The sequence below is a fragment of the Pseudonocardia sp. D17 genome, from assembly GCF_036984265.1.
In the GTDB taxonomy this organism is placed as follows: Bacteria; Actinomycetota; Actinomycetes; order Mycobacteriales; family Pseudonocardiaceae; genus Pseudonocardia; species Pseudonocardia benzenivorans.
The window spans coordinates 55,922-110,410 of the sequence record NZ_BPRG01000141.1 but is presented as its reverse complement, the minus strand read 5'-3'; the positions used below and the strand labels follow the sequence as shown (position 1 = coordinate 110,410).

Sequence of the window (54,489 nt, the reverse complement as noted above, 5' to 3'; positions counted from 1 at the left end):
GGGGCCCCCCCCCCGCCGTCAGGAGTGGATCACTTGGCGCGGAGCCGCCGGACGATCACGAAGATCGCGAGCAGCACGGCGAACGCCCCCGCGATCGGCGCCACCCGCTTGATCACGGGCGCACCGGCCGTGTCGAGCAGGTCGATCGCGTCGATCTCGCTGCGCATCGGACCGGACGCCGCCTTGGGCGCCGACGGGGCAGCGCTGCCCGCGGTGGCCGCGGTCGGCGCGCTCGTCGGAGCAGCCGCCGCGGGCGCGGCGTCCGACGGAGCCGCGTCCGCCTTCGCCGCCTCGCCGCCGGCCGCACCCTCGTCGGCCTTCGACCCGCCGAGCTTGTCGGTCAGGCACGACGCGAACTGCCCGATGATCTTCTCGCTGACGTCGGAGATGACGCCGCGGCCGAACTGGGCGGGCCGGCCCGTGATCGAGAGGTCGGTGACCATCGTGACCTCGGTCTTGTCCGGACCCTGGGCGACCATGGACCCCGTCACCTTGGCCGCGGCGGTGCCGTTGCCCCGCGAGTCGCGGCCGGTCGCGTCGATGACGACCTTGTGGGCCGCGTCGTCGCGTTCGATGTAGGTGCCCTTGCCCTTGTAGGTCAAGGAGATCGGGCCGAGCTTGACCTTGACGGTGCCGGTGAACGAGTCGTCCTCGTACTCGGTCAGGGTGGCGCCCGGGAAGCACGGCGCGACCGTCTCCGGGTTGTTCAGGGCCGCCCAGGCCTCCTCGATCGGCGCCGCGATCGTGAACTTGTTCTCCAGCTGCATCGGTACTGCCTCCTCTTCGGGGCCACCCTCCCGCCGGGGGGCGGAAGTGGCCGAAACCCCCGCACACACTGTGGACGCCCGCCCGGGCAGGGCGGGCGTCCACAGTGACGCTGTCTGCTCAGCCCGCTGCCGCGAGCACCGCCCGGCCCGTCAGCACCCTGGCCAGGTGCTCACGGTAGTCGGATGCGGCGTCGGCGTCACTCGGTGCGGCAGTGCCCTCGGTCGCGTGCTCCGCTGCGGCGCGTGCCGCGTCCTCGCTCGCCTGCTGACCGACGAGCGCCGCCTCGACCCCGCGTGCCCGGATCGGGGTGGTGCCCATGTTGGTCAGGCCGACGCGCGCCTCCGCGATGCTGCCGCCGTCGAGCCGCAGCGCGACCGCGACCGCGCACATCGACCACGCCTGCGCCGTGCGGTTGAACTTCTCGTAGTGCGTGCTCCAGCCCGTGTACTTCGGGAACCGGACCTGCGTGAGGATCTCGCCCTCGCCGATCGCGGTCGTGAAGTAGTCGACGAAGAACTCGCTCGCCGGCACCGTGCGGGTGCCCGACCCGCCGGCGATGACGAACTCGGCGTCGAGCGCCAGCGCGACGGCGCCGAGGTCGCCCGCCGGGTCGGCGTGGGCCAGCGCGCCGCCCAGCGTGCCGCGGTGGCGGACCTGCGGGTCGGCGACGGTCTCGGTGGCCTGTGAGAGCAGCGACACGTGCTGCTTCACGAGGTCGTCACGCATGACGTCGTGGTGGGCGGCCATCGCACCGATGGCGATGCGGTCGCCGTCCTCGGCGATGTGCCGCAGCTCGGCGATGCCGCCGAGGTCGACGATCGTCGAGGGCGCCGCGAGCCGCAGCCGCAGCACCGGCAGCAGGCTCTGCCCGCCGGCGAGGATCTTCGCGTCCTCACCCGCGTCGCGCAGCGCCGTCACGGCCTCCTCGACCGAGGAGGGCCGCACGTAGTCGAACTTGGCGGGGATCACTGGACCTCTCCCTGGGGGTTGTTCGGGTCGATCGAGCCGAGCCCGGCGCCCGGCGAGTGGGTGTCGACGGGGGTCTCCTGTGTCGAGCGGCCCTGCGCCTCCTGGATGGCACGCCAGACGCGCTGCGAGGTCGTCGGCATCTCGACGTCGGCCACACCGAGGTGGCGGATGGCGTCGAGGACGCCGTTGACGATCGCCGGCGTCGAGGCGATCGTGCCCGCCTCACCGACACCCTTGACGCCCAGCGGGTTCGACGTGGCCGGGGTGCTCACCACAGCGGTGTCGAAGCTGGGCAGGTCGGCCGCCGACGGCAGGGTGTAGTCGACGAAGGTGCCGTTGACCAGGGTGCCCTGGTCGTCGTAGTTGGCCTCCTCGTAGAGCGCCTGGGCGATGCCCTGGGCGAGGCCGCCGTGTACCTGACCCTCGACGATCAGCGGGTTGACGACGGTACCGATGTCGTCGACGCAGACGTAGTTGCGCAGGTTGACCTTGCCGGTCTCGGTGTCGACCTCGATCGCGGCGAGGTGGGTGCCGTGCGGGAACGAGAAGTTCTCCGGGTCGTACACGGCGTCCGCGTCGAGGCTCGGCTCCATGTCCTCCGGGTAGTCGTGCGCCATGAACGCGGCGAACGCCAGCTCCTGGATGGCCTTGCCCTTGTCGGTGCCCCGGACCGTGAACTGGCCGGCGTTGAACTCGATGTCGTCCTCGGACGCCTCGAGCAGGTGCGCGGCGAGCTTCTTCGCCTTCGCGACGACCTTCTCGGCCGCCTTGACGATGGCGATGCCGCCGACGGCGAGCGACCGCGAGCCGTAGGTGTCGAGGCCCTTCGGCGAGCTCTGCGTGTCACCGTGCAGGATCTCGACGTCCTCGAACGGGACGCCGAGCTGGTCGGCGACGATCTGGCTGAACGCCGTCTCGTGGCCCTGGCCGTGCGGGGATGCGCCCGTGATGACCTCGACCTTGCCGGTGGCGAGCATGCGGATGCTCGCGGCCTCCCAGCCGCCCGCGCCGTAGGCGAGCGAGCCGAGGACGCGCGACGGAGCCAGGCCGCACATCTCGGTGAACGTCGAGATGCCGATGCCGAGCTGGACCTTGTCGCCGCGCGCGCGCCGCTCCGCCTGCTCGCGACGCAGTGCGTCGTAGTCGAACTTCTGCTTGGCCTGCTGCGTGGCCTGCTCGTAGTTGCCCGAGTCGTAGGTGAGCCCCACCACCGTGGTGAACGGGAACTCCTCGTGCGTGATCCAGTTCTGCTCGCGCAGCTCCAGCGGGTCACGGCCGAGCTCGGCGGCGAGCTCGTCCATGATCCGCTCGATGGCGAACGTTGCTTCAGGACGCCCGGCGCCGCGGTAGGCGTCGGTGAGCGTCTTGGTCGTGAAGACGTTGGTGCAGGTGAACTTGAGCGCGGGGATCTTGTAGATCGCGTTGAACATGAACGCGCCCAGGATCGGCACGCCGGGACCGACCAGGCCCAGGTAGGCGCCCATGTCCGCGAGGAGGTGGACGTCGAGACCGGTGACGGTGCCGTCACGCTTCGCCGTGATCGTGATGTCCTGGATCTGGTCGCGCCCGTGGTGGGCCGCGAGCAGGGACTCCGAGCGGGTCTCGGTCCACTTGACCGGCTTGTGGAGCCGCTGCGCCAGTGCGACGCAGAGCATCTCCTCGGGCAGCACGCCGATCTTGCCGCCGAAGCCGCCACCCACGTCGGGGGCGATGACGCGCAGCTTCGCCTCGGGAACCCCGAGGGTGACCGTGGTCATGGTGCGCAGGATGTGTGGGATCTGGGTCGCGGACCACACGGTGATCTGCTCACCCGTCGGGTCGACGACGCAGGAGCGCGGCTCCATGAACGCCGGGATGAGCCGCTGCTGCCGGAAGCGGCGACGCACGACCACCGAGTCGGGGTCGGCCTCGGCGGCGCTGATGGCCTCGTCGACGCTGCCGCCGGTGCCGGCCGCCCCCGAGTCGAAGATCCAGGTCGCGTTCTCGTTGGTGCCCAGGTCGGGGTGGACGAGGGTGGCGCCGTCGGCGAGGGCGGCCTCCATGTCGAGGACCGGCTCGAGCGGGTCGTAGTCGATCTCGACCAGGTCGCCGGCGTCGCGCGCCTCGGCGGCGGTGCGGGCGACGACGACGGCGACGCCCTCACCGGCGAAGTGCACGGTGGAGGTCGCGAGCAGCGGGCGCTGCGGCGACTTCATGTCGGGCGTGATCGGCCACGCGCAGGGCAGGCCGACCGCGTCGACGCCCAGGTCGGCGGCGGTGTAGACGCCGACGACGCCGGGGGCGGCCTCGGCGGCCGACTTGTCGACGCCGTTGATCCTCGCGTGCGCGAGCGGCGAGCGGACCACGTGCATGTGCAGCGTGCCGTGCGGCGTGATCGAGTCGGTGTAGCGGGTGCGCCCGGTGATGAGGCGCGCGTCCTCCTTGCGGGTGCGCGCCTTGCCGAGCTCGGTGGTGGGTTCGGCGGTCGTCGTCATGTCAGTTTCCTCCCGCGACGGGAGCGGCGGACTCGGCGGGGACGGCCGAGCCCGGCTTCATCATCTGGGCCGCGCGCTGCACGGAGCGGACGATGTTCTGGTAGCCCGTGCACCGGCAGAGGTTGCCCTCGATGCCCTCGCGGACCTCGTTCTCGTCGGGGTCGGGGTTGTCCCCGAGCAGGTCGACGGCGGCCATGATCATGCCCGGCGTGCAGTAGCCGCACTGCAGACCGTGACACTCGTTGAACGCCTTCTGGACGGGGTGCAGTTCACCGTCGCGGGCGAGGCCCTCGATCGTCAGCACCTCGCCGCCGTCGGCCTGGACCGCGAGCACCGAGCAGGACTTCACGCTGCGCCCGTTCAGGTGCACGGTGCAGGCACCGCAGTTGCTGGTGTCGCAGCCGATCAGGGTCCCGGTCTTGCCCAGCTTCTCCCTCAGGTACTGCACCAACAACATTCGGGGCTCGACGTCGTCGGCGTAGTTCACGCCGTCGACGGTGACCCGGACCTGTGCCATGAGTCTTCACTCCTCAACCGCGACGTCCGTGTCGTGTCGCGAGGACTACCGGGGATGTCGCGCCGCATGGCCGGAGCCACGCCTGCGCGCCGCGCACACGTGTGGCGGTCGACACATCACACTCCCGATGATCGACCGGTGCAAGATGGCCTCCGACCTGCGGTGCAGGTCCTTGTGCGTCCCTGCGCACCCAGGGGTGAACACTTCCGCAGTCGCGGCGTTCCGTAGCTACTGAATGCGCAGAAGCGGCATCTGCCTGACGATCACTTCATCCGTTCGGACTAGCCCTGACGGAGTGGCCGGCCTGGTGGGCGGGTCCGGCGGGCCGCAGCGGCGCCGTCGTCCGGTGCCGCCACGCGCCCCACCACAGCCCCGCGCCGTAGCCGAGATCGTCGATCCGGTGGGCGAGGACGTGGCCGAGCGGGCCGGGACCGTGCGGGTCGTGGCCGCGGTGGGTCCACCAGTCGACGACGCCCTCGGCGACGGCGGCGAGCGCCACCGCGCGACGCGCCCGCGCCGACACCAGACAGGCTGCCACCGCGAGCGGCCAGAAGTGCCGGGTGAGCGCCGCCGCCGTCTGGGCGAGCGCGCCGGCGAGACCCAGCCCGATGAGGCGCACCGCCGTGGCCCGGGGCCGGCGCACCCTGCCGAGCTTGCGGGACAGGCGTTCCGTGGCGACTGCGGTGATCCCCGCCGCGAGCACGACGGCCCCGCGCCGCTGCACGAGCAGCAGCGCGCACACCGCGGCCGACCAGGGCGAGAGCACCATCGGCGGCACCGACCCCGGATGTCGCAAAGCGAGCGGCGCGGCACCCGTCCCGTAGAAGGCCTTGCGCGCCGCCCAGCGCCCGACGTCGACGCGGTGGTCGTGTGCGACGTGCGAGGCCGGCTCGTAGCGCAGCCGCCACCCCTCGGTGTACAGCCGCAGCACGAGGTCGACGTCCTCGGCGACCTGCAGCCGCTCGTCGAAACCGGCACCGACGGCGTCGCGGCGCACCAGCAGCGCGGCGCTGGGCACGTAGGCCACCCGGGAGCGCGGGACGACGGGCGCCGGGTCGAGTCCCAGGTCCAGCGACGACCGCACCGCCTCGTACCTGCTCACCCACGACCCGCCCGCCGCGAGGGCGACGATCCGCGGCGCCGCCAGCCCGACGGCCGGGTCGGCGAACCGGTCGAGCAACGGGTCGAGCCAGCCCGCCCGCGGCACGACGTCGGAGTCCAGGAACGCGACCAGCCGGGTCGTCGCGACGGCGAGCCCGGCATTGCGCGCGGCCGCCGGACCGCGGGCGATGTCGTTGCGCAGCACCGTCACCGGCACGGGGTGGGCCGCCGCGGCCGTGGGCACCGCGGCCGGGTCGGCCGAGCCGTCGTCGACGACGACGATCCCGCCGAGGCCGGCGGGCAGCGCGGCGAGCAGCCGCACCAGGCCCGCGGTGCGGTCCTTCACCGGGACGACGACGGTGACGTCGGCGGGCACGGGTCGCTCCAGCGGCGCCGCGGGCGGGACGGGCTGGGCGAGCCCGGCGTCGAGCAGCCGCCGGGCCAGCGCCCGCGAGGCCGGGTCGGCGACGGTGATCGTGGCGTCGGTGCCGAGCAGCGCGCGGGCCTTCGCGGTGAGGTGCACCAGCCGCGGCGGCGCGCCGCCGAGCAGAGCGGCGCCGTCGTCGAGTACCCGCGTCCGGCGGTCGAGGACGACCCGGAACCCGTCGGGGAGCCGGGTGTCCGCGGGGCCGGTCGCCCCCGGTGGCCCGGCCGACCCGGGTCGTGCGGTCTGAGCGGTCATCCACCGTCCTGAGCGTCGCGGGGCCGGTCGTCATTCTGCCTCCCCCGCGCCGCCCCGCGGCCTGGCAGGCTGCACACCGTGACCACCCCGCTGCTGCCCCGCTACGGAACGGGCTCGCTGGCCGAGGTGCTCCCGTCGGTGCTGGCGGCGCTCGGCGAGCCCGGACCCGCTCCCATCGCGCTGCCGTCGGTCCGCGCGGCCTGCGTCCTGCTGGTCGACGGGTTGGGCGCCGAGCTGCTGCGCACCCACGCCGTCGACGCGCCGTTCCTCGCCGCGATGGCCGACGCCGGGCCCCTCACCGTCGGGTTCCCGTCGACGACCCCGATCAGTCTCGCGACCCTCGGCACCGGTCTGCCCCCGGGCGGGCACGGCATCGTCGGACTGTCGTTCGACCCCGGCGACCACGCGCTGCTCGACGCGCTGCGCTGGACCCGCGACCGCGACGGCCGCCACCACGACCAGCGCGAGACCCACGTCCCCGAGGTGGTCCAGCCGCACGACACCGCGCTGCAACGCGCCGCCGCCGCGGGGATCGCCGTGACGATGGTCGCGCCCCGCTTCCAGCGCGAATCCGGCCTCACCCGCGCCGCACTGCGCGGGGGCGACTTCCACGGCGTGTTCGCGCTCGGCGACCTCGCGGCCGAGACGGTCGCAGGACTCTCCGGTCCCGGGCGCCGGCTCTGCTACGCCTACCACTCCGACCTCGACACGCTGGGCCACGTGCACGGCCCCGGCACGCTCCCGTGGCGCCTGCAGCTGCGCCAGATCGACCTGCTCGTGTCGACGATCGCCGCGGCGCTCCCGCCCGACGCGCTGCTCGTCGTCACCGGGGACCACGGCATGGTCACCGTCGACCGGGCGCCCGACTTCGACGCCGACGAGCGGCTCCAGGCCGGCGTCGCGCTGCTCGGCGGCGACGCGCGGGCCAGGCACGTCTACACCGTCGACGGCGCCGCCGACGACGTGCTCGCCACCTGGCGGACCGTCCTCGGCGACGACGCCTGGGTCGTCCCCCGCGACGAGGCCGTCGCGGCGAACTGGTTCGGGCCGCTGGGGCCGCACGTCGCCGGGCGGATCGGGGACGTCGTCGCCGCGATGCGGGGTGGCACCGCCCTCGTCCGGACCCGGGCCGAGCCGAAGCTCGCGGCGCTGATCGGCCAGCACGGGTCCCTGACCAGCGCCGAGCAGCTCGTGCCGCTGCTGGTGGCGGGCCCGGCCGGCTGAGCCCGCACCCGCCGCCCCACAGCCACACCCTCCGCGGCCGCCGCACTCGACCGCGCGGCGGCGTGGCATCCACGGTCCGTCGTCCCCGAGCGCCCCGAGCGCGGCCTCAGGCCGTGGCGGCGCGGGACCCGCGGGGCGGCCGCAGCCGTCCGCCGGGGCCCGGGTCCCAGGCCCGCAGGGCCGCGAGCGCGGTGTCGACGACGGTCTCGAGCAGGGCCCGTCCCTCGTCGCCGGAGGCCCCGGTCGGATCGCCCAGCACGCCGTTCGCGCTGACCGCGGCGGTGCCGCCCGCGCGCAGGGCCGGCAGCAGCTCGGCCAGCGGCGCGGTCGCGCCGGGCGCGGCCCGGTCCCCGCGCACGGCGTCCGGGGCGAGCGCCGCGAGCAGCGAGGTCTCGGTGCGGCCCGCGTGCGCGTCGGCACCCGGTGCGGCACAAGGGATCCAGCCGACGTCGCGGCTCTCGTACCGGAGCAGGTCGACGGCCTCGACCAGCGTCGCGACGTTGCCGCCGTGCCCGTTCACGAACAGCAGCCGGGCGGCCCACCGGCACGCCGACCGGCCGTACTCGACGAGCAGCGACCGCAGCGCCTCGTGCCCGATCGACACGGTGCCGGGGAAGCCCTCGTGCTCACCCGCGGCACCGTAGGCGACGGCGGGGGCCACGACGAGCGCGGGCTCCGCGGCCAGCAGCCCCGCGGCGACGGCGTCGGCGATCCGCACGTCGGTGTCCAGCGGCAGGTGCGGCCCGTGCTGCTCCACCGACCCCACGGGCACGACGAGCGTCGGCCGGGCGTCGCGCAGGTCCGGCCAGGTCAGCTCGCGCAGCAGCGGCACGCGCGGACCCTAACCCCCGCCGAGGCCGACATCGGTGCTGCGTCTGGGCGCAGGGGCGGCACTCCCGCCGGTCTCGGCGATCTCGGCGACGAGCCGCTCGGCGTCGGCGATCGCGGCGCCCACGCGGCGCGGGGCGAGGGCGTCGCCGATACGGTTGGACCCTTCGCCTGGACGTGGCGGGGTGGCGACGACGACCGCGTCGACCTCCCGCACCGACTCGCGGCCCGTGGGGTGGTGCAGCAGGGTCACGGTGATCCGGCCGGCCCCGGGGCGCGTCGCGGTGAGGAGCACCGTGTCCGGGGTGCACCTGATCCCGAGTGCGGCCGCGCGCCGTCGGAACAAGGGGCGGTGCAGTGTGAGGCCCAGGTCCTGACCGACGACCATCGCCGCCGCCACCACCTCCACCCCGCAACCGCGCTCGGCCAGCAGCTCGGCGACCGACGTGGCCTCGTGGAAGCCCGTCGCGTCCACGACGAGCACGTCGCCGCGAGGGTCGGCGCTCCCGTCGAGCACGTCGACGACGTCGTACACGCCGTCGACGGCCCAGGCCGGCCGGTCCGGGATGCCACCCGTCGCGCGAACGACGGTCCCGCCGTGCGCCGCGGGGTCGGCGTCGACGCCGGTGCACAGGTCCACCCCGGCGGCACGGCACTCGGCGACGAGGTCGTCGACCAGGGTGGCGAGCTCGCCCCGGCCGGGGGCACGGGCGGCGAGCGCGAGCGTCCCGCCGAGGTGGTCCGAACGTTCGACGAGCCGCACCCGCATCCCGCGCTCCGCCGCCGACGCCGCCGCGCGCAGCCCCGCAGGCCCACCCCCGACGACGAGCAGGTCCATCCGCACCCTCGGGCCTGCGAGCAGCAGCCGCTCCGGGCGGACCGTGCACGACAGCGCCCGGTTCATCCCGACGTTCGCCGTGCAGTCCTGGTTGCACCCGATGCAGGTGCGCGTCGGCCCCCCGGTTCGCGCCGCCGCCCACGCCGGATCGGCGATCTGGCCGCGGACGACCCCGACGAGGTCGCAGTGCCCGGCCGCCAGGGCGGCGCGCGCGTCGTCGGGGCGGGTGTAGCGACCGGCGCCGAGGACCGGCACCGACACCGCCGCCCGGACGGCCGCCGGCAGTGCCGCCGCGTATCCCGCCGGGACCGGTGAGGGCGCCTCGACCAGCTCCAGGGTCCGGGTCGCCAGCCCGACGGAGGTGCTCAGGTAGTCGACGCCGGGCTCCACGAGACGGGCGACGGCCACCGCGTCGTCGATCGTCAGCCCGCCCGGGACGTCCTCACCGCCGCCGAGCCGCACGCCGAGTGCGCGGTCGGGCCCGATCGCGGCCCGCACCGCCGCGACGACCTCGACGAGCAGCCGTGCCCGCGACGCCAGGTCGCCGCCGTAGCCGTCCGTCCGCAGGTTCGTGCCGGGCGCGAGGAACGCCCGCAGGATCGACGCCTGCGAGCACTGGAGCTCGACGCCGTCGAACCCGCCCTCGACGCACCGCGCGGCGACGTCGGCGTAGGCGTCGACGAGCTCGTCGATCTGTGCGGCCGTCATGGCGACGGGGACCTCGCGGAACATCGGGTCCGGCACCGCTGAGGGCGCCCACACCGGCGCACCCGAGTACAGGCCCGACGACTGCGGTCCGTTGTGGTTGAGCTGGGCGAGCACCGGGACGCCGTGCGCGTGGACGGCCCCGGTGAGCCGGTGGTACGCGTCGACCACCCGTGGGTCGTGGCCGCGGATCATCCGCTCGTAGGGCCGGTCGCCGGGGTGGACCGTGTGCTCCTCGGTGATCACTAGCCCGGCCCCGCCGGCGGCCCGGGCCGCGTAGTGGTCGACGTGGCGCATGCTCGGCAGCCCGTCCTCGGCGAAGCCGGTGAGGTGCGCGGCGAACACGACCCGGTTGCGCAGCCGCAGCGGCCCCACCTGCAGCGGCGAGAAGAGCGGGTCCGGCCCCAGCGCGGTCCGCACCACCGGGCGCGCGGCAGGAACCCCCCGTGAGCGGCAATGGTCGCTGTCGCGACTGTTGCCGCGCACGGGGGTGCGGGCTTCGCGGACCGCCTCCTGGATCCCCCGGGGCGCGACGCAGTCGCCGGCCCGGGGCAGGTCCGGCCGGGCGCGCCAGAGGGCGTCGTCGGGGAGGCGTCGGACGCAGTCGACGACGACCGTGCACGGGACGCGCCGGACCTCGGCGGTGTGGACGTCGACCAGCTCGGCGACCCCGTCGGCAGCGGACCGGACCTCGGAGAACGCCGCGATCGTGACGCCCGCGCGCAGGAGCCGGGCGTGGGCGCCGGAGACGTCGGCGCCGGGCCCGAGCCGCATCCCCGCGGCGGGGTCGGGGGTGACGAGCGTGCAGCGGTGCCCGGCCGCGGCGAGCAGCTCGGCCATGCCGATCGCAACGGCGTCCCCCACGGGGTCGGACACGACGACATCCCGTTGCTCCTGTTGCACGAACGGCCCTTTCGCGCAACTGAGCTGCGGGAAAGGGCCGTTCGTGCCGTTGAGGAGCTCGGCCGCCGGGATGCATTCCACGTCGGAGCCCACGGGGAACGCCGGGGGCCGGGGGCGCGAGCCCGTCGCCAGCAGGACGTCGGCGCCGCGGGCCCGGGCGTCGTCGAGATCGGCGGGCGTCGCGGAACGGCCCGTCGAGACCGTGACGCCGAGCAACGCGAGCTCCCGCTCCCACCAGTCGACGAGCAACCCGAAACGCTCGCGGCCCGGCAGCGCGGCGGCGAGGCGCAGCGCGCCGCCGAGCCGGTCGTCGCGCTCCAGCAGGTGGACGACCCGCCCCTGCAGCGCGAAGGCCCGCGCCGCTTCGAGCCCGGCCGGCCCGCCCCCGACGACCAGGACGTCCCCGGTCCCCGGCGCAGCGGGTGTCGTGAAGGGCGGCGCGGCGTCGTCGGAGACCACGACGTTGCGCGGGTCCCGGCCCGCCCACCAGCGCCCGGACAGCGTGGCCGGCCGGACCCGCTCCGGCGTCCCGGCGCGGACGAGCGCGACCAGGTCGGGATCGGCGATCTGCGCGCGGGTCATCTCGACGGCGTCGGCGACACCGGCGTCGAGCCCCTCCTGCGCGAGGGACGGCGACGCGACCGAGCCCTGCCACACCACGTCGCACCGACCGTCCACAATGGACTTCACAGCTGTGGACAGCGAGCGGTTGTACCCGGGTGGGGTGTGCATGTCGGCCCGGGTGGCGGCGACGGTGAGCGTCCCGCCGCGCACCGGGACGACGTAGTCGACGAGACCGGCGACGGCGTCGACCACCGGCGCGACCGAGGCGGGGGTGATCCCGTCCCAGGGGGTGAGCTCGTCGCAGCACAGCCGCAGGCCCAGGACGGCGTCGCCGATCGCGTCCCGCACGATGTCGAGCACCTCGGACAGGACGACGGCGTCCCCCGAGGAGAGGCACTGCCGCAGCAGCGCGTACTGCCCGGCGTCGATCTCCACCCCGTCGAGACCGGAGGCGACGGCGAGCAGCGCGGCAGCCCGGAACCCGTCGACGAGGGCGGCCCGGTCGAACGAGGCAGGGGTCCACAGGACCGGCGCCCCGTACGAGACGGACCCCTGCGAACCCGCATGCCCGAGCGAGGCCAGCACCAGGGCCGGGCGGCAGGCGGCGGACACCGCAGCCCACCCCGGTCCACACGCGGAGGAGAGCGGCGCCCGCGCGTACGGATGGTCCGACGCGTGCACCGACGCCGTCTCCGTGACGACGACGCCGCACCCACCCGCGGCCCGCGCGGCGTAGTAGGAGACGTGCCGCTCGGAGAACGCGCGCTCGTCGCCGAGGTTGGTCTCGTGCGGACCGAACAGCACCCGCGAGGGCGCGACGCGGCCCCGCAGCGGCCACGGGGACGTCAGCGCAGGCACGGGAGGAAGTGCACGGCACCGGACCCGTTCGGGCGGGTCCGGTGCCGGCGGTCTCTCAGCCGCCCGCGACCGGCAGGCGCAGCCCGGAGTCGGTCTCCGAGGCACCGAGGCCGGCGAGCGGGCTGGTCTCGCAGGCGCGATCCGGGCGGGTGGTCAGCGTCAGCGGGACGGGGCCCTTCGGCGTGCGCGAGTTGCGCGGGGCCGAGCGGCTGTGGTCGACGTCGGACTTCGGGATGAGGGTCGCGCCGTCGCGCGCGGCGAGGGCCTGCTCGCCGAAACCGCGGACGCACTCGGGGTCGGGACCGTCCAGCGGCAGACCCGTGAAGAACTTGGCCGCCATGCAGCCGCCCTGGCACGAGTCGTAGTGCATGCAGGAGGCGCAGGCACCGCCGGTCTGCGGCCGGCGCAGCTCGGTGAACAGCTCGGAGTCCTGCCACACCTTCTGGAACCCGCCCTCGGAGCGAACGTTGCCCGCGAGGAAGTTCTCGTGGATCGCGAAGGGGCAGGCGTAGACGTCGCCGACCGGGTCGATCAGACAGACGACGCGGCCCGCGCCGCACAGGTTCAGCCCCGGCAGGGCCTCGCCGTAGGCGGAGAGGTGGAAGAAGGAGTCGCCGGTGAGGACCTGGTCGCCGCGCTCGACGAGCCAGTCGTACATCTGGCGCTGCTGCGACGGCAGCGGGTGCAGCTCGTCCCAGACGTCGGCGCCGCGGCCCGACGGCCGCAGCCGGGTGATGCGCAGCTGCGCGCCGAACTTGTCGGCGATCGCCTTGAACTCGTCGAGCTGGTCGACGTTCTGCCGCGTCATGACGACGCTGATCTTCGGCTGGGCGAACCCGGCCTCGGCGAGGTTCTCCAGCGCCCGCATCGCGGTGGCGTAGGAGCCCGGGCCGCGGACGTGGTCGTTGACGTCGGCGGTGGCGCCGTCGAGGGAGATCTGGATGTCGACGTAGTCGGTCGCGGCGAGCTGGGCGGCCCGATTCCTGTCGAGCTTGATGCCGTTGGTGGAGAACTTGACGCCGACGTCGTGGGAGATCGAGTAGTCGAGCAGCTCCCAGAAGTCGGGGCGCACGGTGGGCTCGCCGCCGCCGATGTTGATGTAGAAGACCTGCATCCGCTGCAGCTCGTCGATGACGGCCTTGGCCTCGTCGGTGGACAGCTCACGCGGGTCGCGACGCCCCGACGACGACAGGCAGTGCACGCACGCGAGGTTGCACGCGTAGGTCAGCTCCCAGGTCAGGCAGATCGGTGAGCTGAGCCCGTACTGGAAGTGGTCGACGAGCTTCACGTCGTTCCCCTGTCAGGTGGTGGGACGGGCCTCGATGGTCCCGGAGGCGGCGAGGCCGGCCAGGGCCTTGAGGTACGCGGGACGTTCGGTCTCGGCGACGCCGGCCGCCTCGATGGCGGCGTGCACGTCCGGGTGCTTCTCGAGCCCGGTGACGAGGTCGACGAGCTGCGGCGTCTTCAGGAACGAGAGCTTGCGCGTCCCGAAGTGGTAGACGAGGGCGCCGAACGACTCGGGCCGCAGCGAGACCTGCGGGCTGCAGCGGTACGCGGCCCCCGGGTCGAACCCGGGGTCCGCGCGCCCGGCGGTGGGATCAGTAGACACCGCACATGCCGTCGATCGAGACCTCCTCGACGAGGGTCTCCTCGACGAGCGGCTCCTCCTGCGAGGCGGTGGACTGGCTGTTCTCGACCGGCGCCATCGGCTGTCTCCCGTCGTTCGGGGCGTGCTCGGACGTGATGGACGTTAAATGGCACCCGGTGCCAATGCAAGGGTGACGTCGATCCGCGACCTGTCCGGCCCCACCCGTTCGGAGGGGGCGGTCCGTCCCGGTCGTCCCTGCCGTTCACACTGATCGCGTGAGTGCTCCGACGCTGTTGCACCTCTGTACCCCGGCCGAGTGGCGGGCCGCGCTGGCCGACGGGGCGCTCGGCATCTCGGGGGCCGCGGGCCGCTCGCTCACCGCGTCCGGCTTCGTCCATCTGTCCACATCGGAGCAGGTGTCGCTGCCGGCGAACAGGCTGTTCGCCGGTCGCCACGACCTCGTCCTGCTGGCGGTGGACGCGGGCCGGATCGCCGATCTGCGCTGGGAGCCTGGGCTTCCCGACGACCCCGCGGACATGGTCTTCCCCCACGCGTACGGGCCGGTGCCGACGGGCGCGGTCCTCGCCGCGCTCCCCTACCGGCCGGGCCCCGACGGCACGTTCGTCGCCCCGTCGCCGCCGCCCCCGCGGGTCGACGCCCGGACCCGCCGCGACGCGATGGCCTACTCGGTGCTGCGCAGGCTCGCGACGGCCGAGCACACCGTCACCGGCGGCACCGCCGTCCTGACCGGTCCCGTCCCCGCGTCCCACCAGCACAACCAGCTGCTCCTCGACGGCCCCGTCGGCGCCCCGCAGGTGATCGCCGAGGCCGACCGGGTCCTCGGCGGCGCCGGCCTCGCGCACCGGGCCGCCACCGTGCGCGGTGCCGATGCCGCCGCGACCGCGGCCGAGCTCGCCCGGCACGGCTGGGAGGTCGACCATGTGGTGTCGATGGTGACGACCCCGTCCGGCGAGGTCCCGCGCCACCGCGTGCAGGCCGAGCGGGCCCTCCCGTCGGAGCTGCGGCCGTTCTGGGAGGCGTCGTGGCTGCGGGCCGCGCCGGGACTGACCGAGGCGCAGCGCGCCCAGCTCTGCGACCGCCACGAGCTCGAGGACGACGTCGTCGACGTGCACGCCATGGTCGTCCGCGAGCACGGGCTCGTCGTGGCGTGCTGCCTGCTGAAGGTCGACGGCGCCACCGCGGAGCTCGACGCGGTCGAGACCGCGCCGAGCCACCGTGGCCGGGGACTCGGCGACGCCCTGCTCGCCGGGGCGCTGCGCGAGGCCCACCGGGCCGGCTGCGACCTCGTCTGGCTCGACGCCGACGCCCGCGACTGGCCGCGCGAGTGGTACCGCCGCCGCGGGTTCGGCGAGGTGGGCGAGTCCTGGTTCTGCCGGCTGCCCGCGGCCGCGCCGGCGTCGTGACGCGGACCGCCGGCACCCGTGCGGCGATCGGGTGATCGTGTCCGGCCGCGGTGTTGACGACGTCGCGTCGCGCGGCGAACCTGCCGGGATGAGCGCGCCGTCATCGGAGGAACAGCTGCGGTTCGACGGCCGGGTCGCCGTGGTGACCGGCGGAGGACGCGGTCTCGGGCGCGCCTACGCACTCGCCCTCGCCGCCCGCGGGGCCCGGGTCGTGGTCAACGACCTGGGCGGCAGCCTGTTCGGCGAGGGCACCGACGCGGGCCCGGCCGCCGCGGTCGCCGCAGAGATCCGGGCGGCGGGTGGCGAGGCACTGGCGAACGACGCCGACGTGGTGTCCGAGGACGGCGCGGCGTCGATCGTCGCCGCCGCAGTCGACGCCTGGGGCCGCGTCGACGTCGTCGTCAACAACGCCGGCATCCTCGTCCCGGGCGCGCTGCCCGGGCTCGGCGCGGCCGACCTGCGGCGCCATCTCGACGTCCACGTCGTCGGCGCCTTCAACGTCACCCGCGCCGCCTGGCCGCACCTCGTCGAGCAGGGCTACGGCCGGGTCGTGCTCACGACGTCGGTCGGCATGTTCGGCGGCGAGCACCTCGTCTCCTACGCCACCGCGAAGGGGGCGTGCGTGTCGCTCGGCCGTTCGCTGGCCGACGCCGGCCGGGCCCACGGGATCCGGGTCAACATGATCGCGCCGGCCGCCGACACCCGGATGGTGACCGACCCGGCGTTCCGCGAGCGGTCGGGCCTCCCGCCGCTGGCGCCGGAGCACGCGCCCGACCCGGCGCGCGGGCCCGACCGTGCGGCGCCGATGCTGCTCGTACTGGCCCACGAGTCGTGCCCGGCCACCGGCGAGGTGCTCAGCGCCGGCCTCGGGCGCTTCGCGCGCGTCTTCTGGGCGGAGACGGCCGGTGTGGTCGCCGATCTCCAGCCGGAGGACGTGCGCGCCCGCTGGGCGGAGATCGTCGACCCGTCCTTGCCGGTCGTCCCGACGTCGACGAGCGACGCGGTCCGGGCGCGCGAGGCCCGCATCGCCGCCGCGCGGGCCGAGGCCGCGGGCCCCGGCGGGCACTGACCGCGGGTCCCGCTATGCGGTGTCCCCCGGCTGCGGGAAATGTCGCATCAGGGTCTGGGTCAGCGCGCCGTCGACGAGGATGTGCTGGCCGCTGACGTAGCCGGCATCGTCGGAGAGCAGGAACGCGACGACACGCCCGATGTCCTCCGGGGCCCCGATCCGCCCGACCGGGACCAGGGCCCGGCGACGTTCGTACAGGACGGGATCGGCGTAGACGGCCTCCGCCATCTCGGTGCGGATCATGCCCGGGCCGATGGCGTTGACCCGCACGCCGTGGGCCCCCCACTCGACGGCCGCCTGCCGGGTGTAGGCGACCACCCCGGCCTTCGACGCCGCGTAGAGACCCCCGTTGAGCTGCGGCACCTCCGCCGCCATCGACGCGATGTTCACGACGGCCCCGCCTGCCGACGACAGGTGCGGCAGCGCGGCGGCCGACAGGGCGACGACCGCGCGGAGGTTGACCGCGAGGGTCGCGTCGACGTCGGCGGGGTCGAGGTCCGACAGCGGGCCGCGCCGGATGATCCCGGCGTTGTTGACCAGGCCGTCGAGGCGCCCGGAGATCGCGAGCACCGCCTCGACCAGCCCGGCCGGGTCCGCGGTGACGTCGCCGGGGACGGCCGTGCCCCCGACCTCGGCCGCGACCTTCTCCGCGTTCTCGACGGAGACGTCGTTGACCGCGACGTGCCAGCCCCGCTCGGCCAGCACCCGCGCGATGCCGGCGCCGATCCCGCCACCGGCACCCGTCACCAGAACGACCTTGCCGCTGCTCATGCCTCGACCCCCACTCGGAACCCGTCCCAGATCGCATCGATCGCCCGTCGCGGGGCGAGCGCGTCGCCCACCGCCCGGACCTGAATCCCTTGCGCCGCAAGTTGCCCGACCAGTTCGTCGCACGCCACGCCGTACCAGGCGGCGACGACCGCGTCGGCCTCGTCGACGACCTGGTCGCCGGTCCAGTTGTCGCGCGAGCGCACCTGTCCGTCCTCGATCGCGAGCACGCTGTGGCTCTCCCGGATCCGGACCTTCGCCGCGCCCAGGCGACGCAGCATCGGCGGCCGGGAGAACGCGTCGAGCTCGGCACCCGCGGAGACCGGCGTGACGAGGGTGACGACGTGTCCGTCGGCCGCCAGGCGTTCGGCGGTCGTGAGCACCTTCCAGTCGGCCTCGCCGGAGTCGAGGACGACGACGCGTTCCCCGCGCACCCCGTTCGTGATCGCGTCGTGCGCGGTGCTCACCAGCTCGCCGCCCGGGACCGGGGGCCTGCCCGGCAGGGAGCCCGTCGCGACCACCACGAGGTCGGGGTCGAGGGCCGCGATCTCCGCGACGCCCGCCCGTACTCCCAGCCGCACGTCGACGCCGAGCCGGGCGACCTGGCGTTCGAGGAACCGGGTGGCGCCGGCGAACTCGTCGCGGTACGGCATGGCCGCGGCGGCGACGAGCACCTGGCCGCCGAGCCGGTCCGACGCCTCCAGCAGCGTGACGCGGTGCCCGCGCAGGGCGGCGGTCTCGGCCGTCTTCAGCCCGCCCGGCCCGCCGCCGACGACGACCACGTGGCGCGGCTCGTCGACCCGCGCGAGCGTGCCGCCCCACTGCTTCTCGAACCCGACGACCGGGTTGACCAGGCACGCGACCGGCACACCCCGGTGGGGCCCACCCCGGCAGCCGACGTTGCACGAGATGCACGGCCGGATCTCGTCGAGCCGGCCCTCGCGCGCCTTGTTCGGCAGCTCCGGGTCGGCGATCAGCGGCCGGACCAGGCAGACGAGGTCGGCCGTGCCGTCGACGATCAGCTCCTCGGCCTTCTCCGCACTGACGACGCGCGCGACCGCGAACACCGGCACCCCGCCGGTGACCTCCCGGATCGAGCCCGCGAGGTGCACGAACGGCGCGCGCGGAAAGCTCATGTCGGGGATCTGGCGGTCGATCGAGGCGTAGTTGGACTGGCTGACGCTCACGTAGTGGGTGGGCACCGCGTCGAGCAGCCGGGCGACGATCTCGCGGCTCTCGTCGATCTCCAGGCCGCCGGGGACGAACTCGTCGCCCGACACCCGGATGCCGACGGGCACGTCCGGCCCGGCGACGTCGCGGACCTCGGCGAGCACCCGCAGCGGCAGCCGCATCCGGTTCTCCAGCGAGCCGCCGTACTCGTCGGTGCGAGTGTTGCTGAACCGGGACAGGAACGAGCACAGCAGGTAGCCGTGGGCCATGTAGACCTCGAGGCCGTCGAAGCCGGCGGCGAGGAAGCGCCGCGCGGCCGAGCGGTACGACTCGACCAGCTCCTCGATGTCCGCGTGCGTCATGGCGTGCGGAACGACCCGGCTCGACGGGTCCGGCACGGCCGAGGGTGCCCACAGCTCGCGGTGGCTGGGGAAGCCGCTGCCCTGGCGCCCGAGGTGCGAGAGCTGGGCGAAGATCGCGGCGCCGTGCTCGTGGACGGCGTCGACGACCCGCGCGTACGGCGCGATGCCCGCGTCGTCCCAGACCTGGTTGATCCCGCCGAACGTCAGGCCGGTCGGGTGCACGATGCCCGACCCCTGGATGATCAGTCCGACGCCGCCGCGGGCGCGTTCGGCCAGGTAGTGGGCCTGGCGCTCGGTGAGCGCGTGGTCGTGGGGATCGACGAACCGGCTGCCGTGACCGGCGAGGACGATGCGGTTGCGGACCCGCACGTTCCCCATGTCGATCGGCTCGAACAGCCGGGTGAGTGGTGGTGGAGCCAACGCCGCCTCCGTCGCTCGGGACGGGTCGACACTGCCTCGTCGACAGAGCGTCGTCAAGGTCCTAACGACGCATGTGCTGCGCGCGCGGAGAGGCCCCCCGCCCGGGCTGGTGGGCCGGGCGGGGGGCGCGGGTTCGTGGTGCGGGTCGGGACGCGCGGGTCGGCGATCCCGGGTCAGCGCAGCCGGCCGCTGCGGGTGGCGGCGGCGGCCGAGCCGGCGACGAGGGTCCCGATGGCCAGCCCGATCACCAGGTGGATCACCGCGGCGGCCCCGGTCACCGCGAGCGACGTCGAGCCGAGGAACGGGATCACCACGGCGACCGCGGTCGTGAGGCCGACGATCCAGCCGAGGTAGGCCAGCGGGCGCGGCGTCGACAGCAGGAGCAGGTGGGCCAGGCCGGTCGCGGCGAGCGCGGCCCCGGCGGCGACCAGGCAGAGCATCGTCACCGAGGCCGACGACCCCAGCGCCGCCGCCCCGGTGGGCGCGTAGAGCGCGACGTGGAACGCCACCCGCACGACCAGCACCCCGACCAGTCCGATCAGCGCTGCGACGACCGCGGTCGCCAGGCCGCCCGACCAGAGCCGCGTCGCGTCGACGACCGGCCGGTGCTCGACCGGCTCCGCCTGCGCGGCGGGCGACACCACAGCCGACGCGCCGTCGTGGCTGTAGCGGCCGTCGGGCCGGACGACGTCGTAGCCCGGACCGTGGCCCGCGTCGAAGCCGGTGCCGTAGCCCGAGCCGACGCCCGTGCCGTAGCCGGCGCCGTGGCCCTGGCCCGGCTCGCCGTGGGTCCGGTCGCCGAGCCCGGTGGCGGGCACCCGGGGCTCCGGCGTCACGGGACGCGGCGGGACGGTGCTGCGGACCTGGTACCCGACCGGCGCCATCCGCTCGGTGTCGCCGTCCCAGTAGCGGTTGCTCATCGTCGTGGTCATCGCACTCGCCTCATTCGGTCTGCGGGGCTTCCTCCCCGATGCCTCAAGGCTCTCGCGCGCAACGGGTTCCCACCGTCGACCGACCGCCCGATCCGCGGGACGACGCCGCTGTCCCCCGATCGACGGACACGCCCAGTGAACGGCTCACAAGGGCAGCTCGACCGTCACCACGGTGCCGCTCGGGGACGCCGGGGCGGCGGTGAACGTCCCGCCGGCGGCCTCGATGCGGACCCGGTGGGAGGCCAGCCCGATGTGGCCGCGGCGCAGGCTGCGGGCCATGGCGTCGGCGGGGAGGCCGACCCCGTCGTCGGCGACGACGAGACGGGCCCGGCCGTCGACCCGGCCGAGCGTCAGCCGCAGCGACGACGCCTTCGCGTGCGCGGCCACGTTGCCGACGAGCTCGCGCGCCGTCCGGTAGAGCAGCCCGTCGAGCGGGGTGCGCTCGGCCGGCCAGCCGTCGGTCGACACCTCACCCGCGAACCCCGCGCGCGCCGCCGCGGTCTCGACGAGCTGGCCGAGCGCGGCGGTGAGGCCGGCCCGGTCGAGCACGGCCGGGTGCAGCTCGGAGACGGTGCTGCGCAGCAGGCGCGACGACTCCAGCAGCGCCTCCTCGATCCGGTCGAACGCGCCCGCGTCCCCGGTGTCGCGGGCGTCCTCCAGGTCCTGGCGGGCGGCGAGGACGTACTGCAGGGCACCGTCGTGCAGGTGCTCCGACAGCACCCGCCGCTCGCGCTCCTCGATGCCGGTGAGCTGGCCGAGCAGGTCGGTGCGGTCGGTGACGAGCGAGCCGATCGTCTCCACGCGCGAGCGCTGGATGCGCGAGAGCCCGATGCAGCCCAGGCCCACGCCCGCCACGATCGCCGTCCGCAGCAGCAGCGACGCCCACGGCTCGGCGTTGGCCTGCTGGGTCGCCACCCCGGCGACCAGGTAGACGACCACGGTCGCCCCCGCGACCGCCGCGCACACGTGGGCGCGCAGCTGCGTGGCGGCGAGCACGGGGACGAGCAGGAAACCCGCGGTGAAGACGTCCGCCGTCCAGCTCTCGGGGGTGGCGACGCCGGTGAGCAGGGTCAGCGTCCCCAGCACGAAGAGGTCGACGAGCAGCGCGATCCACGCGAACCGGACGGGGGTGTCGCTGCCGCCGCGCGTCCAGAGGAACACGGCGAGCGCCCACAGCGCGTACCCGCCCGCGATGAGCGCGCACGAGAGGACCTGCTGGGCCGGCGCCACGAACACGACGGTCAGCGCCACGAAGACGACCAGCACCCACCGCAGCGCGACCTGCAGGTTCACCCCACGACGGGCGTGGTCCATGGCCACGCGCAGGACGTCCGGGCCGACGGGCTCCGGTTCGGTCGGGACGGACATGGGACCTCCGGGTCGGGATCTCTGCGCGAAGTGTCCACCGCGGACGCCGGAATCAATATGCTGACCCGATGGAGTCGTCGGACGCCCGAGTGCGTGTGGTCGTCGCCGACGACCATCCTTTCTTCCGTGACGGCGTCGCCCGTGGTCTGACGACCAGCGGGCGCGTCGAGGTCGTCGCCGAGGCCGACGACGGCCGCCAGGCGCTCGACGCCATCCGCGAGCACTCGCCCGACGTCGCACTCGTCGACTACGAGATGCCCGACATCGACGGTCTCGGCGTCGTGCGCGCCACGGTGCGCGACGGGCTGGCGACCCGGGTGCTGCTGCTGTCGGCGCACACCGACAGTGCCGTGGTGTTCCAGGCGCTGCAGGAGGGCGCCGCGGGCTACCTGGCGAAGGACTCCCGGCGCGCGGAGATCGTCGCGGCGGTGCTCGACGTGGCGAAGGGCCGCACCGTCGTGCCGCCGGAGCTGGCGGCCGGTCTCGCGGGCGAGATCCGGATGCGCGCGCAGACCACGGGCCCGGCGCTGTCCGAGCGCGAGCGCGAGGTGTTGCAGGCGTTCGCCCGCGGGCTCTCGGTGCCGCAGGTCGCCGGCGAGCTGTTCATCGGCGTGAGCACCGTGAAGACGCACGTCCAGCGGCTCTACGAGAAGCTCGGGGTGTCCGACCGGGCCGCGGCGGTCGCCGAGGGGATGCGCCGCGGGCTGGTGGAGTAGCGAACCGGGCGCCGGTCAGCTCCAGACCCGGACGTGGTCGACGACGAGGTCGACCGGGGCCGTCCACGCCGGGTCGGGCGCACCGACCCGCCCGCCGACGGCCACGTTGAGGAGCATGAACGCCGCACCCGGGTCGGCCGGGCGCGTCGGGTCGGCCGGGTCGAACACGACGCTGCCGTAGGGCACGCCGTCGAGCACGAACGTGATGCCCACCGGCGACCAGTCCATGCGCACGTCGTGGAACCGCCCGTCGTTCGGCGTCGACGCCGACCAGCTGGCGAGGTCGGCGTCGGTCGTCCCGGTGTGCACACTGGACTCGCGCGCGCCGAAGCCGTAGTCCTCGAACATGTCGATCTCGCCGCACCGCGGCCAGCCGACGCGGTCGATGTCCGCGCCGAGGGTCCACCACGCCGGCCAGTAACCGCGGGTGCTCACGAACTTCAGCCGGGCCTCCCAGTGCCCGTAGCGCTGGGCGAAGCGACCCTTGGTCGTGAGCCGGGCCGACTGGTAGGCGATCCGGCCGTCGGCCGCGCGCGTGGCCGTCGCGCGGACGACGAGGTTGCCCGCGCCGTCGAGGAACGAGTTCCGCCGGGAGTCGGTGTAGGTCTGCAGCTCGCCGTTGCCCCAGCCGCCGGCACCGAGGTCGTAGGTCCACCGCGCCGGATCGGGCGCGCTGCCGGCGGGACCGTCGAACTCGTCGACGAACGTGTACGCCGGGGGCGGGGTGTCCGCGGCCGCGACGGGCCCGGCACCGACGAGCTCGGCGCACAGGGCGATCACGGCCGCGACGGCCGACGTCGTCGCCCCCCGGACGAGCTCGCCGAAGGGGATCACCACGGGCCTGCCACGGCGGGATAGTAGGTCTTGTCGTCGCCGTCGTAGTCGAGCCAGGCCTGCTGCGGCGTCGCCGAGGGGAGCACCTGGCCCGCGCAGAGGCCCCGTCGGTCGAACACGTCGAGGATCTGCGGGACGGCGTCGACCGTGCTGCGGTACCCGTCGTGGAAGAGCAGGACCTCCCCGTCGGTGGCCTTCTCGGCCTGCCTGACCATCTGCTCGACGCTCGCCTCCTCGTAGTCGTCGGAGTCGTACGACCACAGGACCTCGGTCAGGCCGAGCCTGCGCACCACCCGCTCGACGACTGCGTTTCTCCTGCCGTAGGGCGGCCGGAACAGCGTGGGCGCCGGGCCGCCAATCCCGTCGAGGATCGCGCTGGTCCGGGTCAGCTCGTCGGTGACGGCCTGCTCGCTCAGCTCGTCGAGGAACGGGTGGTCGTAGGTGTGGTTGCCGACGGCCATGCCCTCCGACCGCACGAGGACGACGACCTCGGGCGCCGCGGCGGCCTTGGCCCCGATCACGAAGAACGTCGCGCGGCTGCCGTGCCGGCGCAGCTCGTCGACGAGGGCCGGCGTCGTCACCGCGTCGGGTCCGTCGTCGAACGTCAGCGCGACGTAGCCGTTCGGGCAGGCCCGTGCGGGCTGCTCCGCCACCGGACCGATGGCGGCGACCCCGCCCACCGCGCCGACCGAGTCCGCCGCGACGACCGGCGACACGGCCAGCATGACGCCCAGCAGCACCTGCCAGACCCGCGCAGGGTGCATCAGCGGTGGTCGGGAGCCTGCCGGGCAGCTTCGGCCGACCGCGACCCGGGCCAGTCCTGGCCCTCGACGACCATCCGCGGCAGCACCCGCAGGACCGCGCTCCCGCAGGCGATCAGCGCGAACGCCGCCAGCACCCACCACAGCGGCGACATCTCGAGGAACGGCAGCGAGGCCCCGGCGCCGACCCCCATCGCCGCCGGAGTCAGTGCACCCGTGTTGTACATGTCGGCCCTTCGATCAGTTCCAGCTCTTGGTCTTGCGGGTCAGCGAGTCCCAGTACGCCTTGACGTGGCAGGCCTGCAGGAAGTAGTCGAGGAGCAGCTCGTACATCGTCGCGGCGAGGAGCATCTGCCTCCAGCCGCGGTAGCGCACCGTCACGACGCGCTCGACGACGAACACGATGCTGACCGCGAGCCAGAACGGGTGCACGCGCAGCCCACCGCCCGCCAGCGACCACGCGACCGTCCCGAGGTACACGATCGACACGAGGCAGCCGAGCATCGTGAACAGCTGGCGTCCCCAGTAGCGCCAGGTCACCCTCGTCAGGCCGTACTGGATGCAGTTCTCGACGGCCCCGCGCTTCCAGCGCAGCCGCTGCCGCCACAGGTCGCCCCAGGTCTGCATCACCTCGGTGACGAGCGTGCACTGCACCGGCGAGATGATCCGGTGCCCGAGGTGCAGCAGGGCGAAGGTCAGCTCGTTGTCCTCGGTGAGCACCGTCGTGTCGTAGACCCCGCCGCGGCCGTCGCCGGCCGGCAGCCGCCCGGACAGCCGCGCCTCGACGACCTGCCGCAGCACCCGCACCCGGAACAGCGCCGCGGTCCCGGTGATCACCAGGCACTTCCCGTTGAGCCGGTTGACATCGCGGGCGTAGCGGGCGTACTCGTTGCGCTGCAGATGGCCGACGAACCCGCCGCCCTCGCCGCCGCGGAACACGCCGCCGACGCCGCCGTACCCCCGCCGCAGGTAGAACAGCGCTGCCTCGAGGAAGTGCGGGTCGAGCAGGCTGTCGGCATCCTGCACGAGGACCACGTCGTCGTCGGAGAGCGTGGGGAGCAGCCGGCCGAGGACCTGGTTGAGCGCCCCGGCCTTCTTGTCGGTGTTGCCGACGGTCTCGACCACCTCGACCCCGAGGTCCCGCCCTACGGACGCCGTCGCGTCGGTGCTGTTGTCCGACACCACGACGATCCGGTCCGGCGGGCTGGTCTGGCCGCGCAGGCCCGCGATCGCCGCGGGGAGCGACTCCTGCTCGTTGTGCGCCGGGAGCAGCGCGACGAGCTGTGGCTGCGGCCGGCGGGCCCGGACGACGGCGATCGGCCGGGTGAGCGACTCGAGCGCGTCACGCAGCGTCCGGCGGTCGGTCCCGGGGTGCCGCGGCGACGGCGTGCCGCCGGGGCCGGCGGGATCGACCAGCTCCCGCGCGGGCCGCCGCGGCGGCGCGGGGCGTAGCGGCATCGTCGGCGACGCGAGCAAGGACGTCGGCGCCGGACCCGGGCGCCGGTGCTCCGGCGGGCCCGGCGGGCGCGGTGAGGGTAGGCCACGCGACGGCGCCTCGTGCTGCCCGGCCGGGTGGTGCCGCGCGTGCCGCGGGCGACGACGACCGTCGTGGTGCCCGGTCAGTGCCACCGGTGCGGAGTGAGCGGCGGCGGGCACCCGGTGCCGGCCGCCGTCGGCCTCCGCTGCGGGCGCCGGGACCTGTACGGGGATCCGCAGCGTCGCCTCGACCGCCGCCTGGTCCGCGGCGACGTCGGATGCGCCGGCCGCACCATCCACTGAGGACCCCACCTTTCCGCTGCCCCGCGCGGGGCCCACCCGACTCGACCGACGACGACCACGCCCGATCACCTCACGCGACGAGACGGGGGAGCGACCGCGGCGGTGCGAAGAACACATCGGACAGACGCGGCGCCGTGTTACGTGCAGGTCGGGCGCGGATGTGCCATGCCGGAGAACCGATGATCCGTTCGACATCGGACAGTGCGACCGTTCGGCGGATCAGGTGCGCCCGCGCGGTCGGCGCCCACGTCGACACGCCGCGCGCAACGCCGGACGCCGGTACGACCCGGATCACAACTCCGGACGACCGGCGCCGTGGCTCAGATCGCGGGGTGGGGCAGCTGGAGGGTGGTCATCGGGCGCACCGCGTCGTCGTGGCCCTGGTCGGTCCGGTGCGACGACTGCGGGGCCCGGCCCGGGTGTGCCGCCGGCCGGCCCGGGTTCTGGTGCCCGGCGGCGACGACCGTCGCCATCGGCAGGGGCTCGGCCGGCGAGGTGTCGTGCGTCAGGGCGATGACGAGCCCGGTGATCGCGCCCGCGGCCGCGAGGCCGACGGCAGTCAGGGCGGTGATCGTCGTGGCCCGTTCGGCCTCGGGCCGGCCCGCCGGACGGGACAGGGTCTGCGTGCTCATGGCCGGTGCTCCTTCTCGAGGTGCGGGGTGTCTCCCCGCTGTCCCCAGGTTCGCCCGGCCGCGGCCCCGGCACCGTCGACCGGCCGGCGGGTGCGGGGGACGACGACGGTGTCCCCCGATCGGCCCCCGTGAGGGCGTGGGGCGGACGACACGGAGCCCGCGCCCTGTGCGGGCGCGGGCCGTCCGGGTGCCGGGATCAGCCGGCCATCTGGTTGTTGCCGTTGGCGAGGAAGTTCGCGAGCGCGGCCTGGGTGGCGGCGTTCATCGTGCCGGTCTGCGGCAGGTGCGCGTCGCGCTGCAGGTAGGTGATCGCCTGCGTGGTCTGGGCGTTCATGACACCGGTGACCGGGCCCTCGTAGTAGTTGAGCTGGCCGAGCTCCTTCTGCAGGGTCTCGATCGCGGCCGACGGCGCGACCGGCGTGACCGGGGTGACGGGCTTGACCGGGGTGACCTTGTGGCCGGCGGGGACGTAGCCGGTCGAGTGCGAGACCGACGGGACCGGGGCGGGCGCGGGGGCGGGCGTGGCGCCGCTCCCGCTGAACGTCATGACCAGGGTCGTGACGGCCCCGGCGGCGACGAGGCCGACGGCGGTGCAGGCCGCGATCACGACGCCCTTCGAGCGGCGGCCGGTCGGAGCGGCGTGGCGGGCACCGGCCGCGGGAAGGACCGCGGTGGGACGCTCGTCGGTGGTGGTGACGGTGGGGACCTGAACGGTGTTCATGGCCGGTGCTCCTTCGTGATGTCCCGGGGTGTTTCCCCGATGCACCAAGGTTCGTCCCGGCGGGCCTCCCGCACCGTCGACCGACCGTCCGGTGTGGAGGACGACCCTCCTGTCCCCCGATCGACCGACAGCCCCTCCCGGGGAGGGACCCGACCCCACCGAGCGCAACCCCAGCGCTCCCGTCCGCGGCGATCACGACGCTGAGGTTGCGCGCGAGTTCTGCGCGGCAGGGCGTCGCGCGGACGCGCAGGACGCACAACGGCCCCCTGCCGAACCCGGCAGGGGGCCGTCCGAGGGCACTACCTACCGACCGGCCGCCGTCTCCAGCGCCCGGCGGGTCAGGACCCGCGCGAGGTTCTTGCGGTACTCCGGCGTGCCGGCGGTGTCGGTCGGGGGCTCGGTGCCCTCGGCCGCCAGCGCCGCGGCCTCGGCGATCGACTTCCCCTCGGCCAGCGCCGCCTCGGTCGCACTGGCGCGCAACGGCGTCGAGCCCATGTTGACCAGCCCGACGCGCCCGTCGACGACGGCGACCGCGACGATCGCCCAGTCGTTGGCACGGCGGGTGAACTTCTCGTAGGCCCAGCCCGCGGAGCCGGTGCGCGGCACCCGGATCTCGACGATCAGCTCGTCGGGCTCCTTGGCCGTGGTGAAGACGCCGGTCCAGAACTCGGTGGCCGGCACCGAACGCTGCCCGCGCGGCGAGCGCAGCACGATCGTGCCGTCGAGCGCGAGGACCGCGGCAGGCAGGTCGGAGGCCGGGTCGCCGTGGGCGAGCGAGCCGCCGATCGTGCCGCGGTGGCGGACCTGCGGGTCGCCGACGGTCCGCGCGACGGCCGGCAGCAGTGGCACCTCGGCGGCGAGCACGTCGGACACCTCGAGGTCGTGGTGCCGCGTCCCCGCGCCGATGGCGACCTCGTCGCCGTCGACCTTGACGTAGTTGAGCTCGCGGAGCCGTCCGATGTCGACGATCAGCTCCGGCGCGGCCAGCCGCAGCTTCATGACCGGCAGCAACGAGTGCCCGCCTGCCATGATCGTGGCCTCGTCGCCCCGCTCGGCGAGCAGCGCGACCGCGGCGTCGAGCGAGTCGGGCCGCGCGTAGTCGAATCCGACGGGGATCACGCGCCCGCCCCTTCCGACGATCCGGCGGAGAAGCCGGGGGCGGTGCGGGCGGCGTCGCTCTCGGCCTCGGCGGCCTGGGCGGCGTCGGGGTCCTTGCCCGCGGCGACGAGCGCGGCGCGGACGATGTTGTGGTAGCCGGTGCAGCGGCAGAGGTTGCCCTCCAGCCCCTCGCGCACGGCCCGCTCGTCCAGGTCCGGGTTCTCGGCGATCAGGCCGGCGACGGCCATCACCATGCCCGGCGTGCAGAACCCGCACTGCAGGCCGTGCTCCTGGCGGAACGCGGCGGTGACGGGGTGGTCCAGGGAGTCGCCGCTCTCCCCGGCGAGGCCCTCCATCGTCGTGACGGCCAGCTGGTCGGCCTGGACCGCGAGCACGGTGCAGGACTTGACGGACTCGCCGTCGAGCAGCACGGTGCACGCCCCGCACGACGTGGTGTCGCACCCGATGTTGGTGGCCTTCAGCCCGACGTTCTCCCGCAGGTAGTGCGCGAGCAGCAGCCGGGGCTCGACCTCGTCGGTGGTGGTGCGGCCGTTGACGGTGATCTCGACCTTCACGCCCGTCATCCGTCCTCCTTCACGGCGTTCTGGATGGCCTCCCAGACCCGCAGCGGGGTGGTCGGCATGTCGATGTGGCGGATCCCGAGGTGCGCGAGCGCGTCGATCACGGCGCTCTGCACGGCCGGGGTGGAGCCGATGGTCCCGGCCTCGCCGATCCCCTTGAAGCCCAACGGGTTGATCGGGGTGGGCGTCTCCATCGGAACGAGGTCGAAGCTCGGCAGCTCGGCCGCCGACGGGAACCCGTAGTCGGCGAAGGTCGCGGTGAGCGGCTGGCCGTCGGGGTCGTAGACGACCTCCTCCAGCAACGCCTGGGCGATGCCCTGGGCGATGCCGCCGTGCCGCTGGCCCTCGCAGAGCAGCGGGTTGAGCACGGGGCCGGCGTCGTCGACCGCCCAGATGCGCTCGACGGTGACCTTGCCGGTCTCGGTGTCGACCTCGACGACGGCGACGTGCGACCCGAACGGGAACGTCGGCTTCTTGCCGTCCCACACCGTCTTGACCTTGAGCTCCTCGCGCTCGGCGAGCTGCGCGAAGGTGACGGTCGGCGACCCGGGGGCGCCGCGCACCACGATGGCGGCGTTGGCCGTGTCGACCTCGAGGTCCTCGACCGAGGCCTCGAGGATGTCGGCCGCGCGCTGCTTGGCGAGGTCGATCAGCTCGAGCGAGGCCTTGTGGACCGCGACACCGCCGGTCTGCAGGCTGCGCGAGCCCATCGTCCCGCCGCCCTCGGGCACCTGGTCGGTGTCGCCGTGGCGGACGGTGATCTTCTCGACGGGGATGCCCAGCTGGTCGCTCGCGAGCATCGCCCACGCCGTCGCGTGGCCCTGGCCGTGCGGCGAGGTGCCCGTCCAGATCAGGGCCGATCCGTCGGGGTGCACCTCGATCGACGCGTTCTCGGCGAACGCGCCGCCGCCGGTGATCTCGACGTACGAGGAGACGCCGATGCCCAGCAGCTTGGCGTCGCCGCGCTCGCGGCGGGCCTTCTGCTCGGCGCGCAGCCCCGCGTAGTCGCTGGCCTCGAGCGCGAGGTCGATGGCCTTGGCGTACTCGCCGGAGTCGTACTCCGCGCCGCCCTTGGTCGTGAACGGGAACTTCTCCGGCGGCACGACGTTGATCTTGCGGACCTCCGCCGGGTCCATCCCGATCTCGGCGGCGAACAGGTCCATGGCCCGCTCGATCGCCGCGGTGGCCTCGGGCCGGCCGGCGCCGCGGTAGGCGGCGGTCGACGTCGTGTTGGTGACGACGACGCGGGCCCGCGAGTCGACCTTCTCGATGTCGTAGGTGCCCGGCGCCATCATGCGCGTGAACACCGGGAGGAAGACGCCGAGGCGCGGGTAGGCGCCGGCGTCGGCGACGACGTCGAGCCGGTAGGCCTTGACCCGGCCGTCGCGGCTGCCGCCGATCGTGATGGTCTGGCGCTGGTCGCGGCCCTGCACCATCCCGGTCATGTTCTCCGAGCGACTCTCGCTCCAGCGGACCGGCCGGCCGGTGTGCCGTGCGAGCCAGGCGACGAGCCCGAACTCGGGGTCGGCACCGATCTTGGCGCCGAAGCCGCCACCGACGTCGGGCAGGACGACGTGGATCTGGGACGCGTCGACGCCGAGCCAGCCGGCCACCTCGTCGCGCGCACCCTGGGCGTTCTGGTTGGAGCAGAACAGGGTGCACCGGCCGTCGTCACCCCAGACGGCGGAGGCGGCCCGCGTCTCCAGCGACGCGGCGGCGACCCGCTGGTTGACGATGTCGCGGGTGACGACGACCTCGCAGTCGGCGAAGAAGTCCGGGTCGGGGTCCTCCTTGTTGTAGACGGCGGCGGTGTTCGTGCCGGCGTCCGGGAACAGCAGGACCTCGTCGGTCGCCGAGGCGTGGACGTCCACGACGGCCGGCAGCGGCTCGTAGTCGACCTCGACGAGCTCGGCCGCATCGGGCCCCTGGTAGCGACCCTCGGTGAGGACCGCCGCGACGGGCTCGCCGACGAAGCGCACGCGCTCGGTGGCGAGCCAGGGCCGGACCATCGCCTTGTTGGCGCCCGGGAACAGCAGTGGTGCCGGGAGATCGATGTCCTCGCCGGTCAGGACCGCGACGACGCCGGGCGCCTCGCGGGCTGCGGACACGTCGATCGAGGTGATCGTCGCGTGCGCGATCGGGGAGCGGACCAGCGTGAGGTGCAGCGCACCCGTGAGCCGCTCATCGGTCAGGTCGTCGGTGTATGTCGCGCCTCGCGTGAGGAACACCGGATCCTCCACGCGGACGACGCGCGTCCCCATGATGCTCATCGGGGGCGAGACTAGCACCGTCACCGGTGGCCCCGCGCACCACGAATCGACCGACGATCCGCCCCGACCAGCAGTGATAGTGAGGCTAACCTGGCCTCGCGCCCAGGCGGTCCCGCATGAGCTGGCTCAATGGCCGCGACGGTCCGCAGATGCGGCATCGCGACCGATATTCCGGCCGCGCTCGTAACTCACGTCACCAGCGTTTCCGTCAGGTACCCCACCAGTCGCGGACCGTCCACAAGGGCGAGACGGGCCCGTGCCCGGCGCCGAGCGGGTAGGAGTTGCGGACGGCCTCGACGATGTAGCGCTTGGCGAAGGCCACCGCCTCGCCGATCGCCATCCCGCGCGCGAGCCCGGACGCGACGGCCGCCGCCATCGAGTCGCCGCCGCCGTGGGTGTTGCCCGTGTCGAACCGCGGCCCGGGCAGCTCGACGAAGGTGTCCCCGTCGAAGAGCAGGTCGACGCAGCCGTCCACGTCCTCGGCGAGGTGCCCGCCCTTGACCAGCACGTACCGCGGACCGAGGCCGTGCAGCACCTTGGCCGCCTCGTACTGGCCGGCGCGGTCGTGCACGTCGACGCCGACGAGCAGCCGCACCTCGTCGAGGTTGGGGGTGATGACCGTGGCCCGCGGGAACAGCAGCGAGCGGAAGGCGTCGAGCGCGGAGTCGGCCAGCAGCGGGTCCCCGTGCATCGACGCCGCGACCGGGTCGACGACCAGTGGCGTGGGGTGCACCGCGCCGATGCCGTTGGCGTCGCAGGCGTGCGCGACGGCCTCGATGATCTCGGCGCCCGCCAGCATGCCGGTCTTCGCGGCGTCGAGCCCGATGTCCGAGGCGACGGCGGTGATCTGCGCGGCGACCGTCTCGGGCGGGATCGGGTGCACAGCCGTCACACCGACTGAGTTCTGCACCGTCACCGCGCACACGGCGAGGCAGCCGTGGACGCCGCAGGCGGCGAACGTGCGCAGGTCGGCGGCGATGCCGGCGCCGCCCCCGGAGTCGGTGCCCGCGATCGTCATGACCCGCGGCGGGGTGACACCCACGGTCGGCTGCGGACCTGGCTGTGCCGGACCTGGCTGGGCCGGACCTGGCTGGGCCGGACCTGGCTGTGCCGGACCTCGCTGGGCCATGTGCTGTCCTCCCTCGCCGGCATTACCCGGCTGGTTCAGCGGTCGGCGGCGTCGGCCGCCCTCTCAGCCCCTGCGAGCTCCCGCGTCGGTGTCCGGCCGACGGTAGTACGGCCCGGTGACGCCGCACCAGGCCGCCGCCCGGCCCCGGCGGCCCGCCCACCGACGTCACACTCCGGGACCGCGGAATCGGGAATAGATCCGGCGCGGGACCGGGGTTGTGCCGGACATGACCGCCAACACTGACGTCGAGCTGAGCCCCGAGGGCTGGGTCCGCGACCAGACCGAGAAGATCCTCGAGACCGGGACGACCGACAGCGTCGGGATCAACGGGATGAAGGTCGTCCTCGTGACGATGAAGGGCGCGAAGACCGGCAAGCTGCGCTACGTCCCGCTGATGCGTGTCGAGCACGAGGGTCACTACGCGCTGGTCGCCTCGAAGGGCGGCGCCCCCCAGCACCCCGTCTGGTACTACAACCTGCGGGCCAACCCGACGGTGACGCTGCAGGACGGCACCGAGTCCGGTGAGTACACCGTGCGCGAGGTCGACGGCCCCGAGCGGGAGCAGTGGTGGGAGCGCTCCGTCGCCGCCTTCCCGCCCTACGCCGAGTACCAGACGAAGACCGACCGGCAGATCCCCGTCTTCGTCCTCGACCCGGCCTGACCGTGTGGCCGGCGCCGTGAGTGGCGATGGTCGCCAGGGCGACCATCGCCACTCACGAGCCCCCGTCCCCTACGCGGCCAGTGCCCGGATCGGCGGGACGCGCCCGGCACGCACGGCCGGGCCGAGCGCCGCGAGCACCGCGATCGCGACCACCCCGACGGCCAGCCCGACGAGCTGCCCGACCGGCACCGAGACCCCACCTGCCGCCAGGCCCAGCGCCCGGATGCCGAGGACGCCGTAGAGCACCCCGAGCCCGGCGCCCAGCACCGCCGCCGCGAGCGCGCTGCACGCGGCCTCCCACGCGACCATCGCCCGCACCCCGCCGCGGGTCAGCCCGACGGCGCGCAGCAGGCCCGTCTCCCGGGTCCGCTCGGTGACCGACAACGTCAGCGTCACCGCGACGCCGACGATCGCGACGACGACCGTCATCCCGACCAGGCCCAGCCCGACCCCGCGGAGCACCCCCAGCTCCGCCGTCGCGTCGGCCCGCACGTCGGCGGTGTAGACGACGACCGCCGCGGATCGCGGGCCCAGCGCGTCCCCGACCGCGGCGCGCAGGGCCGCGTCGTCGACACCCGGGGCCGGGTCGACGAGGACCGCGTCGCCGTCCTGCCGCACCCGCAGCGACGGCTCGGCGGCCAGCCTCGCCAGCGTCGCGTCCGGGTCGGGGGCACTGACCTGCACCGCGCTCGGCAGCCGCTGCGAGATCGACCGCTGCGCGCTGGAGTCGGCGCTCGCGACCCCGACGAGCAGCGCCGAGGTCAGGCCGACGCCCAGGGTCAGCACGGTGACCGTCGCCGCCGTGCGGCGCGGGACCTGCGCGGCATTGGCGACGGCCATCCGGCCCGGCGCCCGCCCGACGGCCGTGACGAGCCGGCCCACGGTCGCCGCGAGCCCGCTCATCATCACCGGGCCCAGCGCGACGAGGGCCGCGAACGTCACCAGGCCCGACGCGGCGGCGGCGACCAGCCCGACCGCGCCGTCGGCCACGCCGGCCAGCGGGGGTGCCGCCAGCACCAGCGCGACCACCAGCAGGACCGTCGCGAGGACGGCCCGGCGCCCGCGCCGCGACGTGCCGGCCTCACTCGTCGCGGCCTCCCCCAGCGCCGCCACGGGCGACGTCCGGCCCGCGGCGAGCGCCGGTCCGACCGCGGCGACGACCGTCGCCACGACCGCGAGCAGCACGCAGCCCGCGATCCCGCCCCACGACACGACCAGCGGGCCGCCGCCGACCACGGCGACGACGATCTCGCCCGCGCCGATCGCGAGCCCCGCGCCGAGCACCCCCGCGACCAGCCCCGACACGGCGGCCTCGGCGAGTACCGCGCGCACGAGGTCGCCGCTGCGAGCCCCCACGCAGCGCAGCAGCGCGAGTTGGGTGCGGCGCTGGGTCAGCAGGATGCGGAACGTCGACGCCACCACGACGACGGCCGCGACCAGCGCGAGCCCGGTGAACACCGACACCCCCGTGACGACGGCCGTCGCGGTCGCCGAGCCGTCACGGCGCTCGGCTGCGCGTTGCTCGTCGCCGGTGCGCACCACCACGTCGCCCGGCAACCGCGCACGGACCGCGGACGCCACGGCGGCGGGCGCCCCGCCCGCGACGTCGATCTGGCGCAGCGTCCCGCCCAGTGCCGCGACCGTCGCGGGCGTGGTGACGATCGTGTCGGTGCCGACGACGGGCAGGTCGACGACGCCGGTCACCGTCAGCGTGCGGGTCGCGTCGCCGGCACCTCCGACGGTCAGCACCGAGCCCGGGTGGACGTCGGCGCGCGCTGCGGTGGCGGCCGGGACGAGTGCCTCGTCGTCCGCGGTGGGCAGCCGGCCGGCGACGGGTGGCGCGGCCAGCCGGGTCAGCGGCCCCGTCATCGGGTCCGACGTCACGGTCCACGACCCCACGCCCGCCGCGCCGCCGACGGGCGCCGTGCCGGTCCAGACACCGACGGCGGCGGTCACGCCCGGCGTCCGCGCGACCCGGTCGACCACGGCCGCGTCGAGGTCGCCGCCGCGCACGACCGCGGCCGCCGCCGCGGGCGTCACCACCGACCGGGCCTGCAGTGTCGTCGACAGCGTCCCGCCGAGCAGCAGCGTCCCGGCCGCGAAGAACGTCGCGACGAGGACCGCGAGCCCGGTGAGGACGACCCGGCCCGGATGGCGGCGGGCGTCGGCCAGCAGCGCCCCCGCAGCCGCTCGGCCTCCCCCACGCCCGCCGCCGGGCCGATGCCCGGCTGCACGAACGGCCCTTTCCCGCAACCGGGTTGCGCGAAAGGGCCGTTCGTGCGGAATCGGCGCGCCTCCCCCCGGACCGCTCACGCCCCCGCCCCCGACAGCGACGACAGCGCGGCGAGCACCGTCTCCGGGCGGGGATCGGGCAGCGAGCCCGCCACCCGGCCGTCGCGCAGCAGCACGACGCCGTCGGCGAACGACGCCGCGACCGGGTCGTGGGTGACCATCACGACCGAGCGCCCGAGCTCGCGCACCGACGTCCGCAGCAGATCGAGCAGCTCGTGGCCGGCGGCGGTGTCGAGGTTGCCGGTCGGCTCGTCGGCGAAGACGATCTCGGGCCTGCCGAGCAGCGCCCGCGCGACGGCGACGCGCTGCTGCTGGCCGCCCGAGAGCTCCGACGGGCGATGGTCGAGCCGGTCGCCGAGACCGAGCAGGTCGATCAGGCCCGCCCGCCACATCGGGTCGGGCCGGCGGCCGGCCAGCCGCGCGGGCAGGTCGATGTTCTGCGCGGCGGTGAGCTGCGGCAGCAGGTTGAACGACTGGAACACGAACCCGAGCCGGTCGCGACGCACCGCGGTGAGCTGTGCGTCGGAGAGGCTGCCGAGGTCGGTCGCGCCCAGCAGGACGCGCCCCGACGACGCGGTGTCCAGCCCGGCGAGGCAGTGCAGCAGTGTCGACTTGCCGGACCCCGACGGTCCCATGACCGCGGTGAACATCCCTTCCGGAATCCGCAGCGACACCCCGTCGAGCGCGCGCACGGCCGACCCCCCGCGGCCGTGCACCTTGACGAGGTCGACGGTCTCGGCGCAGGACGGTGCGGTCACCGCGGCCCGCCCGCGAGCGTCTCCAGCAGGGGCAGCGCGGCCATCAGGACGATCACCGCGAGCCCCAGGGCCCAGGCGGCCGTCTCCAGCCAGATCGAAGGCGTCATGCCGCGACGATCTCCCCGACGGACCCGGCCCCGCCTCGGCCGCGGGACCGATCTCGGGCGGGGCGGCTCGTACTTTCGGCCGAGGGCACCTGCTCGGCGGTCCCGCCTAGGCTGATCGGCGTGATCGCGGGGACCGCAGGCGCCGGGCGGCTGCGCGCGTTGCGCTGGGCCGGCCTGGCCGTCGAGATCGCGGGCTACCTGGTCTGGCTCGCCGTCGACTGCCTCGCGCTGGTCGGGATCGGCGTCCCCCGCGGCCTCGCGACGCCGCTCACGGGCGCGTGCGTCGCGGTGGTCGTCCTGCTGCGCAGGCGTCCGGGCGTCGACGTCCGACACGTCGCGACCATCGCGTTCGCGGTGTCCGCGATCGCGACGCTGGCGGGCTGGCTCGTGCACGTGCCGTCGATGTCGTTCGCCGAGCAACTCGCGCTGGCCGTCGTGACGATCGCGGCGCTGCGGCACGCCGACGACCGCACCGCCGTGCTCCTGGTGCTCGCGGCGGGCGTCGTCATCGTCGCGTCGCCGTACCTGCGCGCCGACATCGGGCTGACGCGCACCGGCTACACGATCCTGTCGGCACTCGGCTGGGGCGGCACGGTCGCGATCGGCCTGGTGCTGCGCGAGGCGGGATCGCGCCGGGCGTCGCTGCTGGAGCGCGCGCGGGCCGACGAACGCCTCGTGCTGGCCCGCGAGCTGCACGATGTCGTCGCCCACCAGGTGACGGGGATCGTCGTCGCCGCGCAGGCGGCTCGCGTGGTCGTCCCGGCGGACCCGGACGTCGCGCGGTCGTTGGCCGCGATCGAGTCCGCGGGGGCCGACGCGCTCGCCGCGATGCGCGCCATGGTCGGCGTGCTGCGCGGCGGCGACGCGACCCGCGCGCCGGGCGCCGAGCTCGGCGGCATCCCGGAGATGGTGCGCCGCTTCGATCCCGACGGCACCCGCGTCCGGCTGCTCGCCGATCCGGGGTTCGAGCACGCGGTGCTGCCGGCGGGTGTCGCCGCGACCGGCTACCGCGTCGTGCAGGAGGCGCTGACCAACGTCCGACGGCACGCGCCCGCCGCGACGTCGGTCGAGGTGGAGGTCCGGCTGCGGGCCGAGGAGCTCGTCGTCGGCGTGCGCAACGACGGGGCCGGGGCCGGGTCCCCCGCCCGCGGCGCGACCGGCGGGTTCGGGCTGGCGGGCATGGCCGAGCGCGTCGGCGCGCTCGACGGCACGCTGCACGCGGGCCCGTGCGGGGCGGGCGTGTGGTCGGTGACGGCGCGGCTGCCGGTGCGTGCGCGATGAGCCCGGCCGGATCGGTGGCCCGATGACGAGCGTGCTCGTGGCCGACGACCAGGAGATGGTCCGGACCGGCTTCCGGCTGATCCTCGGCGCCGAGCCGGGCATCGAGGTCGTGGGCGAGGCGGGGACCGGCGCCGAGGCGGTCGAACGGGCGCGGCGGCTGCGGCCCGACGTCGTGCTGATGGACATCCGGATGCCCGAGCTCGACGGCCTGGAGGCCACCCGCGCGCTCACCGCCGACCCCGATCCGCCACGGATCGTCGTCGTCACGACGTTCGACCTCGACGAGTACGTCTACGGCGCGCTGCGGGCCGGGGCCTGCGGCTTCCTGCTCAAGGACGCGGGCCCGCGGCTGCTCGTCGAGGCGGTGCGGGCGGCCGCGGCGGGTGACGCGCTGGTCTCACCGTCGGTGACGGTCCGGCTGCTGCGGCACCTGACCACGCCCGCGCCGCGGCCCACGCTGCCGGAGCCGTTGTCCCCCAGGGAGATCGACGTCGTGCGGGCCGTCGCGCGGGGTCGCACCAACGCCGAGATCGCCGCCGACCTGTTCGTGTCGCTCTCGACGGTCAAGACCCACCTGACGAACGTCCAGGCGAAGCTCGGTGCGCGCAACCGGGTCGAGGTCGCGGCGTGGGCGTGGGAGCACGGCCTCGTGTCGTGACGGTCCCTCGTGAGTGGCTCGCCGGAGCCCTCGCAGGGTCAGGGACGCAGCTCCGTCGGCACCGCGACGACGTCGACCATCGCGCCGTTGCGCAGCACCGTCACCGGGAGCGGGACGCCGACGGCCTCGCCGAAGAGCTGCCGCTGGATCCCCTGCGCGTCCTCGACGGCGCGGCGCCCGACGTCGAGCACCAGGTCGCCGCGGCGCAGGCCCGCGGCCGCGGCCGGGCTGCCGTCGACGACCTCGACGAGGCGCAGTCCGTTGCGGCGCCCGTAGCGGTCGGCGACGGCCGCCGGCACCGGTGCCGGGGTGCCGACGACCCCGAGGTAGGCACGCCGGACCCGGCCGTCGGCACGCAGCGCGTCGACGATCCGCAACGTCGTCGCGTTCACCGGGACGGCGAGCCCCAGGCCCACCCCGGCCACGGCGGTGTTGATGCCGACGACCCGCGCCCGGTGGTCGGCGAGCGCGCCGCCGGAGTTGCCGGGGTTGAGCGCCGCGTCGGTCCGTATGACGTCCTCGACGACCCGGCCCGCCGCCCCGCTGCGCGTCGGCAGCGACCGGCCCAGTGCGCTGACGACGCCGGCGGTGACGGACCCGGCCAGCCCCAGCGGGTTCCCGACGGCGACGACGAGCTGCCCGACGACGAGGCCGTCGGCGTCGCCGAGGGTCGCGGGATCGGGGAGGTCGCCGGCGCGGGCCCGCAGCAGCGCGAGGTCGGAGAGCGGATCGGCGCCCGCGACGTCGAACTCGACCTGGCTGCCGTCGGCGAAGTCGGCCCGCCCGCGCCCGGAGGTCCCGACGACGTGGGCGTTGGTGAGCAGCTCGCCCGGCGCGACGACGACGGCCGAGCCGGAGCCCCGTCCCACACGCACGGCCGCGACCCGGTCGGTGAGCTCGGCGGCGACGGCGCTGACCGTCTCGGAGTAGGCGTCCATCGGACCACCCCCCTGTGCTTACAACGTTGCAACCTACGAACGTCGTAGTCGGGCGAGGTGTTCCGTCAGACCTCCTCGGCCTGCTGCGTCGCCGGATCCCAGGACAGGCCGGGCACGCCCCAGCCCGCGGCCTTCAGCATCTTCTTCGACGCCCGCAGGTGGCGGCCGGTGAGCCGCTCGACGTAGAGGTGCCCGTCGAGGTGGTCGACCTCGTGCTGGAAGCACCTGGCGAGGAAGCCGCGACCCTCGGCCTCGACCGGCTGCCCGTCGACGTCGACGCCCGTCACCCGCGCCCAGTCCGCCCGGCCGGTCGGGAACTGCTCGCCCGGGACGGACAGGCAGCCCTCCTCGTCCTCCTCGGGGTCGGGCATCGTCTCCGGGATCTCCGAGGTCTCCAGCACCGGGTTGACGACGACGCCGCGGGCCATCGTCTTCGTCACCTCGTCGGGGCAGTCGTAGACGAACACCCGGAGGTCGACGCCGATCTGGTTCGCCGCGAGCCCCACGCCGTGGGCGGCGGCCATCGTCTCGAACATGTCGTCGACGAGCTCACGCAGCGCATCGTCGAACTCCACGACCGGGCGGGTCGGGGCGTGCAGCACCGGGTCGCCGATGATGCGGATGGGGCGAACTGTCACGCCTGAAGACTAGTGTCGCGACGCGTGGGGGACGGGTCCGGGCGGCTCGTCCCCCCGGTCGGCTGATGCACGATTCATGCCTCGGTGTGGCGCGTCCCTGCCCGGTTCGTGTCGGACCCGCGTGGTTGAATCCTCCTCGGAATGACACGCGTGTCATTCCTCGTTCTGCCACCCAGCGCAGTGCTCGCCGACGCAGTGCTCGCCGAAGCACGGCTCGCCGAAGCATCGATGTGCTGTGACGCCCGAGGAGCGTGATGGAGTCCGCCACGGAACACGGGGTCCCGGACCCCGCAGCCGGCCCGGCCGACGAGCTCGACCGCCGGGAGCGCGAGATCCTCGCCTTCGAAGGGCAGTGGTGGAAGTACGCCGGTGCCAAGGAACAGGCCATCCGCGAGCTGTTCGACATGTCGGCCACCCGCTACTACCAGGTGCTCAACGCGCTGATCGACAAGCCCGAGGCGTTGGCGGCCGACCCGCTGCTCGTCCGGCGGCTCCGTCGGCTCCGCGCCAGCCGGCAGCGCACCCGTGCGGCGCGTCGGCTGGGAATCGAGCCCTGGTGACGCCATTGTGATCACGCGTCCGGTCACCGACCGGCTCCTGCGGACTCGGAGGTTGTCGTGACCACACCAGGATCGTCCGGTGGATCGCCGTTGCGGATCGGCGGCTTCGCGCTGATCGGCGTCGGCATCGTCGCCGGCGTGATCGGTCTGGCGACGACGGCGCTCAGCGGCGGGAACGGCTCCGGTGACAACGCCGCGGCACCGACCTCGGTCTCCGCGTCCGCCGTCCCGGGGTCGCCCGGCGCGGGCGCGACGCCGACCGACGGATCGGTCCCGGTGCCCTCGTTCGGCGCCACCGGCACCAACAACATCGGGGCTCCCGGCGCCCCGGGCACCCCCGGTGACGGCTCGGCGGGCGGCGCGGCAGGCGCGGGTGGTGCGGCCGGAGCAGGCGGGGCGGGCGGCGCGGGTGGTGTCGGCGGCGGGCTCGCCGAGGGCGGCATCAGCCCGGACAGCCTGAAGGCCCCGGTCCGCGTCTACAACAACAGCACGATCACCGGGCTCGCCTCCCGCGCGGCCGACGACTTCCGCAACTCGGGTTGGGAGGTCGACTCCGTCGCCAACTACCCGCAGGGCGTCATCCCGACCAGCACGGTCTACTACCGGCCCGGCACCAGCGAGCAGCAGGCGGCCGAGACGCTCGGCAAGCAGTTCGGGCTGCGGGTCGAGCAGCGGTTCCAGGGCCTCGACGAGGCCTCGCCCGGGCTGATCGTCATCGTCACCAACGACTACCAGCGCCGCTGAGGCACCACCCGACGTCCGCTCCCCGGACTTCAGCCACGACGGCCGGCCTCCCGCCGGCCGTCGTGGTGTGTGCGGGCCTCCCGGCTCAGGTGCCGACCCGGCGCGCCGCATAGGCCTCGAGCTCGGCCAGCAGCGACGGGTCGAGCGACGGGGGTACCACCTTGCGAGCCGCCGCGACGTGCGCCGCGGTGACGTGCGTGGCCTCCAGCGACTCCCGCATCGCGGTCAGTGCGGCCTCCCGCAGCACCGCGGCACAGTCGGCCGCGGAGTATCCGTCGAGCTCGGCGCCCAGCTCGTCGAGGTCGACGTCGTCGGCCAGCGGGGTGTTGCGACCCGCGGCGCGCAGGATCGCGGCCCTGGCCTCCGCGTCCGGCGGGGGCACGTAGACGAGCCGTTCGAGGCGCCCGGGCCGCAGCAGCGCGGGGTCGATCAGCTCCGGCCGGTTCGTGGCGCCGACGACGACCACCTCACGCAGCGGCTGGGCCCCGTCGAGCTCGGTGAGCAGGGCGGCGACGACCCGGTCGGCGACGCCCGAGTCGGTCGATCCGCCGCGGCGCGGGGCCAGCGCGTCGACCTCGTCGAGGAACACCAGCGCGGGTGCGGCGTCGGACGCCTTGCGGAACAGCTCGCGCACCGCGCGCTCCGACTCGCCGACGTACTTGTCCAACAGCTCGGCGCCCTTGACCGACAGGACGTTGAGCTGTCCGGTCCCGGCCAGCGCGCGCAGCAGGAACGTCTTGCCGCAGCCGGGCGGGCCGTAGAGCAGGACGCCGCGGGGGGCGTCGACGCCCAGCCGGGCGAACGAGTCGGGGTACTGCAGCGGCCACAGCACCGCCTCGGTGAGTGCCTGCTTGACCTCGGTCATGTCGCCGACGTCGTCGAGCCCGATGCCGCCGGTGTGCAGGGTCTCCGACGACGACATCGACACCGGCCGCACCGACGCCACCGCGTCGAGGAGGTCCTGCTGGGTGATCTGCGGTTCGGGGTCCTCGCCGGCGGTCGCCGGGTCGGCGGTGCCCGTCGTGGGCGCGTCGGGGTCGGCGGCCGCGGTCGGGGCCGACGCCGGCTCCGGCTCCCCGACGGCGCCGGCGGGGTCCGCGGGGGCGGTGGCCCGCAGCGCCGCCTGGATCGCGGCCTCCCGGCGGACCGCGAGCAGGTCGGCGACGACGAATCCCGGCGCCCGCTCCGCGACGGCGGCCAGGTCGATGTCGGCGGCCGTCGGCACGCCCGCGAACAGCCGCCGCAGCAGGTCGGTGCGGACCCGGGCGTCGGGCAGCGCGAGGCTCAGCTCCCGGTCGACGAGGTCCGGGGCCCGCAGCCGGGGGTCCACCCCCTCGGGCGCGGCCGTCGTCGCCACCAGCGCGACGCTGGGAGTGGCCACGGCTCCGCGCAGCGCGTCGAGCGTCAGCGTCGCGAGCGGCGGCGGGTCGGCGGCCGGGAGCAGGGCGTGCACCTCGCTGACCAGCAGGACGGTCGGCGTCCCGGACCGGGCCGCGGCGACCGCGGCACCGACCGCGTCGTGCACCCGCTGCGACGCGGCACCCGCCTCCAGCGCGGCCGCCGACGGCGCGTCGAGCGCGACGAACCCCGCCTCGACGGCCGCCGCCGCACTGCGCACGAGGGTCGCCTTCCCGACCCCCTCCGGCCCGACGACGAGCACCCCCAGGTGCGCGGCGCCGCCCAGGCGGGCGAGCAGCTCCGGGCGGCGGAACGTCAGCTCGAGCCATTCGACGAGCCGGCGCGCGGCGTCGACGTTGCCGACGAGCTCGTCGATCCCCAGCGCGGGCGTGGCGGCGGCCGGCGGGGCGGGCGCCGCGCCCGGTCCGGCGGGCACCGCTCCGGCGGGCGCCGGCACGGCGGTCAGCACGGTCGGGCGGGTGACCGTCGGCGGGTCGACCACCGGCGACGGGCCGGGCTCGCCGGTGGTCGCGCCGTCGCGCCAGCCGACGACGGTCGACGGCTGCACCACGACCGCGCCCACCGGCTCGGTGCGCACGACGGTGAGCAGCGCCGACGTCAGACCCGGGCCGATGATGTTGGCCAGGGTGCGGCGCGCGTGGGTGAGGTCGGCGCCCGGGGCCGGCTGCAGGTCCTGGGGCTGCAGGGACACGGCGTCGGCAGGGCTGACGATCTTGCCGGTGAGGGCGAGCCGGACCGCGGCGGGCGGGGCCGTGCGCACGAGCGGATCGGCGGAGTGCAGGACGACGCGCCGCGCCGGGACGACCTGCGCCGGCCGGACGACGACGGATCCGCCGTCGAGACCGGCGCAGTTGGACAGGGTCACGTCGTCGACAGTGATCTCGCCGTGCGGGCCGTCGGCGTCCGCGGCGGTGACCAGCGCGGTGGTGGTGCGGCCCCGCCCGGTGATCGCGACGGCCTGCCAGGTGCCGATGTCGAGCGCGTGCAGGACCTCGGGGTGGAGGCGGACGACCCCGCGCCGGGAGTACGTCCCGTAGGGAGCGAGCCGGGCGACGAGCGTGATCTCGGCGGGCACCCCCGCACGCTATCTGGTGCCCGCCGCGGGGGCCGCCCGGCCGCGACGGCCGACCGCGGCAGGACGGGTCAGCGCCGGCGCAGGCCGAGCCGGCGCCTGCTGCCCTTCGGGTACTGCGGCCCGGGCGGGGGCAGCGGGTGCGGCCTGCCGTTGCCGGTGGCGCCGCCGTCCTCGGACCCGATCAGCCGGACCCGGCGCGCGACGGCCGACGCACCGCCGGCGACCCGGCGGCGCAACGGCGGGCGCAGCCCGAGCCGGCGGGCCGAGCGCGCCGCGCGGGCGACGGCGCGGCGCTGCCGGACCGGCACGTTCCAGGCCTCGGGATGCCGCGCCAGCCAGCGGTGCCGGTGGATCGTGTACGGCAGGAGCAGCAGGTACCCGATCGCGACGACGGCGAGCCCGAGGAAGGGCGCGGTGAGCAGCACGGCCGCCGCGAGGCCGACGAGGACCAGCAGCGGCGCGATCAGCCGCGGCGGGACCCGGACGGTCTTGAGCGACAACGTGGGCAGCCTGCTCACCATCAGCCCCGCGGCGACCAGCGCCCACAGCGCGACCGTCAGGTGCGAGGACCACCAGCCGTCACCGAAGTGCAGCCACAGGTAGAGCGGGATGCCCGCGACGAGCGCGGCCGCGGGCGCGGGGACGCCGACGAAGAACTCCTTGGCGTACGGCGGCTGGTCCTCGTCGTCGAGCAACGTGTTGAACCGGGCCAGCCGCAGCGCCATGCAGACGGCGAAGACCAGCGCGACGATCCAGCCGAACCGGTTGCCCTGCAGCCCCCAGATGTAGATGACCAGGGCGGGCGCCACGCCGAAGGACACGAGGTCCGACAGCGAGTCCAGCTCCGCGCCGATCTTGCTGCTCGCGTCGAGCAGGCGGGCGAGGCCGCCGTCGAGTGCGTCGCACAGCGCGGCGGCACCGACGGCCGCGACGCACAGCTCGAAGCGGCCGATCAGCGCGAACTGCACGCCCGAGAGACCCGCGCACAACGCCAGGACGGTGACGGCGTTGGGCAGCAGCCGGATGCCGGCGCTGTAGCCGGGGACCGTTCTCATCGGTCCGCGGCCGGCAGCTCGGCCAGTACCGTCTCGCCCCCGATCGTGCGCTGGCCGGGCTCGACGAGGACGCGCGAGCCGGCGGGCAGGTACGTGTCGACGCGCGAGCCGAAGCGGATGAGGCCGAACGTCTCGCCCGCGGCCACCTCGTCGCCCTGCGCCACCTCGCAGACGATGCGACGGGCGAGCAGGCCCGCGATCTGCAGCACGCCGACCCGGTGCCCGTCCGTGGCCTCGAACAGGACGGCGTTGCGCTCGTTGTCCTCGCTGGCCTTGTCGAGGTCTGCGGACAGGAACACGCCGGGCCGGTACTCGACGGCGACGACCCGGCCGTCGACGGGCACGCGCTGGACGTGCACGTCGAGCACGGAGAGGAAGACGCTCACCCGCGGCACGGGCCCGGCGGGCAGCCCCAGCTCGGCGGGCGGCTCGACCTCCGCGACGGTCGCGACCGTGCCGTCGGCCGGCGCGACGACGACGCCCGTGCGGGCGGGCCGGACGCGGCGGGGCTCGCGGAAGAACGCGGCGGTGGCGGCGGTGGCGGCGAGGCCGACAACGGTGCCGCGCCCGGTGAGCAGCCTGACCAGCGCGGCCCCGGCGGCGACACCGGCGACGATCGGCCGGCCCCCCGGGTGCATGGGCGGCACTGCGGCGCGGACCAGCTCCGCGACGTGCCCGATCGAGGTTCCGGACTGGGGCCCGGCGGACTGGGCGGACATGGGGTGGTCGGCTCCTGAGGCGGCAACCGCGGCCCGGCCGGGCGGCCTGCCGCTCGATGGCCGCCACGGTAGTCCAGGGCGATGACCGCAAAGGGCCGGGGCCGTCATCCCCCGAGACGACGACCCCGGCCGTGGAACCGCTCGTCCGCTCCCCAGCGACGGGCGGTAGGTCCGTTGCGTTGAAAGGCGGTTACCCGCCCCGTACCGAAAGTATCCAGAGCAATCGGCCCATCGTCCAGATCAGCAGGTCCAGAACCCTGCGAAGTGCACCGATCGGCCGAACGCTCACCTGTTAAGACGCTCCTGGGCGCCCGCTTGTTGCACTCTCCCCCTGTGATGTAGGTCACATTTCACGCGCAGACCGTGCGGAGCCGACCGTCGACCCTTCGCCGGACGGGTGAGCGGGCCGGATGAGCGGGCCGGGCGAGCGGGCCGTCAGGCCTCGAGCAGCCAGACCTCGACCGCCACGCCCTTGTCCACCGCCGAGACGCCCTCCGGGACGACGATCAGGCAGTCGGCCAGCGCGAGCGAGGCCAGCAGGTGCGAGGCCGGGGCGCCGACCTCGGCGACCGTGCCGTCGGACGCGTCGAGCACGCCGCGCCGGAACTGCCGCTTGTCCGGCGGCGACACCAGCGCCTCGGCCAGCGCGGCCGAGACCACCGGACGCAGCGGGTGCGGGTGCCCCATCGCGGCCCGCAGCGCCGGCCGCACGAACACCTCGAACGACACCAGCGAGCTCACCGGGTTGCCCGGCAGCGTGACGACGGCGGGCCCGTCACCGTCGAGCCGGCCCGCGCCCTGCGGACCGCCCGGCTGCATCGCGACCCGGACGAACTCGACGCCGCGGTCGCGCAGCGCGTCCTTGACGACCTCGTACGCGCCCGCGCTCACCCCGCCCGAGGTCAGGATCAGGTCGACGTCGCCCGCCTTCTCCGCGAGGAGCGAGGCGAACACCTCGACGTCGTCGGGAACGAAGCGCAACAGCTCGGCCTCGCCGCCCGCCTCTCGGACGGCCGCGGCCAGCATCGGCCCGTTCGACTCGTAGATCTGGCCCGGTGCGAGCGGGGCCCCCGGCTCGACGAGCTCCGACCCGGTCGAGAGCACCAGCACCCGCGGCGGCCTGCGGACGGCGACGGTCGGCAGCCCGATCGCGGCCAGCAGCCCCACCTGTGGCGGGCCGAGCACGGTCCCGGCGGTGAGCACGGTCGTCCCCGGTCGTACGTCCTCGCCCGCGCGCCGCACGTGCGTGCCGGCGGCCGGGCCCCTGCGGACGGCCACCTGCTCGACGCCGCCGTCGGTCAGCTCCACCTGGACGACGGCGTCGGCGCCCGCGGGCATGGGCGCGCCGGTCATGATCCGGTGGGCGGTACCGGGCTGCAGCGTCGGGACGTCGGTGCGGCCGGCGGGGATGTCCTCGGCCACCGGCAGCGCCACCGGCGCGTCCTCGGACGCCGCGGCGACCTCGGCCGCGCGGACCGCGTAGCCGTCCATCGCGGAGTTGTCGAAGGGGGGCAGCGCCACCGTCGCGACCACGTCGGCGGCCAGCACCCGGCCCAGCGCCTGCGACAGCGGCACCTCCACCACGGGGGCGGGGGGCACCAACGACGCCACGACGGCGCGGTGCTCGTCGACGGTGCGCGGGCCGCCGGGCGCGGGAGCGTGCTCGGGAGGGGTCACGCCCACACATCCTGCCCGACCCGCGCGCGGAGCCGCGAAAGGACGCTTCCACCCGGCGGTTCCTGGGGTAGCGTCGAACCCGTTCGTACGCAACAACAGGAGGTGCCGTGGCTCAGGGCACGGTCAAGTGGTTCAACTCGGAGAAGGGCTACGGCTTCATCGCCACCGACGGCGGGCCGGACGTCTTCGTCCACTACTCGGCGATCCAGGCGGACGGGTTCCGCACGCTCGACGAGGGTGACCGGGTGGAGTTCGAGACGACGGCAGGCCGCGACGGCCGCAGCCAGGCCGAGGCGGTCCGCCGCATCTGAGCCGGGTGAGGGGCGTCCGGGCTCGGGTCCCGACGCCCGTCGCGACGTCGTTCACCACGGGGCCGGGCTCCGCCGGTCGCGGTCGCCCGGCCCCGCACACGCTCCGAGAGGGCGCACCGCCACGCGCCCGGGCCTCGGTTGCACTCGCAATGGCCGAGTGCTAAAAACGGCCTTGGCACTCCGGCACGCCGAGTGCCAGTCAGGTCGGTGAGACCGGCGCAGGGTTGCCGGTCGTCCGTCGCGGGCACCGCCCCGACACGAGGTCATCCCAATCGGAGGGCAACACCCCCATGGCGAAGCAGATCGCGTTCGACGAGGAGGCGCGCCGCGGGCTCGAGCGCGGCATGAACACCCTCGCCGACGCCGTCAAGGTGACGCTCGGCCCGCGTGGCCGCAACGTCGTCCTGGAGAAGAAGTGGGGCGCGCCCACCATCACCAACGATGGTGTGTCGATCGCCAAGGAGATCGAGCTCGAGGACCCGTGGGAGAAGATCGGGGCCGAGCTCGTCAAGGAAGTTGCGAAGAAGACCGACGACATCGCGGGTGACGGCACCACCACCGCCACCGTGCTGGCGCAGGCGCTGGTCCGCGAGGGTCTGCGCAACGTCGCCGCCGGTGCGAACCCGATGGCGCTCAAGCGTGGCATCGAGAAGGCCGTCGAGGCCGTCTCCCAGCAGCTGCTGAAGGCTGCCAAGGAGGTCGAGACCAAGGACCAGATCGCCGCCACCGCGTCGATCTCGGCCGCCGACGCCTCGATCGGCGAGCTCATCGCCGAGGCGATGGACAAGGTCGGCAAGGAAGGCGTCATCACCGTCGAGGAGTCGCAGACCTTCGGGCTCGAGCTCGAGCTCACCGAGGGCATGCGCTTCGACAAGGGCTACATCTCGCCCTACTTCGTGACCGACGCCGAGCGCATGGAGGCCGAGCTCGAGGACCCGTACATCCTCCTCGTCTCGTCCAAGATCTCGACGGTCAAGGACCTGCTCCCGCTGCTGGAGAAGGTCATGCAGTCGGGCAAGCCGCTCGCGATCATCGCCGAGGACGTCGAGGGTGAGGCCCTGGCCACCCTGGTCGTCAACAAGATCCGCGGCACCTTCAAGTCGGTCGCCGTCAAGGCCCCGGGCTTCGGCGACCGCCGCGAGGCGATGCTGACCGACATGGCCATCCTCACCGGTGGCGAGGTCATCTCGGAGAAGGTCGGCCTCAAGCTGGAGAACGCCGACCTGTCGCTGCTGGGCTCGGCGCGCAAGGTCGTCGTCACCAAGGACGAGACCACCATCGTCGACGGTTCGGGCGACGCCGACCAGATCGCGGGCCGGGTCAACCAGATCCGCTCCGAGATCGAGCGCACCGACTCCGACTACGACCGCGAGAAGCTCCAGGAGCGCCTCGCGAAGCTGGCCGGCGGTGTCGCGGTCATCAAGGCGGGCGCGGCCACCGAGGTCGAGCTCAAGGAGCGCAAGCACCGCATCGAGGACGCCGTCCGCAACGCGAAGGCGGCCGTCGAGGAGGGCATCGTCGCCGGCGGCGGCGTCGCCCTGATCCAGGCCGGTGCCGGCCTGTTCGAGGGCCTCGGTCTCGACGGTGACGAGGCCACCGGCGCGAACATCGTCAAGGTCGCGCTGGAGGCTCCGCTCAAGCAGATCGCCGTCAACGCCGGCCTCGAGGGTGGCGTCGTCGCGGAGAAGGTGCGCGGGCTTCCGGCCGGCGAGGGCCTCGACGCGGCCACCGGCGAGTACAAGGACCTGGTCAAGGCCGGCATCATCGACCCGGCCAAGGTCACCCGCTCGGCGCTGCAGAACGCCGCGTCGATCGCGGCGCTGTTCCTCACCACCGAGGCCGTCATCGCCGACAAGCCGGAGAAGAACGCGGCCCCGGCGGCCGACCCGACCGGTGGCATGGGGGGCATGGACTTCTGAGCGACGCTCGCGGAGCGAAACACCAGCTCCGGGTCCTGCTCCACAGCACCACAGCACGTCCTGTCAGGGGCGGCACCCTTCCCGGGTGCCGCCCCTGCGGCGTTCCCGGGGCCCTCGTCGCGCCTCGCCGCGGCTCCGCCGCTCACGAGTGCGTGTCCACCAGGCGCTGTGCCCGGGCGCGGATCGCCTCCCGCAGCTCGGGCGGGCCGAGCGCCTCGGCGTCGACGGCCAGCGACCAGACGACGCGTGCGGCGTGCGTCAGGTCGCCGAAGCCCACGTCGACGACGAGCCACTCCCCCTGCTGCTCCACGTCGGTGACCCCGGCCGTCGCGACGCGCACGACCTCCGCGCGTCGCGACGAACGGATCCGTAGCCGCGCCCGCATCCCGGTGTGCGAGGCCAGGAACTCGGCGCGCCGGCGCTGCCACAGCGCCTCGAGGTCGACACCTGCCGGGCGGGCGGCGGGCTCGGCCAGCTCCTCGGCCTCGGTGATCCGGGAGAGGCGGTAGGTGCGGTCGGCGCCGTCGTGCAGGGCGAGCAGGTACCAGCGGCCCGCGGCGCTGACCAGCCCGAGCGGGTCGACGGTCCGCCAGGTCGGCGGCCGGCCACGGCTCGGGTAGCGGATCCGCAACCGGTGCCCGGAGAGCACCGCGCGCTGGACGGCCTCGGGATGCCGGTCGGGTTCGGGCTCGCCGATCAGCCCGCCGCGGCGGACGAGGACCCGGTCGGCCGCGTCGGTCGCCCGGGAACGCGCCCCGTCCGGCATCGCGGCGACCAGCTTGGCCATGGCCGAGGTGAACGCCGGGCCCATCCCGAGCGCCTCCGACGTGACGCGGGAGCGTGACGTCAGCAAGGCGACGGCCTCGTCGTGGGTCAGGCCCGTCAGATCGGTGGTGAAGCCCGGCAGCAGGGCGAACCCCCCGTCGCGGCCGCGCTCGGCGTAGACGGGGACGCCCGCCGCGGACAGCGCCTCGACGTCGCGCAGGACGGTGCGCGTCGACACCTCCAGCTCCCTGGCCAGCGCCGACGCCGTCATCCGGCCGCGGTGGCGCAGCAGCAGGACGAGCGAGAGCAACCGGTCCGCACGCACCCGGGAACTCTGTCACGAAATCACGACACAGGATGTCATGTTTGCCGACGACAGTACCGCCCATGACGACCTCCACCCCGCAACAGACCGATCCGCGCCCCCTCTACCGCGACGCCCTCGGCTGGGTCCGCGGCCTCGTCGACGCGGTGCCCGCCGACCGCTACGGCGACCCCACCCCGTGCACCGACTTCGACGTCCGGACCCTGGTCGCACACCTGGCCGCGACGGTCGGCCGGGTGTACGCCGTCTCGATCGGCGAGTCCGCGCTGTCGCGGCCCGCGCTCATCGAAGGCATCCCGGACGAGGACCTCGCCGCGACGTTCGGGCGCGCCGTCGACGACCTCGACCCGCTGTGGGACAACGACGAGCTGCTCGACTCGACGGTCACGGTGCCGTGGGGCGAGGTTCCCGGCCGCGGGGCGGTGTGGGGCTACCTCAACGAGGCGCTGGTCCACGGCTGGGACCTCGCCGTTGCCACCGGCCAGGACGCGGAGGCCGACCCGGCGCTCGCCGAGGCCACGTTCGCGGTGATCGTCAGGTTCCTGCCGGCGCAGCCGCGCGGCGGACCCGTGCCGTTCGGGCAGGTCGTGGAGCCGGCTGCCGACGCAGGTCCCACCGAGCGGCTCGCGAACTGGGCGGGCAGGCGCCGGTAGCCACCCGCCGCTCAGCCGACCTCGGCGCGCACCTCGACCGTCTCGTCCGGACATCTCCGGGCGATGACGACGAGCCGCCTACCGGACATTCGACATCTTCACCGCAACTCGGGCCGTCGCGTGGTGCCGCGTCGACATCGGACGGTGGGCGCTGGCACGATCCGGGCCGTGGTGACACCGCGACGGACGCGCGTCGAGGCGATGGGCGAGAAGGCCTCCGTCACGCCGCTCGAGCTGTTCTTCGACCTGGTCTTCGTCTTCGCCCTCACCCGGGTCACCGACTGGATGGCCGACGACCCGTCCGTCGAGTCGCTGGTGCGCGGCGCACTGATCCTCACCGTCCTGTGGTGGACGTGGGTGGGCTACGCATGGCTCGGCAACGTGGCGAAGGCCGACGAGGGCATCCTCCGCGTCGGCATGTTCGTGGCGACGGCGGGCGTCTTCGTCGGCGCGATCACGATCCCCGAGGCGTTCGACGACCTGCCCGGCGGCCTGTACGGGCCCGTCGTGTTCGCGGTCTGCTACTTCGTCGTCCGGGCGGTGCACATCGCCCTGTTCTGGGTCGTCGCGCGCGAGGACCCGATGCTGCGCAGACAGGTCGCGCGGTTCCTGCCGTCGATGCTCGCGGGCACGATCCTGCTGCTCGTCGCGTCCGAGACCGAGGGTTGGGTGCAGACCCTGCTGTGGGTCGCGGCGCTGCTGGGCGACTACCTCGGCACCGTGCTGTCCGGTACCGACTGGCGGCTCGCGTCGGCGAGCCACTTCGCCGAGCGGCACGGGCTGATCATCATCGTCGCGCTCGGCGAGTCGGTCGTGTCGATCGGCATCGGCGTGGCTGCACTGCCGATCAGCTGGCCGATCATCATCGCGTCGGCACTGGGCCTGACGGTCGTCGCCGCACTGTGGTGGGCCTACTTCGACGTGACCTCGCTGCTCGCCGAACACGAGCTGGCGAGCGCCGTGGGCGAGCGCCAGATCCGGCTGGCCCGCGGGTGCTACTCGTTCCTGCACCTGCCGATGGTCATCGGCATCATCATGCTGTCGCTCGGGCTCAAGAAGGTGCTGCTCTACGTCGGGGGCGGCGAGGAGCACTCGCTGTCCGACCCCATCTACGGGGTGCCGCTCGCCGCGCTCTACGGCGGGACCGCGCTCTACCTGCTCGCCCACGTGTGGTTCAAGTGGTACGCGATGCACGAGCTGAGCAGGGCGCGCATCGCCGTCGCCGTCGTCCTGCTCGCGGTGACGCCGTTGGTGGCCTCGATCCCCGCCCTCGCGACGTTGGCCGTGCTCGCCGTCGTGCTCGTCGCGATGGTGGGCTGGGAGACCCACCGCTACGCCGAGCTGCGCCATCACGTGCGGCACGGCGACCACCCGTCCGGTTCCCGCGGCGACGGCGGCCATCCGCCCGCCGGGCACGACGGCCACCCGGCCACCTGAGGCGGCCGGGCGGGCGGCGGCCCGGGTCAGTCCTCCTCGGGCGCGAGGACCCAGGCCGCGACGTAGAGCACCGCGCCGGCGCCCGCGCCGAGGATCGTCAGCGCGACGAGGCCGATCCGCAACAGCGCGGGGTCGATGCCGAGCTGGGCGGCCACGCCGCCGCAGACGCCGCCGAGCATCCGGTCACTACGGCTGCGGACGAGGCGGAACCCGGGTCGGGGTGGGGTCTCGGCGCCGCCGGCCGGGTCGACGGGATCGGTGACGACGGTCGTCGCCGAGAAGTCGGCGGCGTTCGTGGCGCTGGAGGCGTTGGTGTCGGTGTCCATGCCACGAGAGTCGTCCGTCCGGCGGCCCGGAACCTCCGGGACGACCCGGATTCGGACCCCGACGACGTCCCGGACCTGGCCGGGGTCACCCCCGCCGTGACGACGGCCCGATCCGCGGCCTGCGTCCGCGCACCGGGCGGCGCTGCTGGGGAAGGTGCGGCGCCGGCCGCTCGGTACCGGCGGGCGGCACCTGATCCCCGGGCGTCGGATCATCCGCGGGCATCGCATCCCCGGGCGTGGGGGCGGCGGGAGCCGGGTCCGCGGCAGCCGGCCGCTTCGGCACCGGCGGGCGGTCCTGCCCGATCCGCTCCTCGCGCAGCCGCAGGAAGCGCGCGAAGCCGAACGCGATGACCAGCCCCGCGACCAGCCACCCGCCGATGCCCACGAGTACCCACGCCAGAGTAGAGATCGCCATCACCTGCCCGGAATGACGATATACCGGGTGTGCCCGACTTACCCCACACCGTGAGCCGATGGGGGACCCCTGAGCGAGGGACATCTCCGCAGGTCACCGACGGAGCGTCACCACAGCGTCACCCTCTGTCGGACCGGTGCGCCTCACCGCCCTGGGCGTCGGCCGGGGCGTCCCCGACGGGCGCGTCGTCGGCCGGGTCGCCGAGCAGGCTGCCCGAGGCCCGAGCGGGCCGGGGTGCGTCGCGCGGCACCTGGGCGTCGCGGGCCCGGACCATCCGCCCCACGACGACCGCGACGACGACCGAGACGGCGACCCACGCCGCCATCCCGATCAGCACCCACCCGAACACGGGAACCGGACCCACCTCCGCCTGTCGTCGCGGTCGAGTGTGCCCGCATTCGGACCCGCGGTCGACGCGACGACCCCGGCCATGCCTCGATCGGGGGGAGGAACCGAGCCGGTCAGTCGACCTCGGGCAACGCCGGGCCGAGCAGGTCGTCGGCGTCGACGATCCGGTAGGCGTAGCCCTGCTCGGCGAGGAACCGCTGCCTGTGGGCGGCGTAGTCGGTGTCGAGGGTGTCGCGCGAGACCACCGAGTAGAAGTGCGCCTGCCGGCCGTCGCCCTTGGGCCGCAGCAGCCGCCCGAGCCGCTGCGCCTCCTCCTGGCGCGAGCCGAACGTCCCCGACACCTGGATCGCGACGGTCGCCTCCGGCAGGTCGATCGAGAAGTTCGCCACCTTGCTGACGACGAGCCGCTTGACCTCCCCCGCGCGGAACGCGTCGAACAGCGCCTCGCGCTCCTTGTTCTTCGTCGACCCCTGGATGACAGGGCAGTTCAGGGCCTCGCCGAGATCGTCGAGCTGGTCGAGGTAGGCACCGATCACCAGCGTCGGCTCGTCGGGGTGCCGGTCGAGGATCGCCTTGACGACGGGCAGCTTCGTCCGCGCCGTCGAGGCCATCCGGTAGCGCTCCTCCGCGTCCGCGGTGGCGTAGCCGAGGCGCTCGGCGTCGGTCAGCGTCACCCGGACCTCGATGCACTCGGCGGGCGCGATCCAGCCCTGGGCCTCGATGTCGCGCCAGGGGGCGTCGTAGCGCTTGGGGCCGATGAGGGAGAAGACGTCGCCCTCGCGCCCGTCCTCGCGCACGAGCGTGGCGGTGAGGCCGAGGCGACGGCGCGACTGCAGGTCGGCCGTCATCCGGAAGACGGGGGCGGGCAGCAGGTGCACCTCGTCGTAGATGACCAGTCCCCAGTCGCGCGAGTCGAACAGCTCGAGGTGGCGGTACTCGCCCTTCGTCCGGCGGGTGATGACCTGGTAGGTCGCGATCGTGACCGGCCGGATCTCCTTGCGCTCGCCGGAGTACTCCCCGATCTCGTCCTCGGTCAGGCTCGTCCGCGCGATGAGCTCACGCTTCCACTGCCGGCCGGAGACGGTGTTGGTGACGAGGATCAGCGTCGTGGCCTTCGCCTGGGCCATCGCCGCCGCACCGACCAGCGTCTTGCCCGCGCCGCACGGCAGCACGACGACACCCGACCCGCCCTGCCAGAAGCCGTCGACGGCCTCCTGCTGGTAGGAGCGCAGGTGCCAGCCGTCCTGCGCCAGCGCGATCTCGTGGGCCTCGCCGTCGACGTAGCCGGCGAGGTCCTCGGCGGGCCACCCGATCTTGAGCAGGGCCTGCTTGAGGGGCCCGCGCTCGGACGGGTG

At 74.6% G+C, this 54,489-nt stretch carries 50 protein-coding genes (1 of these 50 running past the window's edge); 13 read left to right on the top strand and 37 right to left on the bottom strand.

Annotation, left to right across the window (positions count from 1 at the left end; all coding sequences use genetic code 11):
- Nucleotides 1-29: 29 nt before the first annotated feature.
- From PSD17_RS22090 to mftF, 5 genes are all read right to left on the bottom strand, one after another.
- Complete coding sequence (locus tag PSD17_RS22090) at nucleotides 30-767, bottom strand: SRPBCC family protein (RefSeq protein WP_103382603.1); 738 nt, start codon at nucleotides 765-767, stop codon at nucleotides 30-32.
- A gap of 118 nt (nucleotides 768-885) precedes the next feature.
- Nucleotides 886-1,737, bottom strand: a complete 852-nt coding sequence (locus tag PSD17_RS22085) for an FAD binding domain-containing protein (protein WP_013677700.1) — start codon at nucleotides 1,735-1,737, stop codon at nucleotides 886-888.
- Complete coding sequence (locus PSD17_RS22080; protein WP_103382602.1) at nucleotides 1,734-4,211, bottom strand: xanthine dehydrogenase family protein molybdopterin-binding subunit; 2,478 nt, start codon at nucleotides 4,209-4,211, stop codon at nucleotides 1,734-1,736. The genes PSD17_RS22085 and PSD17_RS22080 overlap by 4 nt, the downstream gene beginning before the upstream one ends.
- Nucleotide 4,212: 1 nt before the next feature.
- Nucleotides 4,213-4,728 (bottom strand): (2Fe-2S)-binding protein, encoded by a 516-nt coding sequence (locus tag PSD17_RS22075; protein WP_013677702.1) that lies wholly within the window; start codon nucleotides 4,726-4,728, stop codon nucleotides 4,213-4,215.
- Nucleotides 4,729-4,996: 268 nt separating this feature from the next.
- The gene (mftF, locus tag PSD17_RS22070; protein ID WP_339124377.1) at nucleotides 4,997-6,511 is read right to left on the bottom strand and encodes a mycofactocin biosynthesis glycosyltransferase MftF; all 1,515 of its coding nucleotides are present in this window, start codon (nucleotides 6,509-6,511) and stop codon (nucleotides 4,997-4,999) included.
- Between the two features lie 78 nt (nucleotides 6,512-6,589).
- Here mftF and PSD17_RS22065 point away from each other — a divergent pair, with 78 nt between their 5' ends.
- Nucleotides 6,590-7,735 carry an alkaline phosphatase family protein gene (locus tag PSD17_RS22065; protein WP_339124375.1) on the top strand — a complete coding sequence of 382 codons (1,146 nt, stop codon included), beginning with the start codon at nucleotides 6,590-6,592 and terminating at the stop codon, nucleotides 7,733-7,735.
- 106 nt (nucleotides 7,736-7,841) lie between these two features.
- Here the strand turns inward: PSD17_RS22065 and mftE are convergent, their stop codons facing one another.
- Genes mftE through mftA form a run of 5 tightly spaced genes read right to left on the bottom strand, consistent with a single transcriptional unit; the run spans nucleotide 7,842 to nucleotide 14,137 of the window.
- The gene (gene mftE / locus PSD17_RS22060) at nucleotides 7,842-8,567 is read right to left on the bottom strand and encodes a mycofactocin biosynthesis peptidyl-dipeptidase MftE (RefSeq protein WP_339124373.1); all 726 of its coding nucleotides are present in this window, start codon (nucleotides 8,565-8,567) and stop codon (nucleotides 7,842-7,844) included.
- 9 nt (nucleotides 8,568-8,576) lie between these two features.
- A complete protein-coding gene (locus PSD17_RS22055; RefSeq protein ID WP_339124372.1) occupies nucleotides 8,577-12,431 on the bottom strand; it encodes an oxidoreductase in 3,855 nt (1,284 codons plus the stop codon).
- Between the two features lie 55 nt (nucleotides 12,432-12,486).
- Nucleotides 12,487-13,719, bottom strand: coding sequence for a mycofactocin radical SAM maturase (mftC, locus tag PSD17_RS22050; protein ID WP_339124371.1), 1,233 nt, complete (start codon nucleotides 13,717-13,719; stop codon nucleotides 12,487-12,489).
- A 12-nt stretch (nucleotides 13,720-13,731) separates the two neighbouring features.
- Nucleotides 13,732-14,040, bottom strand: coding sequence for a mycofactocin biosynthesis chaperone MftB (mftB, locus tag PSD17_RS22045; RefSeq protein ID WP_339124369.1), 309 nt, complete (start codon nucleotides 14,038-14,040; stop codon nucleotides 13,732-13,734).
- A complete protein-coding gene (mftA, locus tag PSD17_RS22040) occupies nucleotides 14,030-14,137 on the bottom strand; it encodes a mycofactocin precursor MftA (protein WP_339124368.1) in 108 nt (35 codons plus the stop codon). The genes mftB and mftA overlap by 11 nt, the downstream gene beginning before the upstream one ends.
- A 157-nt stretch (nucleotides 14,138-14,294) precedes the next feature.
- Here mftA and PSD17_RS22035 point away from each other — a divergent pair, with 157 nt between their 5' ends.
- On the top strand, nucleotides 14,295-15,443 hold the full coding sequence (locus PSD17_RS22035) for a GNAT family N-acetyltransferase (RefSeq protein ID WP_103382596.1): 1,149 nt from the start codon (nucleotides 14,295-14,297) through the stop codon (nucleotides 15,441-15,443).
- A gap of 88 nt (nucleotides 15,444-15,531) precedes the next feature.
- Nucleotides 15,532-16,512, top strand: a complete 981-nt coding sequence (locus tag PSD17_RS22030) for an SDR family NAD(P)-dependent oxidoreductase (protein WP_339124367.1) — start codon at nucleotides 15,532-15,534, stop codon at nucleotides 16,510-16,512.
- Nucleotides 16,513-16,524: 12 nt separating this feature from the next.
- Here the strand turns inward: PSD17_RS22030 and PSD17_RS22025 are convergent, their stop codons facing one another.
- The 4 genes from PSD17_RS22025 to PSD17_RS22010 all read right to left on the bottom strand — a co-directional run bounded on the left by PSD17_RS22025 (nucleotide 16,525) and on the right by PSD17_RS22010 (nucleotide 21,532).
- Complete coding sequence (locus PSD17_RS22025) at nucleotides 16,525-17,283, bottom strand: SDR family NAD(P)-dependent oxidoreductase (protein WP_339124366.1); 759 nt, start codon at nucleotides 17,281-17,283, stop codon at nucleotides 16,525-16,527.
- The gene (locus tag PSD17_RS22020; RefSeq protein WP_339124365.1) at nucleotides 17,280-19,232 is read right to left on the bottom strand and encodes an oxidoreductase; all 1,953 of its coding nucleotides are present in this window, start codon (nucleotides 19,230-19,232) and stop codon (nucleotides 17,280-17,282) included. Before PSD17_RS22020 ends, PSD17_RS22025 begins: the two co-directional genes overlap by 4 nt.
- A gap of 173 nt (nucleotides 19,233-19,405) precedes the next feature.
- A complete protein-coding gene (locus PSD17_RS22015) occupies nucleotides 19,406-20,164 on the bottom strand; it encodes a DUF6069 family protein (RefSeq protein ID WP_339124364.1) in 759 nt (252 codons plus the stop codon).
- A 144-nt stretch (nucleotides 20,165-20,308) separates the two neighbouring features.
- Nucleotides 20,309-21,532, bottom strand: a complete 1,224-nt coding sequence (locus tag PSD17_RS22010) for a sensor histidine kinase (RefSeq protein WP_013677715.1) — start codon at nucleotides 21,530-21,532, stop codon at nucleotides 20,309-20,311.
- 68 nt (nucleotides 21,533-21,600) lie between these two features.
- Between PSD17_RS22010 and PSD17_RS22005 the strand changes: the two genes are divergently transcribed.
- A complete protein-coding gene (locus PSD17_RS22005) occupies nucleotides 21,601-22,248 on the top strand; it encodes a response regulator (protein WP_013677716.1) in 648 nt (215 codons plus the stop codon).
- Between the two features lie 15 nt (nucleotides 22,249-22,263).
- Here the strand turns inward: PSD17_RS22005 and PSD17_RS22000 are convergent, their stop codons facing one another.
- The 10 genes from PSD17_RS22000 to thiD all read right to left on the bottom strand — a co-directional run bounded on the left by PSD17_RS22000 (nucleotide 22,264) and on the right by thiD (nucleotide 31,966).
- Nucleotides 22,264-23,085, bottom strand: coding sequence for a glycoside hydrolase family 16 protein (locus PSD17_RS22000; RefSeq protein WP_339124363.1), 822 nt, complete (start codon nucleotides 23,083-23,085; stop codon nucleotides 22,264-22,266).
- Nucleotides 23,079-23,846, bottom strand: coding sequence for a polysaccharide deacetylase family protein (locus PSD17_RS21995; RefSeq protein WP_339124362.1), 768 nt, complete (start codon nucleotides 23,844-23,846; stop codon nucleotides 23,079-23,081). Before PSD17_RS21995 ends, PSD17_RS22000 begins: the two co-directional genes overlap by 7 nt.
- The gene (locus PSD17_RS21990) at nucleotides 23,846-24,070 is read right to left on the bottom strand and encodes a hypothetical protein (protein WP_103384251.1); all 225 of its coding nucleotides are present in this window, start codon (nucleotides 24,068-24,070) and stop codon (nucleotides 23,846-23,848) included. The genes PSD17_RS21995 and PSD17_RS21990 overlap by 1 nt, the downstream gene beginning before the upstream one ends.
- A 13-nt stretch (nucleotides 24,071-24,083) precedes the next feature.
- Nucleotides 24,084-25,301, bottom strand: a complete 1,218-nt coding sequence (locus tag PSD17_RS21985; RefSeq protein ID WP_083845499.1) for a glycosyltransferase — start codon at nucleotides 25,299-25,301, stop codon at nucleotides 24,084-24,086.
- A 641-nt stretch (nucleotides 25,302-25,942) separates the two neighbouring features.
- A complete protein-coding gene (locus PSD17_RS21980) occupies nucleotides 25,943-26,254 on the bottom strand; it encodes a hypothetical protein (RefSeq protein ID WP_013677721.1) in 312 nt (103 codons plus the stop codon).
- Nucleotides 26,255-26,450: 196 nt separating this feature from the next.
- Nucleotides 26,451-26,975 carry a peptidoglycan-binding domain-containing protein gene (locus tag PSD17_RS21975; protein WP_339124360.1) on the bottom strand — a complete coding sequence of 175 codons (525 nt, stop codon included), beginning with the start codon at nucleotides 26,973-26,975 and terminating at the stop codon, nucleotides 26,451-26,453.
- A 303-nt stretch (nucleotides 26,976-27,278) separates the two neighbouring features.
- The gene (locus PSD17_RS21970; RefSeq protein ID WP_013677723.1) at nucleotides 27,279-28,094 is read right to left on the bottom strand and encodes an FAD binding domain-containing protein; all 816 of its coding nucleotides are present in this window, start codon (nucleotides 28,092-28,094) and stop codon (nucleotides 27,279-27,281) included.
- Nucleotides 28,091-28,648, bottom strand: coding sequence for a (2Fe-2S)-binding protein (locus PSD17_RS21965; protein ID WP_103384025.1), 558 nt, complete (start codon nucleotides 28,646-28,648; stop codon nucleotides 28,091-28,093). Before PSD17_RS21965 ends, PSD17_RS21970 begins: the two co-directional genes overlap by 4 nt.
- A 5-nt stretch (nucleotides 28,649-28,653) precedes the next feature.
- Complete coding sequence (locus PSD17_RS21960) at nucleotides 28,654-30,924, bottom strand: xanthine dehydrogenase family protein molybdopterin-binding subunit (protein ID WP_013677725.1); 2,271 nt, start codon at nucleotides 30,922-30,924, stop codon at nucleotides 28,654-28,656.
- A gap of 208 nt (nucleotides 30,925-31,132) precedes the next feature.
- Nucleotides 31,133-31,966: a bifunctional hydroxymethylpyrimidine kinase/phosphomethylpyrimidine kinase gene (thiD, locus tag PSD17_RS21955; RefSeq protein WP_013677726.1), complete on the bottom strand. Its 834-nt coding sequence runs from the start codon at nucleotides 31,964-31,966 to the stop codon at nucleotides 31,133-31,135.
- A gap of 313 nt (nucleotides 31,967-32,279) precedes the next feature.
- Here thiD and PSD17_RS21950 point away from each other — a divergent pair, with 313 nt between their 5' ends.
- Nucleotides 32,280-32,714, top strand: coding sequence for a nitroreductase family deazaflavin-dependent oxidoreductase (locus PSD17_RS21950; RefSeq protein WP_013677727.1), 435 nt, complete (start codon nucleotides 32,280-32,282; stop codon nucleotides 32,712-32,714).
- Nucleotides 32,715-32,783: 69 nt separating this feature from the next.
- On the opposite strand, the gene PSD17_RS21945 is transcribed toward PSD17_RS21950, so the two are convergent.
- Both PSD17_RS21945 and PSD17_RS21940 read right to left on the bottom strand, forming a co-directional pair.
- Complete coding sequence (locus PSD17_RS21945; protein WP_339124358.1) at nucleotides 32,784-34,967, bottom strand: FtsX-like permease family protein; 2,184 nt, start codon at nucleotides 34,965-34,967, stop codon at nucleotides 32,784-32,786.
- A gap of 56 nt (nucleotides 34,968-35,023) precedes the next feature.
- Nucleotides 35,024-35,764: an ABC transporter ATP-binding protein gene (locus PSD17_RS21940; protein ID WP_339124357.1), complete on the bottom strand. Its 741-nt coding sequence runs from the start codon at nucleotides 35,762-35,764 to the stop codon at nucleotides 35,024-35,026.
- Nucleotides 35,765-35,991: 227 nt separating this feature from the next.
- On the opposite strand from PSD17_RS21940, the gene PSD17_RS21935 reads away from it, so the two are divergent.
- The gene (locus PSD17_RS21935) at nucleotides 35,992-37,152 is read left to right on the top strand and encodes a sensor histidine kinase (protein WP_013677731.1); all 1,161 of its coding nucleotides are present in this window, start codon (nucleotides 35,992-35,994) and stop codon (nucleotides 37,150-37,152) included.
- 22 nt (nucleotides 37,153-37,174) lie between these two features.
- The gene (locus tag PSD17_RS21930) at nucleotides 37,175-37,810 is read left to right on the top strand and encodes a response regulator (protein WP_013677732.1); all 636 of its coding nucleotides are present in this window, start codon (nucleotides 37,175-37,177) and stop codon (nucleotides 37,808-37,810) included.
- Between the two features lie 38 nt (nucleotides 37,811-37,848).
- On the opposite strand, the gene PSD17_RS21925 is transcribed toward PSD17_RS21930, so the two are convergent.
- Together PSD17_RS21925 and PSD17_RS21920 are read right to left on the bottom strand one after the other, a co-directional pair.
- A complete protein-coding gene (locus PSD17_RS21925; RefSeq protein WP_339124356.1) occupies nucleotides 37,849-38,748 on the bottom strand; it encodes a S1C family serine protease in 900 nt (299 codons plus the stop codon).
- Between the two features lie 65 nt (nucleotides 38,749-38,813).
- Complete coding sequence (locus PSD17_RS21920) at nucleotides 38,814-39,386, bottom strand: peptide deformylase (RefSeq protein ID WP_013677734.1); 573 nt, start codon at nucleotides 39,384-39,386, stop codon at nucleotides 38,814-38,816.
- A gap of 254 nt (nucleotides 39,387-39,640) precedes the next feature.
- On the opposite strand from PSD17_RS21920, the gene PSD17_RS21915 reads away from it, so the two are divergent.
- Entirely contained in the window at nucleotides 39,641-39,946 is a 306-nt protein-coding gene (locus tag PSD17_RS21915) for a DUF3263 domain-containing protein (protein WP_013677735.1), read from the top strand.
- A 57-nt stretch (nucleotides 39,947-40,003) separates the two neighbouring features.
- Complete coding sequence (locus PSD17_RS21910) at nucleotides 40,004-40,690, top strand: LytR C-terminal domain-containing protein (RefSeq protein WP_132975798.1); 687 nt, start codon at nucleotides 40,004-40,006, stop codon at nucleotides 40,688-40,690.
- Between the two features lie 85 nt (nucleotides 40,691-40,775).
- Here the strand turns inward: PSD17_RS21910 and PSD17_RS21905 are convergent, their stop codons facing one another.
- The 4 genes from PSD17_RS21905 to moeA form a co-directional block, all read right to left on the bottom strand.
- Entirely contained in the window at nucleotides 40,776-43,184 is a 2,409-nt protein-coding gene (locus PSD17_RS21905; protein WP_339124355.1) for an AAA family ATPase, read from the bottom strand.
- A gap of 68 nt (nucleotides 43,185-43,252) precedes the next feature.
- Nucleotides 43,253-44,239, bottom strand: a complete 987-nt coding sequence (locus PSD17_RS21900) for a CDP-alcohol phosphatidyltransferase family protein (protein WP_013677738.1) — start codon at nucleotides 44,237-44,239, stop codon at nucleotides 43,253-43,255.
- Nucleotides 44,236-44,958, bottom strand: coding sequence for a phosphatidylserine decarboxylase (locus PSD17_RS21895; RefSeq protein WP_013677739.1), 723 nt, complete (start codon nucleotides 44,956-44,958; stop codon nucleotides 44,236-44,238). Before PSD17_RS21895 ends, PSD17_RS21900 begins: the two co-directional genes overlap by 4 nt.
- A 435-nt stretch (nucleotides 44,959-45,393) precedes the next feature.
- A complete protein-coding gene (gene moeA / locus PSD17_RS21890) occupies nucleotides 45,394-46,635 on the bottom strand; it encodes a molybdopterin molybdotransferase MoeA (RefSeq protein ID WP_339124352.1) in 1,242 nt (413 codons plus the stop codon).
- A gap of 107 nt (nucleotides 46,636-46,742) precedes the next feature.
- Between moeA and PSD17_RS21885 the strand changes: the two genes are divergently transcribed.
- Nucleotides 46,743-46,946: a cold-shock protein gene (locus tag PSD17_RS21885; protein ID WP_013677741.1), complete on the top strand. Its 204-nt coding sequence runs from the start codon at nucleotides 46,743-46,745 to the stop codon at nucleotides 46,944-46,946.
- Between the two features lie 290 nt (nucleotides 46,947-47,236).
- Complete coding sequence (gene groL / locus PSD17_RS21880) at nucleotides 47,237-48,865, top strand: chaperonin GroEL (protein WP_013677742.1); 1,629 nt, start codon at nucleotides 47,237-47,239, stop codon at nucleotides 48,863-48,865.
- A gap of 142 nt (nucleotides 48,866-49,007) precedes the next feature.
- On the opposite strand, the gene PSD17_RS21875 is transcribed toward groL, so the two are convergent.
- The gene (locus PSD17_RS21875) at nucleotides 49,008-49,955 is read right to left on the bottom strand and encodes a helix-turn-helix transcriptional regulator (protein WP_339124349.1); all 948 of its coding nucleotides are present in this window, start codon (nucleotides 49,953-49,955) and stop codon (nucleotides 49,008-49,010) included.
- A gap of 62 nt (nucleotides 49,956-50,017) precedes the next feature.
- On the opposite strand from PSD17_RS21875, the gene PSD17_RS21870 reads away from it, so the two are divergent.
- Together PSD17_RS21870 and PSD17_RS21865 are read left to right on the top strand one after the other, a co-directional pair.
- Nucleotides 50,018-50,608 carry a TIGR03086 family metal-binding protein gene (locus PSD17_RS21870; RefSeq protein WP_013677744.1) on the top strand — a complete coding sequence of 197 codons (591 nt, stop codon included), beginning with the start codon at nucleotides 50,018-50,020 and terminating at the stop codon, nucleotides 50,606-50,608.
- Between the two features lie 168 nt (nucleotides 50,609-50,776).
- Nucleotides 50,777-52,045, top strand: coding sequence for a low temperature requirement protein A (locus tag PSD17_RS21865; protein WP_199796779.1), 1,269 nt, complete (start codon nucleotides 50,777-50,779; stop codon nucleotides 52,043-52,045).
- Nucleotides 52,046-52,071: 26 nt separating this feature from the next.
- Here the strand turns inward: PSD17_RS21865 and PSD17_RS21860 are convergent, their stop codons facing one another.
- The 4 genes from PSD17_RS21860 to PSD17_RS21845 all read right to left on the bottom strand — a co-directional run.
- Nucleotides 52,072-52,371: a PspC domain-containing protein gene (locus PSD17_RS21860; RefSeq protein WP_339124346.1), complete on the bottom strand. Its 300-nt coding sequence runs from the start codon at nucleotides 52,369-52,371 to the stop codon at nucleotides 52,072-52,074.
- A gap of 85 nt (nucleotides 52,372-52,456) precedes the next feature.
- Complete coding sequence (locus PSD17_RS21855; protein ID WP_339124345.1) at nucleotides 52,457-52,786, bottom strand: hypothetical protein; 330 nt, start codon at nucleotides 52,784-52,786, stop codon at nucleotides 52,457-52,459.
- 118 nt (nucleotides 52,787-52,904) lie between these two features.
- The gene (locus tag PSD17_RS21850; RefSeq protein ID WP_339124343.1) at nucleotides 52,905-53,150 is read right to left on the bottom strand and encodes a hypothetical protein; all 246 of its coding nucleotides are present in this window, start codon (nucleotides 53,148-53,150) and stop codon (nucleotides 52,905-52,907) included.
- Between the two features lie 97 nt (nucleotides 53,151-53,247).
- Nucleotides 53,248-54,489, bottom strand: partial view of a DNA repair helicase XPB gene (locus tag PSD17_RS21845; RefSeq protein ID WP_339124342.1) — the 3' portion only. The gene runs 420 nt beyond the window's last position; only the last 1,242 of its 1,662 coding nucleotides appear in the window; its start codon lies beyond the right edge, outside the window; the stop codon is at nucleotides 53,248-53,250.

Excerpts from the sequence above, each read along its gene's own strand:
- PSD17_RS22090 (WP_103382603.1), bottom strand. The coding sequence starts at position 767 with ATGCAGCTGGAGAACAAGTTCACGATCGCGGCGCCGATCGAGGAGGCC.
- PSD17_RS22080 (WP_103382602.1), bottom strand. The coding sequence starts at position 4,211 with ATGACGACGACCGCCGAACCCACCACCGAGCTCGGCAAGGCGCGCACC.
- PSD17_RS22075 (WP_013677702.1), bottom strand. The coding sequence starts at position 4,728 with ATGGCACAGGTCCGGGTCACCGTCGACGGCGTGAACTACGCCGACGAC.
- mftF (WP_339124377.1), bottom strand. The coding sequence starts at position 6,511 with ATGACCGCTCAGACCGCACGACCCGGGTCGGCCGGGCCACCGGGGGCG.
- mftA (WP_339124368.1), bottom strand. The coding sequence starts at position 14,137 with ATGGCGCCGGTCGAGAACAGCCAGTCCACCGCCTCGCAGGAGGAGCCG.
- PSD17_RS22030 (WP_339124367.1), top strand. The coding sequence starts at position 15,532 with ATGAGCGCGCCGTCATCGGAGGAACAGCTGCGGTTCGACGGCCGGGTC.
- PSD17_RS22025 (WP_339124366.1), bottom strand. The coding sequence starts at position 17,283 with ATGAGCAGCGGCAAGGTCGTTCTGGTGACGGGTGCCGGTGGCGGGATC.
- PSD17_RS22015 (WP_339124364.1), bottom strand. The coding sequence starts at position 20,164 with ATGACCACGACGATGAGCAACCGCTACTGGGACGGCGACACCGAGCGG.
- PSD17_RS22010 (WP_013677715.1), bottom strand. The coding sequence starts at position 21,532 with ATGTCCGTCCCGACCGAACCGGAGCCCGTCGGCCCGGACGTCCTGCGC.
- PSD17_RS22005 (WP_013677716.1), top strand. The coding sequence starts at position 21,601 with ATGGAGTCGTCGGACGCCCGAGTGCGTGTGGTCGTCGCCGACGACCAT.
- PSD17_RS21995 (WP_339124362.1), bottom strand. The coding sequence starts at position 23,846 with ATGCACCCTGCGCGGGTCTGGCAGGTGCTGCTGGGCGTCATGCTGGCC.
- PSD17_RS21990 (WP_103384251.1), bottom strand. The coding sequence starts at position 24,070 with ATGTACAACACGGGTGCACTGACTCCGGCGGCGATGGGGGTCGGCGCC.
- PSD17_RS21985 (WP_083845499.1), bottom strand. The coding sequence starts at position 25,301 with ATGCCGCTACGCCCCGCGCCGCCGCGGCGGCCCGCGCGGGAGCTGGTC.
- PSD17_RS21980 (WP_013677721.1), bottom strand. The coding sequence starts at position 26,254 with ATGAGCACGCAGACCCTGTCCCGTCCGGCGGGCCGGCCCGAGGCCGAA.
- PSD17_RS21975 (WP_339124360.1), bottom strand. The coding sequence starts at position 26,975 with ATGAACACCGTTCAGGTCCCCACCGTCACCACCACCGACGAGCGTCCC.
- PSD17_RS21960 (WP_013677725.1), bottom strand. The coding sequence starts at position 30,924 with ATGAGCATCATGGGGACGCGCGTCGTCCGCGTGGAGGATCCGGTGTTC.
- PSD17_RS21950 (WP_013677727.1), top strand. The coding sequence starts at position 32,280 with ATGACCGCCAACACTGACGTCGAGCTGAGCCCCGAGGGCTGGGTCCGC.
- PSD17_RS21930 (WP_013677732.1), top strand. The coding sequence starts at position 37,175 with ATGACGAGCGTGCTCGTGGCCGACGACCAGGAGATGGTCCGGACCGGC.
- PSD17_RS21925 (WP_339124356.1), bottom strand. The coding sequence starts at position 38,748 with ATGGACGCCTACTCCGAGACGGTCAGCGCCGTCGCCGCCGAGCTCACC.
- PSD17_RS21915 (WP_013677735.1), top strand. The coding sequence starts at position 39,641 with ATGGAGTCCGCCACGGAACACGGGGTCCCGGACCCCGCAGCCGGCCCG.
- PSD17_RS21900 (WP_013677738.1), bottom strand. The coding sequence starts at position 44,239 with ATGAGAACGGTCCCCGGCTACAGCGCCGGCATCCGGCTGCTGCCCAAC.
- PSD17_RS21895 (WP_013677739.1), bottom strand. The coding sequence starts at position 44,958 with ATGTCCGCCCAGTCCGCCGGGCCCCAGTCCGGAACCTCGATCGGGCAC.
- groL (WP_013677742.1), top strand. The coding sequence starts at position 47,237 with ATGGCGAAGCAGATCGCGTTCGACGAGGAGGCGCGCCGCGGGCTCGAG.
- PSD17_RS21870 (WP_013677744.1), top strand. The coding sequence starts at position 50,018 with ATGACGACCTCCACCCCGCAACAGACCGATCCGCGCCCCCTCTACCGC.
- PSD17_RS21860 (WP_339124346.1), bottom strand. The coding sequence starts at position 52,371 with ATGGACACCGACACCAACGCCTCCAGCGCCACGAACGCCGCCGACTTC.
- PSD17_RS21855 (WP_339124345.1), bottom strand. The coding sequence starts at position 52,786 with ATGGCGATCTCTACTCTGGCGTGGGTACTCGTGGGCATCGGCGGGTGG.